Raw genomic sequence first — 55543 nt, forward strand, 5'->3', positions numbered from 1 at the left:
CGCCTTCGAGCAGCAGGACGTGGTGATCGACACGTTCTCCCTCACCACGGAGACCCTCAACAGCGTGCTCTCCCAGCCGCTGCAACGGGTCATGCTGGGCCAGTTGCGGCCGTCCTCCATCACGTTGCGGGTGCTGCTGCCCAGCACCGAAGCGGTGCTGGCCTTCCCGCGGATGGTGGCCGACCCGGACGACCCGCGTCCGATGCGGCGGCTGCGGCAGCTCATCAGGAGCCATGTGGTCACGCTGCGCTCGACGTTCGACGCCCTCGCGGCGGTCGCCGAGGAGATCGGCCTCGACCTGCGGCTCGACGTGCAGTTCCGGTCACTGCCGGCCACCCCGATGTTCAAGCTCTACCTGCTCAACCACGACACCGCGCTGCACGGCCTGTACCGGCTGGTGCCGCGGGTGGTCACCTTCGAGGACGGCAGCGGCGAGGGCGAGATCTACGACGTCCTCGGCATCAGCGCGACGCTCTTCCCGCACCGGCGCGACCCCGCCGACCCGGCGTCGCCCGAGTCCCGGTTCGTCCAGGAGACGCAGGACTGGTTCGACTCCGTGTGGACCACCATCGCCGAGCCGCTCACCGCGGAGGACTGAGCCGGTCTATCGTGGTCGCTTCCGGGCGGCCCGTTGATCCACACCCGCGGGCGTACCAGCGGCGAGGAGAAACGTGACGACGACGGCCACGGCCCCGCAGTGCGTCGCCCACCATGCCGGCGCGGTGGGGGCCGACCGGGTGGAGGGGCCCCTCAAGGGCTACCACCACCGGACCTTCGCCGTACGCCTCGACCGGAGCTCACCGCTCGCCGGGGACTTCCGCTGGCTGAAGCTGCGCGAACCGCGGCAGGACGCGCTCTGGTACGACATGCGCTGGTTCCCCTCCGAGGAGGAACTGCTGCGCCTGCTGCACGCCCGCCAGGGTCGGGGCGCCCGCTACGGCCGGACGCCGCCGCGCATCCCGCAGGTGGTCGAACAGACCGTTGACGGACAGCGGTTGGCCTTCCTGGCCTTCATCGAAGGGGTCACCCTTGACCGGGTGCGCGGCGCCCGGCCCGGCCGGGTACCCGGCCGCTACCTCGACCAGATCGAGGAGCTCTTCCACGCCCTCGCCGGAGTCGACGCCGAGGCGCTCGCCGCGCACGCCGGCCCGCAGCCCGCTGCCGCCTGCGACCGGCACGACCCGGCCGCCTACCCGGAGCACGGCGGCGCCACCGCGTTCCTGGGCGCGCTCACCCACTTCACGATGGCGCACGCCTACCGGGACCGCCAGAAGGAGATGGCGGAACTGCTCGACCTGCTCGGCGTGCCCGTCGCCGCGCTCGACGCCTTCGCGCGGCGCCGACCGCTGCTCACCGACCGTCCGCGCACCCTCCTCCACGGCGATCTGCACCGCCGGAACCTCGTCGTCGACCGGGCCGGCGACCTGTGGACCATCGACTGGGAACTCGCCCTGCTCGGCGACCCGTTGTACGACCTCGCCACCCATCTGCACCTCATGGACTACCCGGCCGACCAGGAGCAGGAGATGGTCCGGCGGTGGCAGCGCGCGGTCGGGCCGCGCAGGTCGGCGGGCACCGCGCAGGACCTGCCGCACTACCGCGCCTACAAGCGGGTCCAGTCGCTGTGCACCGACGTGCTGCGGGCCACCGCCCGGCTCGCGCGGACCCAGGAGCCGCCCGGCAGCGCGGCGGGCCGGGTGCGGCTGCGCGGCGCGGCGACCGTCGTACAGCGCGTGCTGGCGGCCGCACGCGAGCCGCTGCGACTGCCGGAAACGCCGCCAACGGAACAGGTGGAGGCGGTGTTCGCGGACTGGTGGCGCCGGAACCGGCCGCCGGACTGAACGCAACGGCTCTGGCATCGGGCCGCCCGGCCGCCGACACTCGTCAGGTGACTTCTCCGCACGACGCCCCGCGCCGCGACCGCTCCGTCCCCGAACTGCTCGCCCGTGCGCACTGCCTGCTGCTCGACTTCGACGGGCCGGTGTGCCGCCTGTTCCACACCCGCTCCGCGATGAGCATCGCCACCCTGCTGCGGGAACTGCTCGCGGCGCGCGGCGCACCCGTCGTCGACGAGGCCCTGCTGCGCAGTTCGGACCCGCACGCGATCCTGCGGGCCGCACCGAGCGCCGAGCTGGCCGCCGAACTGGAGCTCCTGCTCGCCGAGGAGGAGGAGCTGGCCGCGCTCGGCGCCGAAAGCACCCCGCATGCCGACGACTTCATCCAGGCGGTCGCCGACAGCGGCCGGTCGCTCGCGATGGCCACCAACAACGCGCCCGGTGCGGTGCGCGCCTACCTCAAGGAGCACCGCCTGGACGGCTGCTTCGGCGACGCGGTGTTCGGACGGGACCCGGTCCGCCCGGAGCTGATGAAGCCGGACCCGCACTGCCTGCGGGCGGCGTGCGCCGCACTCGCGGTGCGCCCGCAGGACTGCCTCATGATCGGGGACTCCGCGGCCGACGCCCGGGCCGCCGCTGCCGCCGGGGTGCCCTTCCTCGGATACGCCCGGGTCGGCGAGGACGGGCGGCGGCTCGGCGCGGGGTACCGGGGCCCGCTCGTGCACGGGATGGAGCGGCTGGAGGAGGCCGCCAGGGCGCTGCCGCGGCGCTGAGCGGGCCCGGGGCGGGTGGGTCAGTGGCCCAGGGACATCCAGCGGGTGGGGTCGGCGAGGGGTTCGAAGCCGACCTTGGCGTAGACGCCGTGGGCGTCGGCGGTGGCCAGGAGGATGCGGCGTATGCCGAGGGGCGCCAGGTGGTCGCGGACGGCGGCGACGAGGGAGGTGCCGAGGCCGTTGCCGCGGGCGGCGGGGTCGACGTAGACGTCGCAGAGCCAGGCGAAGGTCGTGAGGTCGGTCACGACCCGGGCGTAGGCGTGCTGTTCGCCGGTGTCCTCGCGGTACGCCCCGAAGTTGAGCGAGTGGGCTATCGCGGCCCGCTGCTTGTCGAGGGAACGCCCCTTCGCCCAGTACGAGTCGGCGGACAGCCACTGGTGGACGCGGGTGACGTCGAGGCGCGCGGGATCGGCGGAGATCTCATACATGCGACGCAGCGTAGAGCTGCTTAAGAGTTCCGTGCACGACATTTAACTGGACCTTCCGCTTCCCGGCGGCGCACACTCGCAGGCATGATCCACGTACCGCTGATCACGCCGTTCGGGCCGGACGGGCGGGTCGACCTCGCCGCGCTGGAGCGCCTCGGGCACGAGGTGCTGGACGAGGGCGCCGGCGGGCTGGTGGCGCTGGGCACCACCGCGGAGGCGGCCGCGCTGGAGCCGGACGAGCGGGCCGCGGTCACCGCCGTGGTCGGCCGGGTCTGCCGCGCGCACGGCGCCCGCTGGACCGTGGGGGTGGGCGGCGCCGGCTCCACCCGGCGCGCCGCGCGTGAGGCCGCGGCCCTCGCCGCCCTGCCGGAGCCGCCGGACGCGGTGCTGGCCACGGTCCCGTCGTTCACCCGGCCGGGCGAAGCGGGGGTGCTCGCCCACTTCCGCGAGGTGGCCGCCGCGAGCCCGTTGCCGGTGCTGGTCTACCACGTGCCCCACCGCACCGGGCAGCCCCTGTCCGCCGCCGCGCTGGCCGCGCTCGCGGGCGTCCCCGGGGTGGCGGGCGTGAAGTACGCGACGGGGGACGTCACCGCGGAGACCGTCGCGCTCCTGGCGGCGGCGCCCCCGGACTTCGAGGTGCTGGCCGGGGACGACGCTTTGGCCCCCGCGCTGCTGGCGCTCGGCGCGCACGGCGCGGTACTGGCCTCGGCCCACCTGGCGACGGGGGAGTGGGCGGCCCTCGCCGCGGCGGGCGGCGCCGGTACGTACGCGCGCGGGCGCCGGCTGTCCGCCCTGGCCGCCGCCGTCTTCAGCGAGCCGAACCCGGCCGTCGTGAAGGCGGTCCTGCACGCCCAGGGCCGCATCCCGACCCCGGACGTCCGGCTCCCGCTGCTCCCGGCGGGCCCGACCGCGACGGCCGCCGCGCTCGCGGCCCTCGCCGCCGCGGCGGACGCCGACCCGCGACCCGCGGCCGCGGGCCCACCCGCCCCCGGCCGTCTCGCCCGCTGAAATCCCCGGGCGCCCCGCTCCCGGCCCGGGGATACTCGAAACGGACGGGCACCCCCAGACAGGCATGATCGGAGAGATACCGCAATGAGGATCGGAATCGTCGGAGCCACCGGACAGGTCGGCGGGGTCGTCCGCAAGGTGCTGGCCGAGCGGAAGTTCCCGGTGACGCAGTTGCGCCTGTTCGCGTCGGCGCGCTCCGCGGGCCGCGCCCTGCCCTGGGAGGGCGGCGCGGACGGCGCGACCGTCACCGTCGAGGACGCCGCGACCGCCGACTACACCGGCCTGGACATCGTGATCTTCTCCGCCGGGGGCGGCACCTCCCGCGCGCTCGCCGAGAAGGTCGCCGCCCAGGGCGCCGTCGTGATCGACAACTCCTCCGCGTGGCGCCGCGACCCCGACGTCCCGCTGGTCGTCTCCGAGGTCAACCCGCACGCGCTCGCCGACCGACCCAAGGGCATCGTCGCCAACCCCAACTGCACCACCATGGCCGCCATGCCGGTCCTGCGCCCGCTGCACGACGAGGCCGGGCTCGTCTCGCTGGTCGTGGCCACCTACCAGGCCGTCTCCGGCTCCGGCCTGGCGGGCGTCGCCGAGCTCCACGGCCAGGCGCAGCAGGTCACCGCGCAGGCCGACCGACTGGCCTTCGACGGGTCGGCCGTCGCCTACCCCGACCCGGCGGTCTACCGGCGGCCCATCGCGTACAACGTGGTGCCGCTCGCGGGGAACCTCGTGGACGACGGCAGCTTCGAGACCGACGAGGAGCAGAAGCTCCGCAACGAGTCCCGCAAGATCCTGGAGATCCCCGAGCTGAAGGTGTCCGGCACCTGCGTAAGGGTCCCGGTCTTCTCCGGCCACTCCCTCCAGATCAACGCCCGCTTCGCCCGCCCGCTCAGCGTGGAGCGCGCCTACGAGATCCTCGCCGCGGCGCCGGGCGTGGAGGTCTCGGAGATCCCCACCCCGCTCCAGGCCGCGGGCAAGGACCCGTCGTACGTGGGCCGCATCCGCCGCGACGAGACGGTGGACAACGGCCTGGCGCTGTTCGTGTCCAACGACAACCTCCGCAAGGGCGCCGCGCTCAACGCCGTACAGCTCGCGGAGCTGGTGGCGGCGGAGCTGGGCGCGGTCACCGTCTGACCGAGGGCGGCTCCCCCGGGGCCCCGGCCTTCGCGGTCCCGTCACTCCCCGGCGACGGCCAGTCGGAAGGCCGCCAGCACCGCCGCGGCCTGGAGCCGTACCTGCTGCTCGACTGGCACCCACACCGGGTCGTGGCCGGCGGCCAGCGCGTCGGCCCACCGGGTGAACTGCTGCCCGGCCGCGGCCCTGACCTCGGCGGCGGCCGGGCCCGGGCAGCCGTCGAGCAGCCGCAGCAGCGTGCCCGCGGCCCGCAGCGGAATCCGGCGGGCCGCGATGTCCAGGGCCGCGACATGGGCGGCGGTCAGCGGCAGCGTGCCCGGGGGCAGGGCGTCCGGCGGCAGCCGCTCCCACTCCGCGGCCACCTGCGGGCAGGCGGCGGCCAGCTTCGCGACCACCCGCAGCAGGTGGGCGCGCTCGGGGGAGGCGGCGGGCAGCACCGCCCGCGCCTCGGCGAGCAGCACCTCCACCCGGCTCGCGTGGCCGCGCAACTGGCGCCCGATCCGGGCGAGTTGGGGGGCCGGGTCCGGGCAGGACGCCGGGTCGGCCACCGTACGGGCGGTCCACATCGGCACCTCGAACAGCGCGGTCATGCCGCCGTGGCGGTGCGGCCGCAGCCAGGTGGAGCGCGCGAGGCCGACCGCGGGGTCCGCTGCGGGGTCGGCTTCGGGGTCCGCTGCCGGGTTCTCCACGGGGTCCGCTGCCGGTTCCGCTGACGGCGCCGCCGCCGGGGCGGTCCCGCCCGGCTCGGGCAGCACATATACACCTGGACCCGACACCGTCCACCGCAGCGCATCATAGGTGCCGGTCTGCACCGGCACGTCGTGCTCGGCCGCCGACTTGCCCAGCGCCTCGGCCAGTCCGGGGATGTCCCGGGTCAACTGCACCCAGCAGCCGCCGAGGTCATTGGCGTGCAGCGAGCACTGGAGTACCGGGCGCAGCTCGTCGATGAGGTCGATCAGCGCCTGGGACTCGGGGAGTTGGGCCTCCGGCGCCCGGATCGACGGGGCCCACTCCGGCTGCTCCTCCGGGGGCGGCCGGTAGGCGTGGCGGAAGTGGGCGGCGGGGGTGCGGCGGATCACCGGCCCGGCCTCGTGGCGCACCGCGCCGTCGGGGTCCAGACACAGCAGCAGGTGCCAGGACACGTCCGCGCCGGAGTGCAGCAGCGGATTGTGCGCGACCTGTTCGGCGAGCCTGAGCGCGGTCGCCGCGCCCACCCGCTCGTCCGAGTGCGGCCCGGCCACCACCAGGACGTTCCGCCGGCCGCGCCCCACGGTCAGGAGGTGCAGCGGGCGGCCCGACCGCGACCTGCCGACGACCCGCAGGGTGCACAACCCCGGATGGAAGGCGGCGAAGGCCGCCGCGGTCGCCACGACTCCCGCGACACTCGGATAGGCGTCCGCCATCGCCGAAGTCACGCTCCGCCGGTCGACGTCGCCACGGGATCTCCTCGCTGTCCGAACCGCCCGCGCCGCCCCACCGGGCCGGCACCCCGACGCTGCATCCGACCTGCATCCGACCTGTATACGAGCTGTATACGAGCGGGCACCCGGCCGGGTACCCAAAAGGACCGGCCCGCCGCTGAGTTGACGGGGTAACCGCCGATTTGCCCGATGCCTCGCCAAGGTTGCGATCCCCCGGCCCACCTGTCAAGACCGCCGTAGCCGCCACCGGACCCCGCGCAGGCCCGCCGGCCCGGCAGCGCTCACCCGAGCGCCGAGGCCGCGGCCAGCACCGTCCGCGCCTGCAACTCCATCTGTTCGGCTATCGGCACCCACGTCGCGTCCATCGCCGCGATCAGGTCCGCCGCCCCGGCGTCCAGGCGCCGCTCCAGCCGCGCCCGCAGCCGCGCGGGCCCGCTGTCGGGGTCCTCGTCCAACCGCGCCTCGTCCAGCAGCCGCAGCAGCATCCCCGCCGCCCGCAGCGGCGCCCGGCGCGCGGCGATGTCGCACGCGGCGACATGCGCCATGGTCAGCGGCACCGGCGACTGCCGCCCGACCTCGTCGAAGTCCGCCGCGAGCGCCTCCCAGGCACTGACCGCCTGCCGCGCGGCCCGCAGCAAGGGCCCTCGCGCGGCGCCCCCCAGCAGCTCCAGCGCCTGCTCGAACGCCTCCTCCCCGGTGGCCCCCTCGTTGCGCAGCCGCGCCGCCAGCACGGCGAGCGCGTACTCCGGGTCCGGGTGCGGCTCGGCGTACGCCACCCGCCGGGTCGCCCACATCGGCACCTCCACCCGCACCTCCGGCCCGCCGGGCAGCTCCCGGGCGCCCGGCCGTACGAAGACCCCCGGCCCCGCACCTTGTGCCGGCAGGGCCTCGTACGTACCGGTCTGCACCGGTACCTCGAGTTCGGCCGCGCTCTTCCCGAACGGCTCGGCCAGACCGGGCAGTTCGGCGGACAGCCGGACCCAGGCGCCGCCCACGTCGTTGCTGTGCAGCGAGCAGCGCAGCACCGGCCGCAGATCGGCGACCAGCGCGGACAGCGCCAGCGCCTCGGGGAGTCGGCCGGACGGCGCGAGCAAGGAGTCGGCCGCATAGGGGTGTTCGTCGCTCGCGGGCCGGTAGGTGTGGCGGAAGTGCACCGCGGGCGGGCGCGGACCGGCCGGTCCCGTCTCGTTCAAAAGCGCGCCGTCGGGGTCCAGGCAGAGCAGGAAGTCCCAGGTCAGCCCGGCCTCCTTGAGCCGCCGCCGGTCATGGACGGCCTGTTCGGCCAGCCACAGCACGGCGCCGCCGCCCGCCGGTTCGTCGCAGTTCGCACCGGCCACCACCAGGATGTGGCGGTCGCAGCCGCGGGGGGCGCCGACGGACAGCAGCCACAGCGGCTGCCCGGACCGGGACTCGCCCGCCAGCCGCATCCGGCACAGGTCGGGGTGGCGCAGCGTCAGCAGCCGGGCCGCCGCGGCGACCCCCGCCACCGTCGGAAACGCGTCTGGCCCCCGCATGACCGCTCCTTCGCTGCCCTCGCCCGCCGTCCCGCCACGCGGCCGTGCCGGCGTGTGCGCGGCGGCGCGCTGCCTGCTCTCTGCCTGCCCTCTGCTGTGCGTGCGTGCTGTGTCTGCTGCCTCTGCTGCGCTTGCTGTGCACGGGAGTTGGCGGCGCGTTCGTCGGCGGTGGCGCGCCCCGCCCCAGCGTCGGCGGCGGCCCCGATGGTGTCAAGAGCGCCCTGTGGCCGCGGTCGTGCGCTGCCTGCGGACAACAGCCGGACCGGGCAACGGACTTACGGCCCAGGGTGCGGCTCGTCGAGGAGGAAGACGGCACCGGCCGCCTCCGCCAGCTCGGGACCGAAGAGCGCGCCGGGGGTGTGGGCGCCGGGCTTTCCCTGACCGCGGGCGAGGCGGAGGGCGACCTCGGCGGCCACCGCGGCCGTGAAGCCCATGCCGTCACCGGTGCACAGCCACCCCGTGCGGCTGCGGCCGTCGGCGTCGCGGACCAGGGCCCGCGCCCAGGAGAACTCCCGCCGCCGCTCGGCCGGTTCGGCCTGCACCCGGGCGAAGCGGCGCTTCACCGCGGCGCCGAGCGGCCGCCACGCCAGGAGCCGGGCCGCGGTCGGCAGCACCGCGCGCAGCACCCGCCCGGTCGGCATCATCCCCGACGCGGCGACGACGAACGGCGCACCGCTGGCGCGGTGGGCCGCCGCCAACTCGCCCGACGGTCCGCCCGCGCTGTGGGCCGCCGAACCGTCGGGCAGCGTGAAACGCGCGAAGTCGCCACCGAGCCGGGCGCGCACCAGCCGGCCCCGTTCGTAGCGGCGCCCGCCGACCGCGATCGCGTCCACGACGCTCGCCGCGAGGGCGGCGCCGACCGGGCCGGACCGGCCGCCGGCCGCCGGCAGCGCGTCGACCCGTACGCGGACGGGGGCGGGCCGGCCCGCGCACAGCTTCAGCACCACGCTCTCGGTGGCGAGCACCCCGAACCCGGCGCCCGTCACCAGGCAGCGGCCGTCCGCTGCCGCCTCCGCGTGCAGGTCCAACAGCCCACTCACCGCACGGAGTTCGTTGGCCAGGTCGAGGTAGTGGGTGCCGGGCGGGCAGGCCCGGGCGATCGGCACCGCGGTCTCGGTGAACGGGCCGATCGTATTCACGACGACCGCGGGCCGCCCGGCCGCCCCGAGCGCTTCGGCGATCGCGGCGACGGTGCCAGCGGTGCCGGTAGTTCCGATGGTGCCGCTGCTGCCACTTGTGCCGCTGGTTGCCGCGGTGTCGGTGGCACCCCCGTGCCTTCCCCCGGTCCGGCCGATCACCACGGTCCGCGGCGTGCCGCCTACCTCGGCGGCCACCGTGTCCAGCCGCCCGGCGTCGCGCCCGACCAGGACCAGCGGCGCGCCCTCCGCCGCCAGCCTCGCGGCGATCGCGCGGCCCGTCCGGCCGGTCGCGCCCAGAACCCAGATCTCGTCCATCCCTGCCGCCCGCTCCGCTCCAGCGTGCACTGCCGCCTGCCGCCTGCCGCCTGCCGCCTGCCGTGCCGTACGCCTGCCGCGCCCTGCCGTACCGCCCGCCCGCGCTCCCACCTTGCGGGCGGCCGCCGCACCGGGCCAGCCGACGGCCTGCGCGCCATGCCCCCTTTTGCCGTGTCGCCGCAGCTCACAGCGGTGGCACGGCCCGAACCCGCCGCAGCGCGCCACTACGCTGAACTCATGACGGACCCGGCCCCGTACCGTCGTCGCCTGTCACACCCGCGGCCCGAGCGGTGTCTTCATGCCGAACCACTCCGAACCGGCAGCGTCCAAGGAGGACACCATGGCGCCACGCGTACCGAAGGCCGAACTCCCCGCCGAGCTGCGGGAGCAGCTGACCGCGCAGCTCGGCAGCGTGCCCGAGCCCGTCGAGGTGACCTGGCACAGCCCGCGGGTCGCCCGGGACAACCTGGAGTTCGGCGACCGGCTGGCCCGGTGGGACGCGGCCGACCCGGGCCTGAAGACCTTCGCGCACATGGCCGTCGCCGCCCAGGTCGGCTGCGGCTGGTGCCTCGACATCGGCTACTTCCAGGCCGCGCACCAGGACCTGGACCTGGCCAAGGCGAGCCAGGTGCCGCGCTGGCGCGAGGCGGACGTCTTCACCCCGCTGGAGCGCGACGTGCTGGAGTACGCCGAGGCCATGACGGCCACCCCGCCGACCGTCGGCGACGAACTGTCCGCGCGGCTGCTGGACCGGCTCGGCCCGGCCGCGATGGTCGAACTCACCGCCGCCATCGCCTTCGCCAACTTCGCCACCCGCAGCAACAACGCGCTCGGCATCCAGTCGCAGGGCTACTCCGCGGCGTGCGAAGTCCCCCTGGCCGCCCGCCCGCAGGCGCCCGCCGCCGCCCGCCCGCGGTGACCGCCGACCCGTTCGCCGACCCCTCCGCGGCCGACCCGTTCGCCGCCCACCGCGGCCTGCTGTTCACCGTCGCCTACGAGATGCTCGGGTCGGCTGCCGACGCCGAGGACGTGCTCCAGGAGTCCTGGCTGCGGTGGTCCGCCGCCGACCGCGCGCAGGTCCGCGACCCGCGCGCGTACCTCGTCCGGATCGTCACGCGGCAGGCGCTCAACCGGCTGCGCACCCTGTCCCGCCGCCGCGAGGAGTACGTGGGCGAGTGGCTGCCGGAGCCGCTGCTGACCACCCCCGACGTCGCCGACGACATCGTCCTCGCTGAGAGCGTCTCGATGGCGATGCTGACCGTGCTGGAGACCCTCGGGCCGGCCGAGCGGGCGGTGTTCGTGCTCCGCGAGGTCTTCGAGCTGCCGTACGGGGAGATCGCCGCGGCCGTCGGGAAGCCGGCGGCCACCGTCCGGCAGATCGCGCGGCGGGCCCGGGAGCACGTGGCGGCCCGCCGGCCGCGGGTCGAGGTCAGCCCGGCGGAGCAACAGGCCGTGGTGGAACGGTTCATGGCCGCGCTGAGCACCGGGCGGCTGGAGGACCTGATGGCGGTCCTCGCGCCCGACGTGGTGATGATCGCGGACGGGGGCGGGATCGCGGCGGCCGCGCTCACACCGGTCCGCGGCGCCGAACTGGTCGCCGCGCTGCTCGCCCGCGCGCACGGGGCGGCCGAGGGGTTCACCGCGGCGACCGTCTGGCTCAACGGAGCGCCCGCGGGGCGGATCGACGTCGGCGGCGAGCCGGCCGCCCTGGGGCTGGCGGTGGCGGACGGACGGGTCACCAGGGTCTACGCGGTGCGCAACCCGCGGAAGTTGACCCGGTTGGACGCGCCGGCCGAGCTGAGCCGGGAGGTGGGGTAGCCGCGTGCCGTACGGACCGGGGCCGCCGCTTTCAGGGGTGCGCGGCCCCGGGGCGGGTGGCTCCGGGCCCGGGGCCCCGTCCGGCCAGGAAGTCGCCGACGGCGGCCCGGAACTCCTCGGGCCGCTCCACCCACGGCAGATGGCCCGCGCCGTCGAGCAGCACCCGGTCGGCCCGGGGCAGGGCCCGCGCCAGCGAGTCGGTCGCCCAACTCGCGTCGATCCCGGTGCCGGAGACGTACACCAGCCCGCTCACCCGTTCCGGATGGGCCAGCGCGTACCTCAACGCCAGATCGGCCCCGTACGAGTGGCCCAGTAGCGCCACCCGCTCCCGCCCGAAGTGCCGCCGTACCGCGTCGAGATCGGCCACCGACCGTGCGAACGAGTACGGCCCCCGCCGCTCCGACCGCCCGCACCCGCGCTGGTCCCACCGGTACACCGCCGCCCGGTCCGCCAGCAGCACTGCCACATCACCGAGAAAGTCCCACAACCCGGGCCCGCCGTGACAGCACACCACCCCGTCCCCCACCCCGTCCCGCCTCGCCCACAACCCCACCCCGTCCTCCGCCACCACCCTCTGCTCCACACCCATCCGCCCACGGTGCCACGCCCCCCGCTCCCCCCGAAATCCCCCCGCACACCCCCGCAGCCACCTGCGGGCATCCCGGTCGCCGGTGATGCCGGCCCCCTGTTCGACGGCGAGCGACACCCCTTCCGCCCCCGGAAGCCGCAGGCGGCCATGGCTGACCCACCCGACTTCAGGAGGTCAGGTCCACCACACGGTCACGGAACTCCTGGAAGGCGCGCCAGCCCGAAGTGCCCTCCTGGGTGATCAGGTCGCCCTCCGAGCAGTCCAGAACCCTGCAGTCCAGAGCAGCAGCGACGCGGAAGACGGAGACCAGCACGTCGTCGCCGGAGCCGCGGACGGGCAGGCGTAGGAGGAGAACATCGCACTCGGCACCAGACAGCCGCCTTGATTCGGCGCCGGAAGCCGCACCGGTGATCCACCAACGGAATGCGTCGCCCTGGTGTTTTGGCGCGGTCGGGGGCGTGGCCCGCGCACGTGCGCCGCCGCCTCCCGCGCGTACGGGCAGCGGAGCGGTGGGGGAAACAGTTGCAAGCGGGGTGCTTGCAAAAGTTAGCGGGGTGGGGCATGGTGGGGACATGGGTGCGTTGAAGGTGGGGGAGCTGGGGGAGTTCCTGCGGGAGCAGCGGCGCGGGGCGCGGCTGAGCCTGCGGCAGCTCGCTGACGCCGCGGGGGTGTCGAACCCGTATCTGAGCCAGATCGAGCGCGGGCTGCGCAAGCCGAGCGCGGAGATCCTCCAGCAGTTGGCGAAGGCGCTGCGGATATCGGCGGAGACGCTGTACGTGCAGGCGGGCATCCTCGACGCACGGGAGCGGGACGAGCTGGAGGTACCCGCGGCGATCCTGGCCGACCCGTCGATCAACGAGCGCCAGAAGCAGGTGCTGATCCAGATCTACGAGTCCTTCCGCAAGGAGAACGCCGCGGCGCCGGAGGGGGACGACGGCGCCGGACCCGTATCGGCGGCGGACCGCGACGAAGCGGCCGCCTCGGTGGTTGCGGAGCGGGCGGCCGAGCAAGCGACGAGCAAGCGACGAAGCAAGGAAGAAGAGGGCTGAGAGCAATGACGATCACCGACGACATCGTGAAGGGCCTGCGCAACCCGACCCCGCTGTACGCCGTCGCGGGCACCGCCGACCTCGCCGCGGAGAAGCTGCGCGAGGTGCCGGGGATGCTGGAGAAGCTCCGCGAGCAGGCGCCCGGGCACTTCGAGAAGCTGCGGGCGACGGACCCGAAGGACGTGCAGCAGCGCGTCGCCGAGGGAGCCAGGGACGCCCAGAGCAAGTTCAACGAGACCTTCTCCGACCTGGACCTGAAGGACCTCAAGGAACTCCGCCCGGACTTCCGCAAGATCGGCGAGTCCGTGCAGGGCCTGGCGCTCCAGGGCGTCGGCCGCGCCGCCGAGTACGCGGTACGCACCCGCGAGACGTACGACGAGCTGGCCGAGCGCGGCAAGGACGCCGTCGCGAAGTGGCGGGGCGAGACCTCCGAGGAGGAGCCCGCCAAGGGGCGGGCCGCCGAGAAGTCCCCGTCCGCCGCGGCACCCGAGGCCAAGGCGAAGCCGCGGTCCGCCAAGGCGGGGTCGGCGTCGGACTCGGAGGCGCCCAAGCCGGCTGCTCCGAAGAAGCCCGCCGCCCAGCGCCGCACCACTCCGAAGAAGCCGACGGAGTAGCCGGGCGGAGAAGCGACGGACCGGGCACCGAAGGCGCGCCCGGTCCGTTCAGCGGGTAGGACCGGTACGGTGGCAATGACCCCGACAGTGACTGAGGCGGTGGACGACATACTGATCACAGCGTTCTTCTCGGTGTTCGGCCTGATCTCGTTGGCGCTCTTCCTCTTCGCGCTCTTCGCGTTCGTCGACGCGGCGATCCGCCGTGAGGACGCCTACCGAGCGGCGGACAAGAACACCAAGGCGTTCTGGCTGATCATCCTCGGCATCGCGGCCGCGGTGATGAAGCTGTTCAGCATCATGTCGTTCTTGCCGGTCATCGGCCTGATCGCCGTGATCGTGTACATGGTGGACGTCCGCCCGGCGGTCCGTGCCGTCAGCGGCCGCGGGCGCGGTGCGGGCGGCATCGGCGGACGCTTCGGGCGCCGCGGCGGCGGCAGCAGGGGCAGCAGCAGCGACGGTCCGTACGGCCCGTACAACGGTCGCCGCTGAGGCGAGCGCCCACCGCTCGCACCGGAGAAGCCCTACCGGCTCCCTACGCCGACCGGCTCCTACGCCTGCCGCTCCAGCAGCACCACAGCCACGTCGTCCGTCAGCTCCCCGCCGTTGAGCTCCCGCACCTTCGCCATGGTCGCGTCCAGCAGCTCCTCGCCGCCGAGCCCCGCGGCCATCAGCTCCCCGGCGAGCCCGATCATGCCCTCCTGGCCCAGCCGCTGCGTGCCCTGGCCGATGCGGCCCTCGATCAGGCCGTCCGTGTAGAGCATCAGCGACCACTCACCGTCCAGCCGCACACTGATCCGCTCCCACTCGGCGTCCGGCAGCAGCCCGAGCGCGGGCCCGCCCGCCTCGTACGGCAGCAGCGCCGGCGCCCGCCCGGGCCCGGCGATCATCGGTGTCGGGTGCCCGGCCAGGTGCAGCTGGGCCGAACGGCCGTCCGGCGCGAGGTCGACCGCGCACAGCGTCGCGAAGATCTCGTCGTCGGCCCGCTCGTGCACCAGCACGTTCTGCAAGGTGCGCAGCAGTTCCTCGCCGCCGAGCCCTGCGAAGGTCAGCGCCCGCCAGGCGATCCGCAGCTCCACGCCGAGCGCGGCGGCGTCCGGGCCGTGCCCGCACACGTCGCCGATCATCGCGTGCACGGTCCCGTCCGTGGTGCGCACCGTGTCGTAGAAGTCGCCGCCGAGCAGGGCACGGCTGCGGCCGGGCCGGTAACGCGACGCGAACCGCAGCCCGTTGGCGCCCTCCAGCAGCGGTACGGGCAGCAGTCCGCGCTCCAGCCGCCGGTTCTCCTGGGCGAGCAGCCGGGTCTCGGTGAGCTGGCGCTGCGCGAGGTCGGCGCGCTTGCGTTCCACCGCGTAGCGCACGGCGCGGGTGACGGTGGCGCCGTCGACGCTGTCCCGGGCGAGGTGGTCCTGCGCGCCGATCCGGACCGCCTCCGCGGCCGCCTCCCCGTCGTCGGTGCCCTCGGTGAGGACGAGGACCGCGGTGCCCGGCGCCAACCGCGTCACCTGCTGGAGGCCGTCGAGCACGTCCGGCAGGTCGAGCAGGATGCAGTGCACGTCATCCGTGAGCAGCCGCCCCGCCGCGGTCAGGTTGCGCGCCCGCAGCAGGCGGATGCGGGGGCCGCCCGGCTCCTGGAAGTACGGCGCGGTGAACGCCCCGGCCGGGTCGTCGCCGATGACCAGCAGGGTCAGGACGAGCTGGTCGGGGACGGTGTCGTCGCGCTGCCGGGGCAGGGTGAGCGACGGCTCGGAGCCGTCGGGGCCCGGCGCCGCATGTCCGACCGCTGCTGTCGCTGGAGGAGCGGCCACCGGAGGAACGGTCGCCGGGGCGGCGGAGGGTGCGGCCTGCCGTGTCGAGGCGTCCGCGGGCACGCCTGCGCGGCCCTGGACGCCGCAGCGGGCGTCCGAGGGCCGTTCGGTGCCGCGCCGTGCAGCGGACATCACTCGGCTCCTTCCCTCCCCCTGAGGTCTCGGTCTGGCGACCCTAGTGGTTCAACCGGACGGTGAGGGAGTGCCCAAAGTGAATGTCGGGCGGCATATGCCGGTCCGGACGGGCGGTTTGGGAGCCAATGGGGGTATCCGCGCATGACCAAGGTCACGCGTGCCAGGTGCAACCGTGTGGCGAACGCGACCCTGTTCCGGGTCCACGCGGCTCCTCGGGACGGCCCGCCCCGCCATGCAGGCTCCCCGCACCCGCACCCGCACCGCCCGCGCAGGGCCCGTTCAGGCGCCCCCGCGCCCAGCCGATGACCCGCCTGTTCACCCGCCCGGCGCCACCGACTCCCATGCCACCGTGACCTCCCCCTGCCGCCACCGCCCGGGCCCGTCCAGCACCGGCCACCCCTGCTCCCGCAGGTCCCGCACCGCCCTGATCCACCGCTGCCGGGCGCCCAGCGCGGACAGCGGCGCCGCAGTGGCCCAGGCGCGGTCGAACGCCGTGAGGAAGGCGTGGACCGGCTCGCCCGGCACATTGCGGTGGATGAGCGCCTTCGGCAGCCGTTCCGCCAGGTCGGACGGCCGGTGCAGCGAGCCGAGCCGGGTCGCGAAGGTGAGGCTGCGGGGGCCTTCGGGGCCGAGCGCGACCCAGACGTGCCGCCGCCCGATCTCGTCGCAGGTGCCCTCGACGAGCAGGCCGCCGGGCGCCAGCCGGGCCCGTAGCGCCTCCCACACCCCCGCCACGTCGGCCTCGTCGTACTGGCGCAGGACGTTCGCCGCGCGGATCAGCAGCGGACGGCGGCCGGCCGGCAGCGGCAGTTCGAAGCCGCCGTGCCGGAAGGTCAGGCCGTCGCGGACATAGGGGAGTGCCGCGGTGACCCGGGCGGGGTCGATCTCGAAGCCGACCACCTCGGCAGCCGGCCGCACCTGCCGCAGCCGGGCCAGCAGCTCCACGGCGGTCCAGGGCGCCGCGCCGTATCCGAGGTCGACGGCGAGCGGGTCGGCGGCGCCGCGCAGCTCCCGGGCGAGGGTGGCGGCGATCCAGCGGTCCATGCGGCGCAGCCGGTTGGGGTTGGTGGTGCCCCTGGTCACCGTGCCCACCGTGCCGCTCACGCGCCCGCCGCTCATGAAAAGAGCGTAGAGCGGTGTGCACGTGCAGGGTCCGGGCGGGGCGGGAAGACGGGGAAGGCGCAGAAGTCGGGAAGGCGGGATGCCGGGACGGCCCCCAAGTAACGACCGGACATCGGTTCCCATGATCGGAAATGGAACCGGGCGTTCCGATGTTGTCGGGGGTTGACGACATACGTACGGCTGCCGGAAGGATCGCATGGTGACCACGCAGACGTCACGGCTCGCCGCCCGCAGGGGAGCCCTCCACAAGCGGTGGACCGGCGGGCGCCGGGTGCGGCGGGTGGCGATGCTGAGCGTGCACACCTCGCCCCTGCACCAACCGGGCACCGGCGACGCCGGCGGAATGAACGTGTACATCGTGGAGCTGGCCCGGCGGCTGGCCGAGCGGGACATCGAGGTCGAGATCTTCACCCGGGCCACCACCGGCGACGCGCCCGCGGCGGTCGAGCTGGCCCCCGGCGTCCTGGTGCGCCACGTGGACGCGGGCCCGTACGAGGGACTCGCCAAGGAGGACCTGCCCGCGCAGCTCTGTGCGTTCACCCACGGCGTGATGCAGGCGTGGGCCGGCCACCGCCCGGGCCACTACGACCTGGTGCACTCCCACTACTGGCTCTCCGGCCACGTCGGCTGGCTGGCCGCCGAGCGCTGGGGCGTGCCGCTGGTGCACGCCATGCACACCATGGCCAAGGTGAAGAACGCGGCGCTGGCCGACGAGGACGCGCCCGAGCCGACCGCCCGGGTGATCGGCGAGACGCAGGTGGTGGCGGCCGCGGACCGGCTGATCGCGAACACCGACGAGGAGGCCGCCGAGCTCGTGCGGCACTACGACGCGGAGCCCGCGAAGGTCGCCGTCGTCCACCCCGGGGTGAACCTCGACCGCTTCCGGCCCGAGCCCGGCGGGCGGGCCGCCGCCCGGCAGCGGCTCGGCCTGCCGCAGGACGCGGTGATCCCGCTCTTCGCCGGCCGGATACAGCCGCTGAAGGCGCCGGACGTCCTGGTCCGCGCGGCCGCGGTGCTGCTGGAGCGCGACCCGTCGCTGCGCGAACGGCTGGTGGTGCCCATCGTCGGCGGCCCCAGCGGCAGCGGGCTGGCCAAACCCGAGGCGCTGCACAAGCTGGCCGCTCGGCTCGGGGTGTGCGACGTCGTACGCTTCCGGCCGCCGGTCGGGCAGGAGCAGCTCGCGGACTGGTACCGCGCGGCGACCGTGCTGGTCATGCCGTCCTACAGCGAGTCGTTCGGGCTGGTCGCGATCGAGGCGCAGGCGTGCGGCACCCCGGTGGTCGCCGCGTCGGTCGGCGGGCTGCCGGTCGCGGTCGCCGACGGCAGTACCGGTTTCCTCGTCCCCGGGCACGACCCTCGGGACTACGCGGAGGCGCTGCGGCGGTTCGTGGACGACCCGCACCTGGCCGACCGCCTCGGCGCGGCCGCGGCCCGGCACGCCCGCGGGTTCGGGTGGGGCGCGGCGGCGGCGGACACGGCCGAGGTGTACGCGGCAGCGCAGCAGGAGTACCGCCGTCACCTACGATCGGCGCATGGCTGACGCTTCCCCCGAGCCGCCCCAGCGTTCCGACCGGCCCGACCAGTCCGGCCGCCCCGAACGGTCCGAGCCCCCCGAGCCGTCCTCGCCCGCCGCCCGCGCCCGTGCGGCGGTGGAGCAGGCGCTGCGCGAGGCCGAACTCCCGTGGGAGTCGCCCCGCCCGGGCACCTATGTCACCCAACTCCCGGGCACCCGCAAGCTGGCGACGACCACTCAGCTCATCGTGGGCGAGCACACCCTCTCCCTGAACGCGTTCGTGATCCGCCACCCCGACGAGAACCACGACGCCTTCCACCGCTGGCTGCTGGAGCGCAACCTCCGCACGTACGGCGTCGCGTACGCCGTCGACCGGCTCGGCGACGTCTACCTCACCGGCCGGCTCCCGCTGGCCGCGGTCACCCCCGACGAGGTGGACCGGCTGCTCGGCGCGGTCCTGGAGAACGCCGACGGCCCCTTCAACGTGCTGCTCGAACTCGGCTTCGCGTCGGCGATCCGCAAGGAGTACGCGTGGCGGGTCTCCCGCGGGGAGTCCACCCGCAACCTCGACGCGTTCGCCCACCTCACCGAGCCGGAGCCGTCACGGGAGCCGTAGCCGTAACCGTAGCTGTACGGCGGGCGGCGGACGGAGGTCGTCGCGGCTCGGGCGGCCGAGGCGGTCGAAGGGTGCCGCCCGGCCTCCATTACGCTCGGAGGCATGGCTGCTGCGTACAAGCTGATCCTCCTCCGCCACGGCGAGAGCGAGTGGAACGCGAAGAACCTCTTCACCGGCTGGGTGGACGTCAACCTCAACGACAAGGGCGAGAAGGAGGCGGTCCGGGGCGGTGAGCTGCTCAAGGACGCCGGTCTGCTGCCCGACGTGCTGCACACCTCCCTGCTCAAGCGCGCGATCCGCACCTCGCAGCTCGCCCTGGAAGCAGCCGACCGGCTCTGGGTGCCGGTGCGGCGCTCCTGGCGGCTGAACGAGCGGCACTACGGCGCGCTCCAGGGCAAGGACAAGGCACAGACCCTCGCGGAGTTCGGCGAGGAGCAGTTCATGCTGTGGCGCCGCTCCTACGACACCCCGCCGCCGGTGCTCGCCGACGGCGCCGAGTTCTCCCAGTCCGACGACCCGCGCTACGCCGGCATCCCCCCGGAGCTGCGGCCCCGCACCGAGTGCCTCAAGGACGTCGTCGAGCGGATGCTCCCGTACTGGTACGACGGCATCGTCCCGGACCTGCGCACCGGCCGGACCGTGCTCGTCGTCGCCCACGGCAACTCGCTGCGCGCCCTGGTCAAGCACCTCGACGGCATCTCCGACGCCGACATCGCGGGCCTGAACATCCCCACGGGCATCCCCCTCGCCTACGACCTCGACGCCGACTTCCGCCCGGTCACCCCCGGCGGCACCTACCTCGACCCGGACGCGGCCTCCGCCGCCATCGAAGCGGTCAAGAACCAGGGCAAGAAGTAACCCCTCGCCCCGAAAGCCCCCGCCCCGCGGATACGTCCGCGGGGCGGGGGCTTTCCTGTGTGAGGGGGACACAGTTCGGCGTCAGGCGTGGAGGGCGGTGCGGAGGGTGGTGGCGGCCAGAGTGATCGCGGCCTCGGCGGCGTGGGTCCCGCGCAGGGCGTCGACCATCACGAAGTCGTGGATGACGCCCTGGTAGCGGACGGCGGTGACCGGGACGCCGGCGGCGCGCAGCTTGTTCGCGTACGCCTCGCCCTCGTCGCGCAGCACGTCGGCCTCGCCGGTGATGACCAGGGCCGGGGGCAGGCCGGTGAGCTGCTCGGTGGTGGCCCGCAGCGGCGACGCGGTGATCTCGGCGCGCTCCGCCTCGCTGGTCGTGTACTGGTCCCAGAACCACTTCATCCCCTCGCGGGCGAGGAAGTAGCCCTCGGCGAACTGGTGGTAGGAGGCGGTGTCGAAAGAGGCGTCGGTGACCGGGTAGAAGAGGACCTGCTGGCGCAGCCGGACGTCCCCGCGCTCCTTGGCCTGGAGGGTGAGGGCCGCGGCCATGTTGCCGCCGACCGAGTCGCCGGCCACCGCGATCCGGGCCGGGTCCAGGCCGTGGCCGGTGCCGTCGGTGCCGATCCAGCGGGCGACGGTGTAGTTCTGCTCGATGGCGACGGGGTAGCGCGCCTCGGGTGAGCGGTCGTACTCGGGGAAGACCACGGCGGCGCCGGCCCCGACGGCCAGTTCGCGCACCAGCCGGTCGTGGGTGTGGGCGTTGCCGAACACCCAGCCGGCGCCGTGGATGTAGAGGATCACCGGGAGCTGGCCCTTGGCGCCCTGCGGGCGGACGATGCGGGCCCGCACGCTGCCGGTCGGGCCGCCCTGCACGGTCACCCACTCCTCGTCGACCGCGAGCTTAGGGGTGTCGCCGGACTGCACCTCGTCCACGGCGGCGCGGCCCTCGGCCGGCGGCAGCTGGTAGAGGAATGGCGGCTTGGAGGTGGCCTCGGCGAAGGCCGCGGCGGCCGGTTCGAGCACCGGCGCCTCGGGGGTGTAGTCGCTGGCGCCCGCGGCGGGTGTGGTGGTCATGGCGTACTCCTGCGGTTCGGGCCCCGTCCTCTGCGGAACCTTGCAAGCAAGAAGATACGACACGATTGCCTAGTGCACAAGTTAAGTGTGTGATGTTCGATCGTGGCAAGGTGAATGGTGTGCTCTGTCATCGGCTGCGTGCCGAGCAGTAGCCTGGGGCCGCGAGATCAACGGAGGAGACGCGATGGCCAACAGCGACATGCAGGCGGCGGCCGCGGTGAGCGACGCCGCCGAACGGGCGGCGGAATCGGCCGCGGAAGCCGCGCCCGCGACCCTGCTCCTCGACGACCAGCTGTGCTTCGCCCTCTACGCGGCCTCCCGCGCCGTCACCGCGCGCTACCGGCCGCTGCTCGACTCCCTCGGGCTGACCTACCCCCAGTATCTGGTGATGCTGGTGCTCTGGGAGCACGAAGCCGTGGCGGTCAAGGAACTCGGCGCCGCGCTCCAACTCGACTACGGCACCTTGACCCCGCTGCTGAAGCGGCTGGAGGCCAACGGCCTGGTGCGGCGCGAGCGGCGTCCCGACGACGAGCGCTCGGTGACGGTCTCCCTCACCGCCGAGGGCGTGCGGCTGCGCGAGCGGGCCGCCGGGGTGCCGGTCGCGATGAGCGGCGCGATGGGGCTCGACGCGGCGGAGACCGCGCAGATCAAGGAGCTGCTGAGGCGGCTGACCGCCAACGTGGCGCGCGGCTGACGCCGGACCCGCCGGGACCGAAGCACGCGGGCCCCGCCTGGTCGCCCAGGCGGGGCCCGTGCTGCCCGTTCGGCGGTGCGAACCGGGCGCGCGCTCTCGCGGGAGCCGGGGAAGCTGTCGGAACTAGTGGGAGCAGCCGCTGCACTGGCAGGGGCTGCCGGACTGGCAGCCGCAGCCGCAGCCCGAACCGCAGCCGCAGGCGGCGACCAGGGGCAGCGGGGTGCGCAGTGGCGGCGCCGCGCCCGGCGTGCGGTGGTCGAGGTCGCGGGCGGGCGGTGGAGTGGGGGACTGCGGCATCGGTGACACCCTCCTCAGGCTGGCCTGACCACCAGTGAACCCGGCGCGTACCGGTGTTTCAAGGGCGCACGAGGGCATCCCGGGCAACGCGCCCACGCCTCGCGCGCCCCCTGCCCGAGGCCCTCCCGAGGCATGTCCCGACCCCCTCCGCGAACCTCTCCCCGCGCACTCTCCGGCCCGCCCACCCGCTCGTCCCCCGCGCACCCGTCCCCCGTACGGGCGAACCCGAGCCGGGCGAACCCGGGCCGGCGTTACGCGCCGTCGGCGCTCGGCGTCGGGCTCAGCTCGTCCGCGTGCTCGCCCGTCACCAGGTAGACGACGCGCTTGGCTACCGACACCGCGTGGTCGGCGAACCGCTCGTAGTACCGGCCGACCAGGGTGACGTCGACCGCGGTCTCGATGCCGTGCTTCCAGCGGTCGTCCAGGAGGTGCTGGAAGAGCGTGCGGTGCAGCTCGTCCATGCGGTCGTCGTCCGCCTCCAGTTGGAGCGCGTCGTCGACGTCCTTGGTGATGATCACCTCGGCGGCCTTCGCCATCAGCCGCTGGGCGAGCTGGCCCATCTCCAGGATGGTGCTGTGCAGGTCCCGGGGCACGACCGTCTCCGGGAAGCGCAGCCGGGTGAGCTTGGCCACGTGCCGGGCCAGGTCGCCGGAGCGCTCCAGGTCGGCGCTCATCCGCAGGCTGGTCACGACGATCCGCAGGTCGGTGGCGACCGGCTGCTGCCGGGCGAGCAGCGTGATCGCGCGGTTCTCCAGCTCCCGCTGGAGGTCGTCGACCTTCTCGTCCGCGGCGATCACGCTCTCGGCGACCTTCAGGTCCGCGTCCAGCATCGCGGTGGTGGCCCGGCCTATCGCGGACCCGACGAGCCGGGCCATCTCGACCAGCCCGTCACCGATCGAGTCCAGCTCCTCGTGGTATGCGTCCCGCATCGCTTTCCTTCCGTACAGGCCGAGGGCACACATGCCGTGGCCGAAACGTGTGCTCAAAAGAGAGGCTTCTCCTCCACGCTCACACGCTGATGGCCGTACGCGTACCGGCCGCGCATCGCAGGTGAATCCAGACCCTCGTCAAGGTGAACTCTTGGCAACGTACATCCGAGAGCTCGCTCCGAGGGTTGTAAAGCAATTGAACAGGCCACCTAACCTGTAGACGTGGACGTGAACGCGGCAGTGGCCGCAGCCAGCGCGATAGCCGGTCTCCTGACCGGCGCCAGCGCCGTACTCGCGTTCCGGTGGAGCGAGCGGGAACAGGCCCGTCCCACCCGTAAAGCGCTACGGACCGACAACATGACCGCTGTACTCCCCCCGGGCGTGGACACCGTCCTGTCCGTGCTCCGCTCCTCCGCCGTCGTCCTCGACGAGGGCGACACCGTGGTCAAGGCCAGCTCGGCGGCGTACGCCCTCGGACTGGTCAGAGGCGGCCGGCTGGCCGTCGACCAGATGCTCCAGATGGCCCGCGAGACCCGCAGGGACGGCGAGATACGGCAGGTCGAGCTCGACCTGCCGCGTCGCGGCGCCGGGCGGGGCGAAGGGCTGGCGGTCTCCGCCCGGGTCGCCCCGCTGGGCTCCCGGCTGGTGCTGCTGCTGGTGGAGGACCTGACCGAGGCGCGCCGTATCGAGGCGGTGCGCCGCGACTTCGTGGCGAACGTCAGCCACGAGCTGAAGACCCCGGTCGGCGCCCTGTCGCTGCTCTCCGAAGCGGTGATGGACGCGTCCGACGACCCCGAGGCGGTCAACCGCTTCGCCGGCCGGATGCAGATCGAGGCCACCCGGCTGACCAGCCTGGTGCAGGAGATCATCGACCTGTCCCGGGTCCAGGACGACAACGCCCTCGTCGACGCCGAGCCGGTCGCCGTGGACGACCTCGTCGCCGAGGCGGTCGACCGCTGCCGGCAGCCCGCCAACTCCAAGCAGATCACCATGGCCACCGGCACCACCCCCGACCTGTACATCTGGGGGAACCGGGGCCAGCTCGCCGCCGCTCTCGGCAACCTCGTCGAGAACGCCGTCAACTACAGCCCGGCCCGCACCAGGGTCGGCATCGCCGGCCGCAGGATCACCGCCTCCGGCGGCGACCGGATCGAGATCTCCGTCACCGACCAGGGCATCGGCATCTCCGAGCGGGACCGCGAGCGGGTCTTCGAGCGCTTCTACCGGGTCGACCCGGCGCGCTCGCGGGCCACCGGCGGCACCGGTCTCGGCCTGTCCATCGTCAAGCACGTGGCCGCCTCGCACGGCGGGGAGGTCACGGTGTGGAGCGTCGAGGGACAGGGCTCCACCTTCACGCTGCGCCTGCCCGAGGCAGCCCGCGGCCGTTCCCCGGAGGCGGGCGCAGGGTCGGACCGCTCCGACCGCGCCGGCCGCCGCCCCGACCAGCCGGACCGCTCCGACCCATCCGAGCGCGCCGACCCGGACGAGCAGTACGACGACGTCGAAGAGCCGACGGACGACAAGCTCCTCCAGACCCTCCCCGAACACATCCCCGCCCCGGAGGTCCTCCCGTGACCCGCGTACTCGTCGTAGAGGACGAAGAGTCCTTCAGCGACGCGCTGTCGTACATGCTCCGCAAGGAGGGCTTCGAGGTCGCGATCTCCGCGACCGGGCCCGACGCGCTGGACGAGTTCGAGCGCAACGGCGCCGACCTGGTACTGCTCGACCTGATGCTGCCCGGCCTGCCCGGCACCGAGGTCTGCCGCCAGCTCCGGCTCAAGTCCAACGTCCCGGTGATCATGGTCACCGCCAAGGACAGCGAGATCGACAAGGTCGTCGGCCTGGAGATAGGTGCCGACGACTACGTGACCAAGCCGTTCTCCTCCCGCGAACTGGTCGCCCGCATCCGCGCGGTGCTGCGCCGCCGCGGCGAGCCGGAGGAGATCTCGCCGGCGGCCCTGGAGGCCGGGCCGGTCCGGATGGACGTGGACCGGCACGTGGTCACCGTCGGCGGCGGCAAGGTGGACCTCCCGCTGAAGGAGTTCGACCTGCTGGAGATGCTGCTGCGCAACGCCGGGCGGGTGCTGACCCGGATGCAGCTCATCGACCGGGTCTGGGGCGCGGACTACGTCGGCGACACCAAGACCCTCGATGTCCACGTCAAGCGGCTGCGGGCGAAGATCGAGCCGGACCCGGGCGCGCCGCGCTACCTGGTGACGGTCCGGGGCCTGGGCTACAAGTTCGAGCCGTAAGCCGGCCCGCCGCCTCTGTACGGGCGCGGCCCGCGCAACGGTAAGGGGCTCGACACCAGGTGCCGAGCCCCTTACTCATGCCTGCGTACGCCTTACGAGCTGCTGCCCGAGGTGCCGGACGTGCTTGACGTGCCCGACGTACCGGAGGACGTGCCGGTGGTGGGGGTCGACGGGGACTTCGGTGTCTTCGGCGTGGCCGGAGTCGTCGGGGTGGTCGGCACCGCGGTGGTGGGCAGCGAGCCGGGCCCGTACGGCGCGAAGTAGCTGCTCGCCGGCGTCACGTTGACCTGCATCTTCACCGCGCCGGCGGAGCTGAAGGAGAACACCGCGTTCTGGACGTCGCCGTCCCGCAGCGACTCGCCGGTGCCCGGCAGCACCGCGGCCGCGTTGCCCTTGCCGCCCAGCAGCACGCTGCCGTGCGCCGGCACGCTGATCGTCGACCCCCCGTGCTGGCCCTTCAGCTGGGCCATCGTGGTGCCCGCGATCTGCACGGACTGCAGGGTCTGGGCGTGGGAGCCGTTGTTGAACAGGCGGGCGGTGACGGTCGCCGGGCCGCTCGGGTCGGTGAGCACGAAGGCGTTCTGCACCTTCACATCGCCTGTCGACCCGGCGTCGCTGTCCGGGTGGACCCCCAGCGTCTGCGCGTCGGTTCCGGCCGCGCACGCGGCGGCGAGGGGCGCGATCGAGAGCGCGAGTACAGCGGCGACAGCGCCGCGACGGATGCTGCGGACCACGGCGGCGGCATCTCCTTGGGCAGGGTACGGAAGATCTTCCAGCGGCCTTACATTACCGAGGACATGCGCTGGGCCGCGCACCGGCCCCGCCATTAGGGCGGGTTGATTACCGGAGCGCCCGGACGGGTGCCGCGGGCCTTTTCCATGATCGGGCAAAATTCGATCTTCGGACGGCCGGTAACCGGCCGTCGGCCCGAACGGCGTAGCGGTGACGCACTCCTGTAGGAGTGACAAATCGGGACGTATCGACCCGCGTTCGGAGCTGTTCGGGGTCGTAACGGGCACGTTTCGCCCCCCGCGTATACCCGCTCCGACCTGCGGATACCCGGTCGGCGACGCCCCCTCCAGCACGTTCCGGGGGCGGTTGTCAAGCCCCGAGATATGCCCTGACCTGCGGAAACGCCATTCAGAAGACGCCGTTCCCGTGTTACCCTGGATAGCCACGGAAGGGGTACCTGTCACATGACGTTCAAGGTTGGCGACACCGTGGTCTATCCCCATCACGGGGCCGCGCTGATCGAAGCGATCGAAATTCGCCAGATCAAAGGCGTGGACAAGACCTACTTGGTGCTCAAGGTCGCCCAGGGCGACTTGACGGTACGTGTGCCCGCGGACAATGCGGAGTTCGTCGGCGTACGCGACGTGGTCGGTCAGGACGGTTTGGACCGGGTCTTCGAGGTGCTCCGCGCGCCGTACACCGAGGAGCCCACCAACTGGTCCCGCCGCTACAAGGCAAATCTCGAGAAGCTGGCGTCCGGCGACGTCATCAAGGTCGCCGAGGTCGTCCGCGACCTGTGGCGCCGTGAGCGCGAGCGCGGCCTGTCGGCGGGCGAGAAGCGGATGCTCGCCAAGGCGCGCCAGATCCTGGTCAGCGAACTCGCACTGGCCGAGAACACCAACGAGGACAAGGCCGAGACGCTGCTCGACGAGGTCCTCGCGTCGTAAGACCGTCCCTTTTCGGACGTTCTCGTGTCGCGTCCTTGCCGGTGTGAGACCCCACGCCGCCCCATGTGACGTACCGACTTACGCAGACGCACCCCCCGGCCACCGTCGGGGGACCTGCCGCGGCACCCGGTTGAGCAGGACGACCGGGTGCTGCGGCATGCTGATACCGCCGCATGCCCGTCGTGCCGTGGCCACGAAGGTCCCCCGGGGGTCACGGAAGGGGTCCGGAGGAACACCGTTCCCGGCACTCTGAGTGCGATACCCATCTGACACAAGGACACAAACCTGCGTACCGCCGCTGTCATTCCCGCCGCCGGACGTGGCGTCCGGCTCGGCCCCGGCGCGCCCAAGGCGCTGCGCACCCTGGGCGGGGTGCCGATGCTCGTCCATGCCGTCCGCGCACTGGCCGCGGCCCGTGCGGTGCAGGTCATCGTGGTGGTCGCCCCGCCCGACGGCGCGGCCGAGGTCCGGGCGCTGCTCGACGCCCACGAACTGGCCGGCGCGTCCGGCGCGTCCGGTGTGACCACTGTCACCGTCGTCCCCGGCGGCGAGACCCGCCAGGACTCGGTGCGGCTCGGTCTGGCCGGACTGCCCGACGACGTCGACGTGGTGCTGGTCCATGACGCGGCCCGCCCCCTGGTGCCGGTCGAGACCGTCGAGGGCGTGGTCGAGGCGGTGCGCGCCGGCGCCCCGGCCGTCGTCCCCGGCCTGCCGCTGGCCGACACCGTCAAGAGCGTCGAGCCGGAGACCGGCGCGGTCACCGGCACCCCGCAGCGCGCCCTGCTGCGGGCGGTGCAGACCCCGCAGGGGTTCGACCGCGCGGTGCTCGCCAAGGCGCACGCCACCGTCACCCAGGACGTGACCGACGACGCGAGCATGGTCGAGCAGCTGGGCCTGCCGGTCGTGGTGGTGCCCGGACACGAGGAGGCGTTCAAGGTGACCCGCCCGCTCGACCTCGTGCTCGCCGAGGCCGTACTCGCCCGCAGGAGTGGCCATGACTGCTGAACAGCACACCCCCGGCGCGCAGCCGGCTCCCGAGCCGGCTGCCGGCCCGGGAGCGTACGCGGGCGGGCTGCCGCCGCTGCCGCAGGTCGGCATCGGCACCGACATCCACGCCTTCGAGGAGGGCCGCGAGCTGTGGTGCGCGGGCCTGAAGTGGGAGGGCGAGGGCAGCGGGCTGGCCGGGCACTCCGACGCCGACGTGGTCGCGCACGCCGCCTGCAACGCGCTGTTCTCCGCGGCGGGCCTGGGCGACCTCGGCGCGCACTTCGGCACCGGGCGGCTGGAGTGGGCGGGCGCCTCCGGGACGGCGCTGCTGGCCGAGGCCGCGCGGATCGTACGCGCCGCGGGCTTCACGGTCGGCAACGTCGCCGTCCAGGTGGTCGGCAAGCGGCCCAAGATCGGCAAGCGGCGCGACGAGGCGCAGCAGGTGCTGGCCGCCGCCGTGGGCGCGCCGGTCTTCGTCAGCGCGGCCACCTCCGACGGGCTGGGCTTCACCGGCCGGGGCGAGGGGCTCGCCGCGATCGCGACCGCGCTGGTGGTCCGCTCCGGTCCGGCCGCGCCCTGACGACCGGGCGGCGCGGCGGGCGTCGCGCGCGACTGTGCCGTCCGGGCTGTTATGTGTCCGCAGTATGTGCAGTTGGCCCAGGGGCGCGGGGCACAGGGCTTCGCCCACTACCCTTGTGGCGTGACTATTCGCCTGTACGACACCAACGCGCGCCAGGTTCGTGATTTCGCCCCGCTCACGCCGGGCCGCGTCTCGATCTACCTGTGCGGCGCCACCGTGCAGGCGGCCCCGCACATCGGCCACATCCGGTCGGGGCTCAACTTCGACATCATGCGCCGGTGGTTCCGCTACCGCGGCTACGAAGTGAGCTTCGTCCGCAACGTGACGGACATCGACGACAAGATCATCAAGAAGGCCGCCGAACAGGGCCGCCCCTGGTGGGCGATCGGCTACGAGAACGAGCGCGCCTTCACCGCCGGCTACGACGCGCTCGGCTGCCTCCCGCCGACGTACGAGCCGCGGGCGACCGGCCACGTGCCGGAGATGATCGAGATGATGCGCGGCCTCATCGAGCGCGGCCACGCCTACGTGGCCGACGGGAACGTCTACTTCGACGTGCGCTCGTTCCCCGGCTACCTGGAGCTGTCCAACCAGGAGCTGGACAACCTGCGCCAGCCCGAGGGCGAGGGCGAGACCGGCAAGCGCGACCAGCGGGACTTCGCGATGTGGAAGGCCGCCAAGCCCGGCGAGCCGTCCTGGCCGACCCCTTGGGGCCGCGGCCGGCCCGGCTGGCACCTGGAGTGCTCGGCGATGGCCCACAAGTACCTGGGCAGCGCCTTCGACATCCACGGCGGCGGCATCGACCTGATCTTCCCGCACCACGAGAACGAGATCGCCCAGGCGAAGGCGTACGGCGACGAGTTCGCGCGGTACTGGGTGCACAACGCCTGGGTCACCATGAGCGGCGAGAAGATGAGCAAGTCGCTCGGCAACTCGGTGCTGGTCTCGGAGATGGTGCGGCGCTGGCGGCCGATCGTGCTGCGCTACTACCTGGGCACCCCGCACTACCGGTCGATGATCGAGTACAGCGAGGAGGCCCTGCGCGAGGCCGAGGCGGCGTTCGCCCGGATCGAGGGCTTCGCGCAGCGGGTGGTGGAGAAGGCGGGCACCGTCGAGCCGGCCGCCGAGGTGCCGCCGGCCTTCGCCGAGGCGATGGACGACGACATGGGAGTCCCGCAGGCGCTGGCCGTGGTGCACACCACCGTCCGGCAGGGCAACAGCGCCCTGACCGCCGACGACAAGGAGACCGCGGTCGCGCGACTGGCCGAGGTCCGTGCGATGCTCGGAGTACTGGGCCTGGACCCGCTCGACCCGCACTGGCGCAGCGCCGAGGGCGGCGACGACCTGCACGGCGTCGTCGACTCCCTGGTCCAGCTGGTGCTGGAGCAGCGCCAGTCGGCGCGGTCCCGCAAGGACTACGGCACCGCCGATGCCATCCGCGACCAGCTCGTCCAGGCGGGACTGGAGATCGAGGACACCCCGACCGGCTCGCGCTGGACCCTGCGGGGCTGATCCGTCCACCGGCTCGCGGGCCCCGTGCAGCTTTGCAGCGTTCGACCGAAGAAGAGAGTGTCCGATGGCCGGCAACAGCCAGCGCAGGAACCGCCGTACGTCCAACAAGAAGGGCGCCACGGTCGGCAGTGGCGGGCAGCGCCGCAAGGGCCTTGAGGGCAAGGGCCCGACCCCGCCGGCCGAGGCGCGCAAGGGCCACAAGAAGAACCGGGTCGCCAACGCGCAGGCCCGGCGGACGGTGTCGGCTCAGTCCCGCCGCCCCTCGGGCCGCGGCGCCAAGTCGACGTCGGAGATGGTGGTCGGCCGCAACCCGGTGGTCGAGGCGCTGCGCGCCGACATCCCCGCGACGGCCGTCTACGTCCAGCAGTTCATCGACAACGACGACCGGGTGCGCGAGGCGGTGACGCTCGCCACCGACCGCGGGGTGCCGCTGCTGGAGGCGCCGCGGCCGGAGCTGGACCGGATCACCGCGGGCCTGAACCACCAGGGCCTGGTGCTCCAGATCCCGCCCTACGAGTACGCCCACCCCGAGGACCTGGTGGCGGCCGCGGCCGACCGCGGCGAGGACCCGCTGATCGTGGCGCTCGACGGCGTCACCGACCCGCGCAACCTCGGCGCCGTGGTGCGCTCCGTCGCCGCCTTCGGCGGACACGGCGTGGTGGTGCCCGAGCGGCGCGCGGCGGGGATGACCGCGGGCGCGTGGAAGACGTCGGCGGGCACCGCGGCCCGGGTGCCGGTGGCCCGCGCCACCAACCTGACCCGCACCCTGGAGGCGTACCAGAAGGCCGGGCTGACCGTGGTCGGGCTGGCCGCCGACGGCGACATGGAGTTGCAGGACCTGGAGCTGCTGGACGGCCCGGTGGTCGTGGTGGCCGGGTCCGAGGGCAAGGGGCTGTCCCGGCTGGTCGGCGAGACCTGCGACCTGCTGGTGCGGATTCCCATGCCGGGCGGCGCGGAGTCGCTCAACGCCGGCGTGGCCGCGGGCGTCGTGCTCTACGAGGCGTCCCGCCGCCGCGCCTGACGTACGGCGGCGCCGGGAGCCGACGCCTGCCGTGCTGAGCAGGGGGACGGTCTGCTCAGCACGGGAACTCCCCGCTCAGCAGGGGTAGTCCCACTTTCGGGTGATCGCCCGCAGCGGCTCGGGCACGTCCTCGGGCTTCGGCATCGGGCGCGGCTCCTGGACCCGCCCCGACTTGATCTTGTCGCTCCAGTCGCCCATCGTGACCTGGAACGGGCCGTGGTCCTGCCGTCCGTAACGCACCATCTTGGGTGCCCACTCGACGCCCAGGTACGTACACAGGCGGCGGCACTGCGCCTCGGGGTCGGCGGTCAGGTCCTCGTAGCGCACGGTGATGCCGTCGAGGGTGTCGCGGGCGGCGTCGACCTGCTCGACGTAGCGCCTGATGTGGCGGACGGTCCAGTCGAGGCCCTTGTCGGGGCGGGAGTCCATCTGGGAGGCGACCACCGAGGCGGGGTTGCGCAGCAGGAAGATGAACCGGGCCCGGGGCCACGCCTCGTGCAGCCGCTGCCACAGCTCGGCGTTGCCCGGCGTCTTGTCGACGATGACCTTCTTCTCGCTGCGCACCAGTTCACGGTGGAGCACCCGGTCCCACAGCAGGTGCTCCAGCTCCCGGTGGTCCAGTTCGAGCAGGCCCATCGCCTTCTCCGTGTAGGACTCGCCGTAGGAGAGCTTGAGGGTCCGCAGGTGCATCTCGTGCGGGGCGCGGATGTCGGGGTGGCTGTTGAGCAGCACCCGCAGCAGGGTGGAGCCGGACCGGATCGAGGAGATGACGAACACCGGGTCGGGCACCAGACGGGTGTCCTCGGGCGCGAGGACCGGCGGCGGCGCGGTGATCACCTTCCTGGCCTTGACGCGGACCCGCCGGGCGAGCCGGCGCACTCGGGGGTCGTGCAGGATCATCACACCGCTCCTGGACCGGGACTTGGACTGACCACCGCATCCTGCTGGCCAAATCTTGGTGTCGCCTTGGCGACACCATGGGAAAAGGATGAGATTTCGGTGAAATCCGCGCCGCGCGGGAACGGATCGGGCTGTTCGCCCCTCCGCCTCTCCCGGGCCGCACTCGTCTGACGGGGGACCGTCAGGCAGTGTCCTAAACGACCGTCACTCGGTTAGATGAGTGTGGACACCAGAACACCCCGCACCTCGACGGGGGGAGGGGCGCCCGGGTTTGATGAGCGCGTGCTGACCATGGCACGGGTGCCGAGCGATCCCGCCCAGGTCATCGTCAACCACGCGAGCTTCCGGGTGCAGCTCGGCGCGGCCTCGACCCGCGCCCTCGCCTTCGGGGGCCCGGTACGGACCCCGTCCGTGCGGCGCGGCCGGCCCGTCGTGTGGTCCGGGCACACCTCGCCCGAGTTGACGCAGGCGGTGCGCCGGCAGGCCGATGCCGCCGACGGCCCGGGGAGCGCCGGGGCCGTGACCCAGGTCCTGCCGCGGATCGACGAGACGGCCGTGCTGCCGCCCGCGGTCGCCACGGTGGTCGGCCAGCGCGCCCCGCTGGACGACCCGCTGGTCGCCACCGGCGGCCGCGGCGGAGGCTACCCCGACGGCGCGGACGCCGAGTACGCCGAGTACGCCGAAGACGCTGACGGCCGGTACGGCGACCCGGCGGGCGGTGACGACCGCACCCGCACCCGCCGCCCGCGCGGACGCCGCGACTCCGTCCGGCACGCGTACTACCCGCACCGGCGGATGAACCTCGGCATCGTGCTGCTGCCGCTGCGCGTCTTCCTCGGCTTCGTGTCCATCTACGCGGGCATGGGCAAGCTGTGCGACCCGGTCTACTTCGACGGCGGCAGCCGCGGCTCCATGGTCAAGTGGCTGTCGTCGCTGCACCCGTGGGCCGCCGCCGAGCCGCTGCGCGACGCCGCCCTCAACCACCCGGTGGGCGCGGGCCTGTCCGTCGCCTTCCTCCAGGTCGTGGTCGGTGTGCTCACCGTCTTCGGCCTGTGGCAGCGGGTCGCCGCCGTGTTCGGCGCCGCCGTCTCGATCGCCCTGCTGGTCACCGTCAGCTGGCGGACCGTCCCGGTCTACGACGCACCCGACTTCATCTACCTGGCCGCCTGGAGCCCGCTGGTGATCGCCGGCGCCCCGGTCTACTCCGTCGACGGCCACCTGGCCGGCGACGCCTGGCGCCGGCTCGGCCCCCGCGTCACCCTGTGGGACCTGCGGCGGCGCGTGCTGCGCCGCGGCACCGTGCTCGCCACCGTCACGATCGGCCTGACGCTGCTGGTCGGCTCGGTGCTGGGCGCGGCCGTCCGCGCCAGCACCACCGAGCACGGCCGCACCGGCACCGGGCCGACCCCCGTGAACAACCTGCCCGGTTCGCCGCTGCCGGAGGTCTCCGGCGGTGACAGCGACGGCAGTTCCGGCGCCCCGGACGACGCGAAGCCGTCGCCTGGCCCGAGCACGAGCGGCGCGAGCACGGCGCCCGGCGCGACGCCGAGCCGTACGCACGCGCCGAGCGGCAGCAGCACGCCGCAGAGCACCCACACCACCATCGGCACCGGTGGCGGTTCCACGGGCACGGCGACCGGCAGCGGTTCGGGGTCCGGGTCCGGCGGCTCGTCCGGGGGCTCCTCCGGTGGGAGCGCCCCCGTCACCCAGGCGCCGCCGCCCGTCGCGACCCAGGCGCCCGCGCCGCCCGCGCCGTCGCCGAAGCCGTCGCAGGGCGCGATCGGCGGGCTGCTGGGCAGCGGGCCGCTGCTCGGGCTGTCGGCGGGGCCGGGGCACCAGGAGGGGACGCCGGTGAACACCGCCTGAGCCGGCCGGACCCACGGACAAGGGGCGCCTCCTTCGGAAGGGGGCGCCCCTTGTCCATGTGCGCGGGGTACGGGTGCGCGGGCACGCGGGTACGGGTGCGGTGCCCGGGCAGCGGGCGGCGGGCGGTGCGGCGGGCGGGGCAGCGGTGTCGGGCGGCCCGGGCGGCGGGCGGTGCGGGGGTCAGCCGCGGTGCGAACCCAGTTCCTTGGCCGCCTCGTTGAGGTCCTTCGCGGTGTCGATGGCCCGCCAGTAGGCGCCGTGCGGGATCGGGAAGCCGGCGAGCCGCCGTTCCCGGGCCAGCCGGGGGAAGGTGGTCCGCTCGTGGTCCCCGAGATCGGGCAGCATCGCGGTGAAGGCAGGGGCGAAGACGTACACGCCGGCGTTGATCAGGTACGGCGACGGGGGCGCCTCGATGAAGTCCAGCACCTGGCCGAACTCGTTGGTCTCCACGGCGCCCCAGGGGATGCGGGGACGGGCCAGGGCGAGCGTGGCGACAGCGGCGCGCTCGTGGTGGAACTCGGCCATCTCGTGCAGCGGGAAACGGGTCCAGATGTCGCCGTTGGTGGCGTACCAGGGCTCTTCCGGGCGGGGCAGCGAGGCGGCAGCGTACTTCAGCCCGCCGCCGCGGCCCAGCGGCTCGCGCTCGATGACGGTGGTGACGCTGAGCGGCAGCGGGGTCGCGTCCAGCCACTCCTGGAGGACCTCGGCGAGGTGGCCGCAGGAGATGACGGCGTCCGTGACGCCTTCGGCGGCGAGCCAGGCCAGCTGGTGGCCGATGATCGGCGTGCCCGTGCCGGGGATCTCCACCATCGGCTTGGGGCGGTCGTCGGTGTACGGCCGCAGCCGCGAGCCCTGCCCGCCGGCGAGCAGGACCGCCTGGGTGACCGGGGTGGGGGCGGGCGGGGCGGAGTTACCGGGGTGCTGGTCGGCGCGGGTCATGCAGCGCACCCTATGCGACGGGAGGCGTACGGCCCGGGTGCTGCGGGCCGTACGCCTGTCCGCGTCCGGGTGTTCCGTCGATGGGCGCCGACTGCCGCCGTACCGGCCGCTGTTGTGCCCGCGGCCGTCGTACGGGGCTGTCCGCGGAGGCGTGCGTGCCGTGCTTGGCCGCTGCCTCGCCGCTCGTTGCTGATGGTTGCCGCTGGTTGCTGATGGTCGCCGTTGGCCGTTGTCGGTCGCTGCCGGTCAGCCGACGGACGCGACGCCGGTCGCGAACGACGTGTCGCAGACCGGCCGGGACCACGCCTGTGCGCGGTGGGCGGCGCCGTCGTACTTCGCGACGGCGGCGCGGCCCAGCGAGCGGGCGATGTCGACGCAGTACCGCGCGAGGCTGGGCTGCTTGGCCATGGCCACCTGGAGGTCGGTCAGGGCGACGCCCGGGTCCTTCTCCTGGAGTTCGGCCAGCAGCTTCTGGCGCAGCGCCTCCTGGGGCGCGAGGGATGCCTGCTTCTTCGACGACGCCGCGGTCAGCACCTGTCCGTCCGACGGCGAGGAGGAGGCCCACGGCACGCGGGCGACGGCGAGCGTCCCCGACAACACGAGGACGACCGGAAGAACGAGCGCGAATGTCTTGCCGAGACGGCGAGCTACCTGGTTCACGCATCGGATCGTAGCGACTGGTAATGATTTGGCGACATTTAGTCACTCTGACGAGGGAGGTGAAACAGGGCAGCCGCAGTCACGGTGTTGACGAACGCACCCGAAAGGCCGGTTTTGCGGATGAACGCCCGGTAGCGGGGCAGGGGCTGCGCGGGCCGCGAAACGCGGCGGGCCGGTACGTCCGCGTGGGACGTACCGGCCCGCCGAAGTGCCGTCTGCGCGTCAGTCGCTGAGGCGCTCGCCGGTGGAGGTCGCGAAGACGTGGGTCTCGCCCGGGCGCGGCACGACGTGCAGCACGGCGCCCTTCTCCGGGATCTCGCGGCCGCCGACGCGGAGCACCAGGTCCTTGTGCTCGCCGCCGACCTCGGCGGAGCCGTACACGTAACCGTCGGCGCCGAGTTCCTCGACGACGTTGACGGTCACGGCCAGGCCCTCCGGGCCCTCCTTGGACAGGCCCGCGGCGCCGCCCGAGGTGACGTCGAAGTGCTCGGGACGCACACCGACGGTGACCGTCTTGTCACCCTTGTCGGCCGCGGCCTTGACCGCCTCGCGCGCCACGTTCACCACGGTGTTGCCGAACTTCACGCCGCCGTCGGTGATCGGGACCTCGACGAGGTTCATCGCCGGGGAGCCGATGAAGCCCGCGACGAAGAGGTTCGCCGGGCGGTCGTACATGTTGCGGGGGCTGTCGACCTGCTGGAGCAGACCGTCCTTGAGCACCGCCACGCGGTCGCCCATCGTCATGGCCTCGACCTGGTCGTGGGTGACGTAGACGGTGGTGACGCCCAGCCGGCGCTGGAGGCTGGCGATCTGGGTACGGGTCTGCACACGGAGCTTCGCGTCGAGGTTCGACAGCGGCTCGTCCATGAGGAAGACCTGCGGCTCACGCACGATCGCGCGGCCCATCGCGACACGCTGCCGCTGACCACCGGAGAGCGCCTTCGGCTTCCGCGAGAGGTACTCGGTCAGGTCGAGGATCTTCGCGGCCTCCTCGACCCGCTTGCGGATGTCGGCCTTGTTGACGCCGGCGATCTTCAGGGCGAAGCCCATGTTGTCCGCGACGGTCATGTGCGGGTACAGCGCGTAGTTCTGGAACACCATCGCGATGTCCCGGTCCTTGGGCGGCAGGTGCGTGACGTCGCGCTCACCGATGCGGATGGCGCCGGCGTTGACGTCCTCCAGCCCCGCGAGCATGCGGAGCGAGGTCGACTTGCCGCAGCCGGACGGGCCGACGAGTACCAGGAACTCGCCGTCCCCGACCTCGATGTCGAGGCCGTCGACCGCGGGCTTGTCGCCGCCCGGGTAGATCCGGGTCGCCTTGTCGAACGTGACAGTTGCCATGACTGTGACAGTCCCTTCACCGGCAGGAACGTGCCGGACGATCCGAGTAAAGGAACCTCCCGGAGCAGCTCCGGAGGTGTTCCGCGAAATCGAACAGCCCACCTGATCAGCGGGCTCACCGTGACGCTACCTGCCGATTTCCGTCTTGTCACCAGCCGCAGGGACAGGATTTTCCCCGACCCCGGCACCCCCGGCCCGGTACACTGACCCCCGCGCCTCCTTAGCTCAGCTGGCCAGAGCGACGCTCTTGTAAAGCGTAGGTCGTCGGTTCGAACCCGACAGGGGGCTCTTCCGCAGGCCCGGGTCGGACCGTCTCCGACCCGGGCTCGCGTGCTGTCACCGCGGCTCTTCCGCGCCGGCCGGCTCGGCCGGATCGACTTCGAACCGGACCTCCGCGAGCAGCTCGGCCACCTTGCCGGCCACCTCCGCGGCGCCGGGGGCGTGCACCGCGAAGTAGCCGATGCGTTGCCAACCGTCACGGCAGACCGGGATCACGTCGTCCGGGGCGACCTTGATCCTGTGCAGGAAGACCGCCGGGTCCTCGGCCAGCCGCGCCGCGCCGCGCACCTCGCGGAGCTTTCCGGCCGGCGGGTGGAACCACCGTACGGACGCGGTGGAGGTGGGCGGACCGGGCAGTTCCGGGTCCAGGCCGGCCAGCAGGCGGATCTGGTCGCCGTACATGGAGAAGCCGTCGTAGCTGCGTTCGGCGAGTTCGGGGGTGAAGGCCCCGGGCACGCGGGCGGCGCACTCGATGAGGTGGGGCACGCCGTCGAGCACCTTCCACTCGGAGTGGACGGTGCCGTCGGCGACGCCCAGCGCGGCGACCAGCAGGCGCGCGGAGCGGATGACGGCGGCGTACTCCTCGGACGGGATCGGCGCAGGCACCGTGACGGCGAGGATGGGGAAGTACGGACCGGTGGCCGTCGACATCAGGTCGACGGTGTCGAAGACGACCTCGCCGTCGCGCACCAGGGTCTCGGCCGATACCTGGTAGCCGCCCACGAACTCCTCCGCGATGTAGTTCAGCTCACGCGGCCGGCCGGTGACCGTACGCACCTCGTCCGCGGTGCTGCACTCATGCCAGGCCCACGCGACATCCTCGGCCCGGTCCACTCGCACGACACCGACGGAGGCGTGCCGGTTGGACGGTTTGACGACGACGGGGGTGCCGCGGAAGAAGGCGGCCAGATCCCGATTGGCCGAGCACCGCGAACGCCAGCGCCACCGGAGCCATGGCGCTGCCGATCAGCGACACCGAGGTCCCCAGGTAGTACCAGCGGAAGCCGGGGAGGCGGAACAAGTTCGGCGGTGCGGCTGCATCCGGTGCCGGCTCTGCTTTCGCCGTCTCTGGGGGTTCGGCCGGAATTCCTGTTGTCATCTGCGGGCTTTCTCCGGAGTGCTCCGTGGCGTTCGTTCGCCCCGAACTCGTCCTGGACTGGTGCGGCGTGTGTCGGCGGTCGGTAGTGGGTGTTCCGGTCGCGGGCGTCGGTGGCGGGTCAGGTGCGGTCGTCGGCGGGCAGAGCGGACAGGGCGGGCAGGCGTCCCGCGGCGAGGGCTTGCCGGAGGGTCGGCGCGGACCCGTCGCGCGGACCGACCTTGAGGGCCAGCGGCTTGCCGTACCGGTCCGTGGACGGCCAGTCGATCCCCAGCCCGGGATCGAGCGGGTTGACGCTGTGTTCGCGGTCGGGCATGAAGGGCTGCGAGCAGACGTAGACCAGGGTGGAGCGGTCCGCCAGGCTGACGTACGCGTGGCCCAGGCCCTCGCTGAGGTACACCGCGTGGCGGTCGACGTCGTCCAGCACGGTCCCCTCCCACTGTCCGAAGGTGGGTGAGCCCACGCGCAGGTCCACCACGACGTCCCACACCGCACCGGACACGCAGTGCAGGTACTTCGCCTGCCCGGGCGGCAGGTCGCCGTAGTGGACGCCGAAGACGCTACCCGCCCGTGCCACTGTCACGTTGAGATGGCCGAGTGTGGCCGGCCGGCCGGCCGACCGCGGCGGCGAACTCCGGTGCGCTGTAGGGCTCGACGTGCACACCGCGCTCACCGCTGAGCACCGGCGCCGCGAAGAGCCAGGCCCCTGTGATACCCAACTCACGGACGTCCACCGGTGGCCTCCGTCCCGCTGTCCTGGTCGACGACGACTGCCACCCGCGCCAGCAACGCGTCCGCCTGGGCGTTGACGGCGGCGTCGTCCCTGCCGTGGACGACTAAGTGCCCGACCCGTCCCTTGTTCGACTGCGGGCCGGTCACGGCACTGCCCAGCGACCGGGTGACCTGGACCAGGTGCACCTCGCCGCCGGGTTCGGGCAGGTTCCGCAACTCCTTCAGCACGCCCGGGGCCGGCGAGACCACCAACCGGGACACGGCGTGCCCGCTGTGACGCGGTTCGACGTCGACCGGCCGACCGAGCGCCAGGTCGACACTGGCCCGCGGCATGCTGACGCCGAGGGCGAGTTCGACCAGCACACCGATACGGCCGGTTCCGATCCGGGCCGCGGCCTCGATCACCTTGCAGTCGCCGTCGGGTGTGACGATCACCTCCGTGTGCGAGACGCTGTCCGTGATGCCGAGCGCCGCCAGCGTCCGCGTCGCCTCCGCGAGCACGCGGTCTTCGAGTTCCGGGGCGAGGTGCGTGGGCAGGGAGTGGCCGATCTCGACGCGGTGCGCGCCGGGCGTCGTGATCTTCCGGGTGATCGCCAGGTGTCGGCTGTGCCCGTCCTGGGTCACCGACTCGATGCTGTACTCCTGCCCGGCGACGTACTCCTGGACCAGGACCCGGTCGTCGAGCGCGATGCCGAGCGGCGCCGTCTCCCCGCCCTGCCGCCGTGCCGCGGCATACACCTCGGGCAGCCGGAGCGGATCGGACACGACGCTCACGCCGTTGGACCCGGCGTTCGCTGCGGGCTTCACGACCACGGGCAACGCGAGCCGGTCCGGGACGAGGCCGAGCAGTTCGGCCTCGGACCGCCACCCGGGTCGAGGGGGCGCGCACGCCGTGCGCCGCGAATCGGGCGGCCATCACCGCCTTGTTGCGTGGGCCGTCCGCGAGGTCCGGGTCATTGCCCGGCAGTTTCAGCCGTCCGCAGAGCCGCGCGGCCAGAGGCGTGAGGTACTCGTTGCCCGTGTGGATGCCGTCGATGTGTGCGCGGCCGCGTAGTCGGCGAGTTCGTCCGTGATGTCCCGGGCGGCGAAGTCGACGACGGGGTTCGCGTGGACGGCGCCCCAGACTGGCTCGCCGTCCGGCGGCCGCACCCGCGTGGTGGCGCAGTGCACCTCGTGGCCGAGTGCCGCGGCGGTGGTGACCACGGCCTCGGTGTCCGGTCGCAGCCGCCGTCCCTCGACGGTCTCCAGCACCGGGTGCCGAGTCCGGCTGATCCGGCCGAGCCGCTCCAGGCCCGCGCTGGCGTGCCATTCGTACGACGCCTCGCGCAGGTACCGTTCGCTCCCCGGGGGCAGCTCCGCGAGCAGGGGAGCGGCAGGCCCGGCGCGGACCCGGGGCGGGCGGCCGGAATGCGGAAACCCCGGCTCGGAGGGATTCCGAACCGGGGTTCCGGGTGGGTGGACGCGGCGGCGGTGCCTTGGGCGGGGCAGGGGTCAGTGGGCCTTTTCGTACGCTTCCCGTACCGTCGCCGGGACCCGGCCGCGGTCGTTGATGTCGTAGCCCTGCTCCTTGGCCCAGGCCCGCACGGCGGCGGAGTCGTCGTCCTTGGCCGGGCGGGTCGCCGCGCCCCGGGGACGGCGGCCGCGGCCGGTGCCGGCGTCGCGGACCCGGCGGGCGCCCTCTGCGTGGAGGAAGGGGCTCAGCGCCTCCATCAGCTTGTCGTGGCTGTCCGGCGTGAGATCGATCTCGACCCCCGCGCCGTTGACCAGAATCGTGTACGTGTCGATCTCTGCGGACTCTTCCCCGGTGAGGTCATCGGTGTAGAGAGTCACTACCTTCTGTGCCATGCGAGGGACGATATGGCCTCGCACCTGGCCTTGGGTAGTCGCCCCTCACCGGAAGGACGCCGGGCCCTCTCCGCTGCGGTGCGCGCGACGTCCCGGCGGGGCGGGCCCGGGCTCATCGCCAGCGCCAGCAGACGGTGTAGGCGAAGGTCGGGTAGTCGTTGGAGCGCCACCACACGGAGGCGTCGCCCTGGCAGAAGGCGGGGTCGTCGTAGGTGTTGGTGCGCCCCGAGACGTAGACGTTGGACTTCGCGCAACTGCCGACGTTGGTGAAGGTGTTGCCCGACTTGACCAGGCACTCGTTGCGCGTCGCGTAGCCGGCGTCGTCGGGGTACTGCATGGACAGGCACAGCAGCACGTCGAGGCCGGAGTTGCCGGGGACGGTCATGGTGCGCCACTGGTTGTAGTGCGGCCAGTTCTCGCACTTCGAGTGGGCTGTCGTGCCGTGGTAGACGGCCAGGACCTTGAAGGTGCCGGTCGAGCAGGGCAGCGTCGACCACTCGTCGGCGCCGGGTGCGCCGAACACGCAGTCGCCCTGGGAGGCGTGGAACGAGCTGCCACCGGAACTGAGGTAGCTCAGGCACAGCACGCGGTCGTAGGCGGTGGACGAGACGCTCTCGTCGCTGTCGGTGACGCCGTCGCAGCTCTTCAGGTCGGTGGTGTCGCTGTTGACCTGGACGACTTTGAAGGTCCCTGTTGTGCAGGAGGTCGTGCTCAGGTCGGCGTGGGCGCTGCCACCGGCGTCGTCGAAGCAGTCGCCGACTGCCGCAGTGGCTATGGGGTCGGTGGGCGTGGGGGACGGGGTGTCGGGGTCGGTCGACGGGTCGTCGCTCGGGTTGTCCGACGGGTCGCCGCCCGGATCGCCGATGCTGCCCAGGTCGTCGCCGGTGTCGTACGGGTCGGCCGAGGTGGTGCCGGGGTCGGGGAAGGGTGTGTCGCTCCGGCCGGGGTCGGTGGCGGGGGTGTCGGCCTGCGACTGGGCATGGTGGTGGTGGCCGGTCGCGATGAGGAGGACCAGGATCAGGATTCCCGCGAGGATGCCGGCGGCCTGCTTGATGCCGGCGGCGGCGGTGCGGGTGCGGGGGTGGGGGCGGCCGGGTCCGGAGCCGGGGGAGCCGGGGCCGTGGGTGGCGACGCCCGGTCCGTTGGGCTGCCCGGGGGGCCGCTGGTTCGCGCCCGCCGTCGGGGTGCCCTTCTTCCGGCCGCCGGTGGGCGGCTGGTTGGTCGTGGTGGCGGCGGTCGACGTGAGCTGCTCGGCCCAGGCCGCCGGGGTGGGCCGGGTCGCCGGGGTAGGGGCGAGGGAGGCGCGCGCCAGGTCGCCGAGGGCGGTACCGGCCCGGGCGAGCCGGGCGGGGTCCGTCGTCGCCTGGTCGCGGGCGAACAGGCGGACGGCCAGCAGGGCGAGCTTGTAGGTGTCGCTCGCGGGGGTGGCGCGCTCCTCGCCGTTCGGGATCTGCCAGTCCGGTGTCTCCGCCTGCGGCAGCACACTGGTGCCGTTCAGCCGCATGGCGTCGCTGTCGATGAGGAAGCACTCGGGCCGGGGCGTCAGCGTGAACAGCAGGTTCTTCGGGGAGACGTCCCCGACGGCCACCCCCAGCTTGTGGAGGCGGTCCAGGGTCGCGGCGAGGTCGGCGAGGAGCAGCAGCCGGTCGCGGTCGCCCACGGACAGGCCGATCCCGGCGACGTAGGTGTCGTCGTTGAGGAGGTACTCCACCGTGGCCAGCCGCCGCGGCCCCGTGCTCGCACCGGCCAGCGTCCGCAGCGTGAAGTGGAAGCGGTCGGGGACGGCCCGCATCAGGAACCCGCCGGCCAGGCCCTGGCGTTTGACCACGACCGCCGGCCACGCGGTCTTCTCGCACAGCCAGCGGGCTTCCCCCTCGGGGAGCCGGCCGAGCAGCGCCACGGCCGCGTCGAGCGCCCGGGCGTCCAGGTCGGGCAGCGCCGCGGGGCCGTACTCCTTGTAGACGACCTCCCAACCGCCGTCCGGCGCCGACTTGTTGATGCGCTTGTTGCGCACCTGGTGGACGGTGCCCTGGCCGCCCTGGCCGAGGCGGTCGCCCAGCACCAGGGCGGCGGCGTCGACGGACGCGGGGCCGGCGGCGGTCATCTCGGCCCGGCCCCGGGCGGCGGTCCCGGGTTCGTCCGGGGCCATACGGCCAGCAGCGTGCGGTCGTCGTCGAACGTCTCGCGGGAGAAGTCCAGCACGTGGGCGAGCCACAACGGCGGCGGGGGTACGGCCAGGTGGCGGGCGAAGAGCGCGCCGACCGCGCCGTCCCCGTCGCCGAGCGGATCGCCGAAACCGTCGGTGCCCGCGAGCAGCAGCCAGGGGTCGCCCAGCTGGAAGGCTGCCTGTTCGGGCTGGGCGGGGACGTGCGGCAGCGGCGCCACCTCGTTCGTGACCAGCGCGTCTGTCGCGCCGCCGGTCTTGGTGCCGAACAGCGCCCGGTAGTGGCCGCCGGCCCGGTCCAGCAGCCAGGCACCGGAGTCGCCGATGCGGAAAACCTCGACGCGCGGGCCGTTGGCGGCGGGGCGGACCGTGCCGGCCACCACGGTGGTCGCGTACAGCCGGGCCACGTCGTCGGGCGTCACGTCGGCGGTGCCCAGCCGCCACCGGGCCAGCTCTTCGAGGCGGGCGGCGGCGTAGGAGGCGACATCGGCCAGGTCGAGGGGGCCGGGGGACTGGCTGAGCAGGTGCAGCATCCGCTCGACGCAGGCCCGGCTCGCCTCGACGGCGCCCTGGTGCGACTCGGTGGCGCTGGAGACGCCGTCGGCGACGACGAACACCACGCTGCCCGTCGCCTCGTGCACCGCGGCCCGCGCGGCGTCCTGGCGCGGCTGCCGGTAGTAGCGGTGCTTCGCGCCGCGGATCGAGGCGAACCGGACCGTGAGGTGGTCGGTGGACCAGCCGTCGCACTCGCTGTCGGGGAAGTCGAACGCGTACTGGTCAGGGGGCCGCGCCTCGAACTCCATCCCGGGGATGTCGACGGTGATCCGCTGCCAGGGCTGCGGGCCGCCGTCCGCGGCAGCGGCTGCGGTCGGCACGGTGGTTGCGGGGGCGTGCGGTGGTGCGGGTGGCGGCACGGGGCTCCCGGACGGGTTGCGCCGCGGGTCGGTGGGAGTCACAGGCCGACCTCGTCGATCGCCAGCGTGAACTGGTCGGGTTGGTTGACGACGAGCTGCGGTGCGGCCGAGTTCAGCGCGTGGCCGGTCGCCACCAGGCTCGTCGTCAGGGAGTGGAAGAACTCCGCGACCGCCTTGCCGATGTCGGTGCCGGGTTTGGCCACGAACGCGAACTCCGGCCGGGTCGCGACGTCGACCATGGTTTGCGCCAGCGCGTCGCCGATGCCGCAGGCGATGATGTTCGGCGCAGTCGGGGTCCGTTCCCGGTCCACCAGGGCGGCGTGCGCGGAGTGCCAGTCGGTGCCGTCGGTGGGCTGGCCGTCGCTGAGGAAGAAGATCACCGGGCGGTGCACCTTGTAGCCGTCGCCCCGCAGCCACTGCACGTCGGACGGGATGCGCTGGAGCATGTCGTCGAACACGGCCCGGTAGCTGGTCATCCCGCGGATCGCCACCTGCGGCAGGGAGGTCTCGGTGCGCATGTCGGCCACGGCGAGCCGCACCTGCACGTCGTCGGAGAAGCCGAGCACCGCCAGCCGCAGCTTCGCCGCGACCATCGGCTCCGCGCGCAGCCCCTCGCACAGCGACGTCACCCCGCCTTGCAGGTCGCCCAGATACGGCCCCATCGACGCCGACTCATCGGCCACGACATAGGTCGGCAGCAGCACGCCCTTCGTCTCCGCCATCGCAATCCGCCTCCTCGCACTTGCTCGCTCATGTGGTGTGCGGGCCCCGCCCGTCGCTGCCGCGGCCGGCGCCCCGCACCTCCGATGCTGCTGGCCGGTCCGCCGAGTTCCCAGGTCACGGGACCCGTCATATGTGGCCGATCGGCTTGGCGCGTCGCAGGCGGCACCTCCTGCTGCCGACGGGGCTACCGGGGCGGTCACTTGGCCGTGTCCGCGGCTCGGCCCGGTGAACGGCGGGGCTGTGGCAGACTCGGCCCACCGGCCGGCGACCGACTGTTGGGGGACAGCATGCGAACCGGGACTGCACGGTGGCGGGTAGGGGCGGTCGTTGCCGTCTTGGTCGGAGCGCTTGCGGCCTGCGGGAGCAGCGGCGGAACCAAGTCCGACCCGACGCCGACCCCCGATCCGCCGGTGTCCGTCCACTTGGACGCGATCGACACCTACGCCCGCGGCACGGACGGCCTGCTGGCGATGTCCGTGCACACCAACAGCGCCCACCCGCCGCAGGCGAAGGTCACCCTGCGCTTCGACGTCCCGGCCGGAAAGTCGCTGAAGACGCAGTACGAGCCGCAGGGCTCCACCGGTTGGGACGGCTGGCCCGCTCTCGAACTGACCCGCTCCGCCGGTCCGACGGCCGGACTCGACACGCTGACCGGCAGCTACACGGTGCCCCTCGACGACAACGGCCTCTGGCGCGTCTACCTCAACCCGCAGTACGGGCCGTCCCGCGCGGACGACGCGGTGGCGGTGCACGTGACCCTCAGCGCCGCCGGCCGCACCCTGGCGACCGACAGTGTGCAGGCCCCACTCGCCGCGGTGACCGTCACCGAGGTCGGCGCACCCGGACACGGCACCACCCTGCACCGCAGTGGAACCTGGTCCGAGGCGACGTACGAGGTCCGCAACAACTCCACCCGGGACATCGCACCCCTGAACGCCGGGCTCGATATCTCCCCGTGCGACCCGGACACCGTCATCAGCTGCGACCCCACCGGCGACCAGGTGGCCGACGGCTTCACCGTCCAGCGGTACGACGGCCACCGCTGGGTCTCGGCCGGGCCGGGCAACGGCTCCGCAGTCCGGGTGCTGAGCACCTCCCTCAAGGCAGGCGCCACCGTCCGTGTTCGGGTCCGGCTTCGGGTCGCCCCCGACTCCGACCTCGGCAAGGACGTCGACAGGGTCAACGTCGGCCTCGCCGCCGCCGGGAAGATGCCCGGCGCGAAAACCTCCTCGTTCGACTCCGCCACCCGGACGTTCGACATCGCCCGGTGACGCCCGCGGCCCGCGCCGGGATCAGCAACCGGCGGAGGACGCCGACCGGTTCGCGCTGACTCCGACCGCCCGTCGGCCGCCACCCGCCCTGCGGGCTTGCCCGGGGGTCCTTCCGCAGCAACCCCTTCGGTGACGCGTGCCCGGGCGGGGTGGTGGGGGCCGAAGCGGGGTTCGTAAAACGTATTGACAAACTCCATTGCCTGTTCGTAGGTTCGTACGGCGCCACGCCGACGCCTACCGTGCGGGGGACTCGGCCGCCGTTCACCCGGCGCCGCGACGTCTGGTCGCCGGCACCGCAGGAACCCGATCGCCTTGCCTGTCCCGCCTAGCGCTGATGGGAGCGTGCAACGACGTTGGCCACCGACATCCGCCGGGCGCCCACCGCTCGTGTCGCCCTGGGGAAGCGTTTCCCGCTGCCGGTTGCGGCGGATTCGTCCCGCCCCCCGCAGGGCACGGATCGACCATTCGAAAGGCCGGAAATGTCGCGGCGCCCTCAGCGCAGAGGTACATCGCCGCAGCAGTCTTCGGACACCCCCGTCCTCCGTGAGCGTCCGGAACCGGCCGCCACAGCCGGTCGTTGACCGGCAGCACCCCGCCCTGTCGAGTCCAACCATCAGGAGACCGTTCTCATGCATGACGACCGCCAACTGGTCGAGGCCCGCCTGGAGCGCGTCCTGCGGGAGCGCATCCGCCCGGCAATCCACCCGGAGACGGTGCCGCTGACCGTGGAGATCTGGTCCACGTCCGGTGAACCCGTACCTGTGGCGGAGGGGTTGTCGGCACAGACCCGGCCCATCAGCGCGGGCACGCCTTGGGGTGCGCCCTGGGGTACGAGCTGGTTCAAGGTCAGCGGAACGGTGCCCGAGGACTGGGCCGGCCGGACCGTCGAGGCCGTGCTCGACCTCGGCTTCACCCCGCGCAGCCCCGGCTTCCAGTGCGAGGGCCTCGTCTACCGGCCCGACGGCACACCGATCAAGGGGCTCCACCCGCGCAACTCCGCTGTACGCGTGGCCTCGCCGGCCAAGGGCGGCGAGCAGGTCCACTGGCACATCGAGGCCGCGTCCAACCCGGTCATCGACAGCGACGTGCCGTTCATGCCCACGCCGCTGGGCGACCGGGCGACCGCCGGCGACGCCCCCCAGTACGTCCTCGGACCGATGGTTCTGGCGGTCTTCGACGAGACCGTATGGAACCTGGTGCTCGACCTGGAAGTACTCGGCGAGCTGATGGCGGAGCTGCCCGTCGAGGGTGCGCGCCGCTGGGAGATCCTGCGCGCGGTCAGTCGCGCACTCGACGTCCTGGACCTGCAGAACGTCAACGCCACCGCTCAGGCCGCGCGGGAGGCGCTGGCGGGTGTGCTCGCCGCGCCCGCGGTCCCGGCCGCGCACCGGATCAGCGCGGTCGGCCATGCCCACATCGACTCGGCGTGGCTGTGGCCGCTCCGGGAGACGGTACGGAAGGTCGCGCGCACCGCCTCCAACATGACGGCCCTGCTGGACGACGACCCCGACTTCGTGTTCACGATGTCGCAGGCCCAGCAGTTCGCATGGATCAAGGAGCACCGGCCCGAGGTGTACTCGCGGGTCAAGCAGGCGGTCGCCGACGGCCGCTTCGTGCCCGCCGGCGGCATGTGGGTGGAGTCCGACACGAACATGCCCGGGTCCGAGGCGATGGCCCGCCAGTTCGTCCACGGCAAGCGCTTCTTCATCGAGGAGTTCGGGGTGGACAACGAGGAGGTCTGGCTCCCCGACACCTTCGGCTTCGCCGCCGGCCTGCCGCAGATCATCAAGGCCGCAGGCTCCAAGTGGCTGCTCACCCAGAAGATCTCCTGGAGCCGTACCAACACCTTCCCCCACCACACCTTCACCTGGGAGGGGATCGACGGCTCTCGCGTCTTCACGCACTTCCCGCCGGTCGACAGCTACAACTGCGAGATGGCGGGCAGCCAGATCGCACACGCGGCGCGCAACTTCAAGGAGAAGGGCGCCGCCAGCCACTCCCTCGCGCCGACCGGGTACGGCGACGGAGGCGGCGGCACCACCCGCGAGATGGTCGCCAAGGCCGCCCGGCTGCGCAGCCTCGAAGGGTCGGCGACCGTGGAATGGGAGGCGCCCGCAGCCTTCTTCGCCAAAGCGGAGGCCGAGTACCCCGACCCGCCGGTCTGGGTCGGCGAACTGTACCTGGAACTGCACCGCGCCACCCTGACCAGCCAGGCCCAGACCAAGCGGGGCAACCGGCGCAGCGAGCACCTGCTCTACGAGGCCGAACTGTGGGCCACGACCGCTGCCGTCCGCACCGGCGCCCCTTACCCCTACGAGGCGCTGGACCGGCTCTGGAAGACGGTGCTGCTGCACCAGTTCCACGACATCCTGCCCGGCTCCTCGATCGCGTGGGTGCACAGCGAGGCCCGCCAGACGTACGCGCGAGTCGCGGCCGAACTCGAAGCGATCATCGCCCAGGCGCAGGGCGCACTCGCGGGCGCGCCGAGCGGTACGGGCAACCAGGCCGCGGAGACCGATGCCGCGGATCTGGTGTTCAACTCGGCCCCACACGGGCGCGGCGGCGTCCCCTCCGGCGGGGCGGCGCCGGGCACCTCCGCGGGCGCATCGGTGGCCCCCACCCCTCGCGAGAGCGGCGGCTTCGTCCTGGACAACGGCCTGCTGCGGGTCGAGATCGACGGACGCGGCCTGGTGGTCTCGGCCTACGACATCGCGGCCGACCGCGAGTCCATCGCCCCGGGGCAGGCGGGCAACCTGCTCCAGCTCCACCCCGACCTGCCCAACCAGTGGGACGCATGGGACGTCGACGCCTTCTACCGCAACGTCGGCACCGACCTCACCGACACCACGGACCTCCGTCCCGACGGCACCGGAGTGCGGATCGAGCGCACTTTCGGCAACTCCCGCGTCGTCCAACTGCTCTCGCTGCCCGCGGACGCCAAGCGGATCGACATCGACACCGAGGTCGACTGGCACGAGACGGAACGCTTCCTGAAACTCGCCTTCCCGCTGGACGTACGGGCCGACCGGTACGCTTCCGAGACCCAGTTCGGCCACGTCTACCGGCCCACCCACCAGAACACCAGCTGGGAGTGGGCGAAGTTCGAGGCGTGCAACCACCGCTTCGTCCACCTCGACGAGCCCGGCTGGGGCATCGCCCTGGTCAACGACGCCACCTACGGCCACGACGTCACCCGCGCGGTGCGCACCGGCGCCGACGCGGGCACCACGACCACGGTGCGGGCCTCTCTGCTGCGGGCGCCCCGCTTCCCCGACCCCGAGACCGACCAGGGAGTCCACCGCTTCCGGCACGCCCTGGTGCCAGGCGCCACGATCGGCGACGCCGTCCGCGAAGGCTACCGGGCCAACCTCCCCGAGCGCCGGGTGGCCGGCGCGAACACCGTCACACCCCTGGTGACCGTGGACAACGACGCCGTCGTGGTGAGCGCCGTCAAGCTCGCCGACGACCGCAGCGGCGACCTCGTCGTCCGCCTCTACGAGGCGAACGGCGCCCGTACTCGCACCACGCTCCGGGCAGACGGATTTGCCTCCGACCGGTCCGTCCTCACCGACCTGTTGGAGCGCCCGCTCGCGGACACCGCTCGACCGGATCTCGCCGACGACGGCCTGGCCATCACGCTGCGTCCCTTCCAGATGATGACGCTGCGCATCCCGCGCGCCTGACCACCACATCCCGCATACACCACGACTTAGCGCCCGAAAGACGACACCGGCCGCCGACGAAGGAGGTGAGGACGGGACGGCGGCTGGGCCACTCCGGTCGGCTCCGGAACCCGGTGGCGTAGCATGCCAGCCATCATCGCCGTCGAAGGGACGGCGGCCTGGCGCCGCGTCCGCCGTCCCAGGCTGGGAGAGACACGGTTGACGACCATCGACAGCGCCGGCAACGACAAACCGCCGATTCGGCGCGGCACCAACCTGCCCCGCATGGGCGACTACAACGAGTCCGTCGTCCTCGATGCCATCCGCCGCCACCCCTCCGGCCTGAGCCGGGTCGAACTCGCCCAGGCCACCGGCCTGTCCGCCCAGACCGTCTCGAACATCACCCGTCGCCTGCTCGACCAGGGCGTGGCCCGGGAATCCGGGAAGCAGAGCACGGGTCCCGGCAAACCACGTACCCTCCTCGAGGTCGTCCCCACCGCCCGATACGCAGTGGGTGTCCACCTCGATCCCGCGGTCATCACCTACGTCCTGGTGGATCTGCTCGGTGCGGTGGTCGCCCACCACAGCGAGCGCACACCGCGAGGCGGGGGCTCCGATCAGATCGTGGCCGACATGGCCGACTCCGTGGGCGCCCTGATCGACCGTGCTGGTATCGACGCCGAACGCCTGCTCGGCCTCGGCATTGCCGCTCCCGGTCCGATCGACACCGCGGCTGGCCAGGTCCTCGATCCCCCCGAACTCCAGGGCTGGGGCAGCTTCCCGCTGCGGGACCGGCTCAGCGAAGCGACTGGCTACCCGGTCCTGCTCGACAAGGACGTCACCGCCGCGGTCGTGGCCGAACGCTGGGCGGGCGCCGCCACCGCGAGTCACAATCTCCTGTTCTTCTACTTCGGCACCGGTTCCGGCATGGGCCTGGTGGTCCAGGACACGGTGCTGCGCGGCGTCTCCGGAAACGCAGGCGAGGTCGGCGGCCTCGGCGCGGGCTGTTCGATTCGTATGCTCGTCGACGAAGCCATCGGCCTCGGGGTGCTCGGCGGGGAGTTCACCGTGCTGGACCCGGCCGACGCCCCCCGCGGGGTCGAGCGGCTGGCCACGCTCGTCGCCGAAGGGGACGAAGCAGCACAGACCCTGATCGACCGACTGGCCGTCCGGATCGGCCGCGGGGTCTGCGCCGCCGCAACCCTCCTCGACATCGACACCATCGTTTTCGGCGGTACGACCTGGCAGGTGCTCGCCGATCATCTCCTGCCAGTCATCGAGCCGATGGTCGCTCGGTCCCCTTTTGTGAAGGCCACGCATCCGACGGCGGTCGTCACCACCATCCTCGGCGAGAACGTCGCCGCCGTAGGAGCCGCATCCTTGGTGCTGGACCAGGCGCTCTCCGCCCGGCCCACCTCGCTGCTGCTGGGCTGAACCCACCCACCGGCGTACCGCCTCCACCCACCGGCCACTGATCGCCCGCACAAACCGCCATCGCGCGGGGCGTGATCTGAGGCCGACGCCCCGAGGCACCGAAACCGCAGTCACCGACCTCACCTCACTTTCGTCCGTGCCAGGCGCAGAGGAGCCCCCAAACGGGCCCAACGCACTGCCAGCGACCTGGAAACCCCTTGACCTCACCTGGACATAACCCAGGAACCGGCTAACTCTGAAGCGCCGCCAACTTCCTCACCACGTCGATGGCCTTTGCATACCGCTCCGGCTCACCGGGCTGAGCCCGCCCAGCCGGCCCCGCACTCTCGCTGTGCGCGACGAGCCTGAAGATCAGCGCGCGAACCAGCATCTGCGACCAGTCAGGATGATCACCGTCACCGGTCAGCAGGTTGGACGGAAGGTCGAACCAGAGCAGACCGTCCGCGACCACGATGGCCTCGGCGAACGCCGGCGGCCGCCAATACGGCGAGAAGTCGATCACGGCAGGCGCTTCGTCCTCGGCGAAGAGCACATTGCCGGTGAGGTCACCGTGAATGAGCTGAGCGTCCGTCTGCCTTATCGGGCGCCTCAACGTCAGAAGAGCCGAGAACGGAGCGGTGAGATCGTCGATCACGTCGATGTTCTGCTCGCCCCACGCGACCCGATCGCCCACAGCCCACGGATGGGTTCGTCGGTCGAGGAAATCCGGTCGGCTCACTCCTCGCAGGGCAGCGTGGAAGGCACGCCCGGCCCTGAGCACACCGACCCAATGTTCGCGAGGGCCAGGCTCGCCGGCGAGGAACTGACTGGCCGTCCAACCGTCCACGACGCTCCGACCATCAGTGGCCCGGAGTTGCCGTGGGAGCCGGAAGCCGTCGTCCGGCGCCAGGCTCTCGAACAAGGAAGTCGCCCACTCAACCTCGTCGGCGGACCCGTCGGCAGGCTTGAACACGAACTCACCGACGAGAACGCTCCGCCCCTGCCCACCAATCAGTGGGACCGGGGAGCCCTTCACACCGAAGGCGTCAAGAACGGCGCTGGGCGGGACAGTAGTGCTTGGCAACTCAGTCATGCCCGGCATCCTTCCGACAACTCCTTGGCCAACGCACACGCTTTTCACCCACCTCGGGCCTCCACGGTGCTGCGTCATCGTCCCGGCCCTCCACAATCGGCCCCGCCGAAGCAGTCAGCACGGAGTAGGTCAACTGATGCCACACGCATGCCCAATTGGCGGTCAGCGGCTGTGAGTACTTCCTGACGCACCCGATCCTCGAGCTCGTCGATACCGGGAACGAAAGGCAAAGCCACCTCCAGTCGCACGCGGACCGGCGCACCGCCGGCCCGCACTCCGGCGTCGGGACTCCCGAACGGTTCGTACAACTCGTCCACCACGATGGGCGTGATGCAGCACGAACCCGCTCGCACCCCCGGAAGCGACTCGGCGGCTGCGCACAGCACCCGTGCCATCTCCGTCTCGTCGAACCACGTGTCACCGTCGGAGTCGCCGAATGGCCGGCGGCGACCAGACCGAGGCTCCAGGCGGACCATATCCATCACGCGTTCGGCGAGATACTCCGTGTCCTGCGGAGCGCCACCGGAACGAAGCTCCAGGACCGCGGCTCCGAGCAGATCGAGGTCGGCCAACGCGGCCATGCAGTAAGGGCAAGTGCGAGCATGCTGATCACTCTCGCTGCCGCCCTCGCTCTCCCAGACATCGGAAAGCATCCGGCCACACACCAACCGCTCATCTCCCGGCATCTGTTCCGGCACCGGACCACGCATGCGGCCCCTCCCACTCGGCTTGTCGGTCATCGCCATGCGCCCATCGCCTCCGTCAGGCCACGTCGTGCACGGAAGATACGGCCGCGAACTGCCTGAGTGCTGATCCCGACCAGCTCGGCGATCTCCTCGTACGTCTGTCCGTTCAACTCTCTGAGCACCCAGCAGGCCCGCTGTTCCGGCGAGAGCCGGGACAGTGCCTGGAACAAGGCGCTGGTTGCGGCCCGCGACTCGGCTACGCGCTCGGGCGAAGCCTGGTGGTCCGGTGCCACCGGCTCAGGGGAGCCGTCGAGCGGGACGACCGGGCGACGCGAGCGCAGGAGGTTCAGACAGCGGTTGGTGACGATGCGGTATATCCACGTCTTGAACCGCGCCTCGCCGCGGAACTCGGGAAGCCTGCGCCAGGCGCTGACGAAGCCGTCCTGAACGGCGTCCTCGGCCTCGGCGCGGTTGCCGAGCAACCGCTCAGCAAGCTGCAGCAGCGGCCCCACATGCCTTTGCACGAGCGCGGCGAAGGCGTCCTCGTCACCCTCTCCCGCGCGTACGGCGAGTAGCTCGTCGACCGGTGGTTCGGACGTGAGCAGACCAGCTCCCGTCTTTGTCGGCGGTGGCCCGATCGTGGATGTGACGTAGCTTTCCGAGGCGCTTGGCAGCGCCGTGTTGCCGGTGCCCGCGCTACCCGGCCTGGTGATTTTGCGGTGTCCCGACACGCGGCGGCTCCTCTCGTTTGTTCATTTCTTTCGACACGCGAGAACGGCGAATGTCACGCAGCCACGTCGGATCAGTCCGGAAAAAAAAATCCCCACTGCGGACGCGTGACGAATCGGGGTCTGCGGGGTCCAACTCATTAACCGCACGTCATGACAACGCACGATCGAGGAGGCAGTGATGAAGACTCAGCAGATCGAGGCATTCGCGTACGGGACGGTCGAGAGCGGCGTAGGGCCCGGCTGGAGTGCCGCGATGTCCACCCCCGACCGCCCCACCGCGAACGAACCGCTCGCGTATAGGGGAGAGCCAAGGTCGGCCGCTGGAGGTGACGAAGCCGCGCACCCGGTCTTCAAGGTCATCGGGACGACCGTCCGCCGCGGGTTCCCCCATACCCGGGACGCCGCCAGGGCACTGCCCGCAGCCACCAGCGGCTCGCCGCGAGTGCGTGCGCCCGGGCCCCACCCTGACGAAGGACGAGGTCTGAGCGGCAAGGTGGGCTGCCCACCGCCAATAGTGGGCCGGAAACCGGCCAACGACTACGGCTCGACATCTACGGGAGTTGTCTGTGCCCGGGCGCCCTCGTCATCGTCGAACCCCACCAACTCATGCCCCAGGGCGCCCTGCTTCGTCCGGCTCAGGGTCGACTCACGCTTATCGGCACCTCGTTGACGCGCTCACCCGCTCACCCGCTCACCCGCTCACCCGCTCACGCGTCCAGCATCCAACTGCCGGGTGCCCGCGCGTCCACGCGTCCAGCCGTCCAGTTCCAGGCGCCCACGCGAGTGGGTGGACAGGCGCCCCGTACGTGGAAACAGCTCGCCATATCCCGGTCGAACCCTGACAACGCCCCTCCGTCTAGCCCTCCCCGCCCGCCTCCCCGTTCCCGCCCCGAATACATCCGATGACACCCCCGCCCCGCCCGGCTTGCCCCCCACGCGCCCCAAAGTGCCAACGGCACTACCGATAACGGAGGTTGCCGCGCGCGGCAACCAACCCCGTGTCTGCCCCCGCATCAACCTGCTCCGCCAACGCTCTCCACCGGCGCCCTCTGCCAACCTCGACCGGCGCCCTTCCACCGCTCCTCCACCGCCGCCTCCCCCCCGGCACGCCGCGCGGAGTACCGCCTCCCGTGCCCCCGGCCCGGTTCGTCCGTTCTCACCCGCCCCGCCCGTCCCCGCCCGTCCCTGCCCGTCCCTGCCCGCCCCGCCCGTCCCTGCCCGGGTCGCCCGTCCCCACCCGCACCCCCCCTTCCCCCGCCGCCCGCCCCCTCCCGGTTCGTCCGTTCTCACCCGCACCGTCCCCGTGGCCCCCGCCCCGGTAGCCCGCACCCCCGCCCCACCCCCGCCGCACCCACCCGCCCGCGCCCCCAAGCCCCTCCCACGGCCCCCATTCCCTCATTGGTCCGACCGCTTGCCGACGTCATTGACGTGTCCCTGCCCGGTGGCTAACTTCGCCGAGAGCGCTCTCCTCTCGTCGGCGTCCGTAGGGCGCCCCTGAGCCCCGGAGTCCCCCCATGTACGCACTCTCATCGGTACGCGTTCCACCTCCGCACGGCTCGACAACGTTGTCCTATCCCGCTCACGACTCCGGAGTTGCGCTCCCGTGAAGCGGACGACGTTGCCGTACTTACGAACAGAGGAGAAAAACCGCGATGACACGACTGTCGAGACCACCCGGAGCTGCCGTGATCGGCGTGCTCGCGGCTGCGGCGTTGGCTGTGGCCGGGATGTGCACCCCCGCGTCGGCGGCAGGGAAGAAGGCCGCGCTGGTCACGTCGCCGGCCACGTTGGTCAACCCGTTGATCGGGACGTCTAACCAGGCTGACGACTTCCCGGGCGCGGATGTGCCCTTCGGCATGGTGCAGTGGAGCCCGGACACGCCGTCGCGTCCGTCCGGCGGCGGCTATGAGTACAACGACTCGTCGATCACCGGATTCAGCCTGACCCATATCTCCGGGCCGGGGTGCGGGGCGGCCGGTGACATCCCGGTGCTGCCGACGGTGGGTTCGGTGAACACCGGGGCGACGGACGCGTTCTCGCACGCGAACGAGTCGGCGTCCGCGGGGTCGTACAAGGTCACGTTGAACAACCAGGTGACCACGGAGCTGACGGCCACCACACGGAGTGGGATGGCGCGGTTCACGTTCCCGTCGAGCACGCAGTCGAACCTGGTCTTCAAGTTGACCGGGAGCCAGAACGGCGATTCGGCGACGCAGTTCACCAAGGTCTCGAGCACCGAGGTGAGCGGGCAGGTCACCAGCGGCCACTTCTGCGGGGCGGGGAACACCTACACGGTGTACTTCGACATGGTCTTCGACCAGCCGTTCGCCTCGGAGGGCAGTTCGGCGGTGAAGTCCACGTCCACCACTCCGAAGACGTCGGGCAAGGCGTCCAAGAACGCCGCGGAGCAGCCCAACAAGCCGGTTCTGCACGGCACGGTGCCCAAGGCCGACAGCGTGTCGCCGGACGCGTCCGCGTCGAACGGCTATGTCACGTTCAACACCACCTCCAACCCGGTCG

The 55543-nt window shown here is 72.7% G+C and carries 53 protein-coding genes and 1 tRNA gene (2 of these 54 cut by a window edge); 27 read left to right on the top strand and 27 right to left on the bottom strand.

Features of this window, described 5'->3' with window-relative positions:
• From AC3ERT_RS25380 to AC3ERT_RS25390, 3 genes are all read left to right on the top strand, one after another.
• Positions 1-598, top strand: partial view of a GntR family transcriptional regulator gene (locus AC3ERT_RS25380; RefSeq protein ID WP_435176978.1) — the 3' portion only. Its footprint begins 314 nt before the window's first position; only the last 598 of its 912 coding nucleotides appear in the window; its start codon lies off the left edge, out of view; the stop codon is at positions 596-598.
• A 73-nt stretch (positions 599-671) separates the two neighbouring features.
• Positions 672-1841 (top strand): phosphotransferase, encoded by a 1170-nt coding sequence (locus AC3ERT_RS25385; protein WP_435176980.1) that lies wholly within the window; start codon positions 672-674, stop codon positions 1839-1841.
• 47 nt (positions 1842-1888) lie between these two features.
• Positions 1889-2608, top strand: a complete 720-nt coding sequence (locus AC3ERT_RS25390) for an HAD family hydrolase (protein WP_435176982.1) — start codon at positions 1889-1891, stop codon at positions 2606-2608.
• A 20-nt stretch (positions 2609-2628) separates the two neighbouring features.
• Here the strand turns inward: AC3ERT_RS25390 and AC3ERT_RS25395 are convergent, their stop codons facing one another.
• The gene (locus AC3ERT_RS25395; RefSeq protein WP_435176984.1) at positions 2629-3036 is read right to left on the bottom strand and encodes a GNAT family N-acetyltransferase; all 408 of its coding nucleotides are present in this window, start codon (positions 3034-3036) and stop codon (positions 2629-2631) included.
• 84 nt (positions 3037-3120) lie between these two features.
• On the opposite strand from AC3ERT_RS25395, the gene AC3ERT_RS25400 reads away from it, so the two are divergent.
• Positions 3121-4044 (top strand): dihydrodipicolinate synthase family protein, encoded by a 924-nt coding sequence (locus tag AC3ERT_RS25400; RefSeq protein WP_335981267.1) that lies wholly within the window; start codon positions 3121-3123, stop codon positions 4042-4044.
• An 84-nt stretch (positions 4045-4128) separates the two neighbouring features.
• Entirely contained in the window at positions 4129-5178 is a 1050-nt protein-coding gene (locus AC3ERT_RS25405) for an aspartate-semialdehyde dehydrogenase (RefSeq protein WP_435176987.1), read from the top strand.
• A gap of 41 nt (positions 5179-5219) precedes the next feature.
• Here the strand turns inward: AC3ERT_RS25405 and AC3ERT_RS25410 are convergent, their stop codons facing one another.
• The 3 genes from AC3ERT_RS25410 to AC3ERT_RS25420 form a co-directional block, all read right to left on the bottom strand.
• The gene (locus AC3ERT_RS25410; protein WP_488180746.1) at positions 5220-6581 is read right to left on the bottom strand and encodes a M14 family zinc carboxypeptidase; all 1362 of its coding nucleotides are present in this window, start codon (positions 6579-6581) and stop codon (positions 5220-5222) included.
• 299 nt (positions 6582-6880) lie between these two features.
• On the bottom strand, positions 6881-8113 hold the full coding sequence (locus AC3ERT_RS25415; protein WP_435176991.1) for a M14 family zinc carboxypeptidase: 1233 nt from the start codon (positions 8111-8113) through the stop codon (positions 6881-6883).
• Between the two features lie 275 nt (positions 8114-8388).
• On the bottom strand, positions 8389-9567 hold the full coding sequence (locus tag AC3ERT_RS25420) for a saccharopine dehydrogenase family protein (protein WP_435176993.1): 1179 nt from the start codon (positions 9565-9567) through the stop codon (positions 8389-8391).
• A gap of 340 nt (positions 9568-9907) precedes the next feature.
• Here AC3ERT_RS25420 and AC3ERT_RS25425 point away from each other — a divergent pair, with 340 nt between their 5' ends.
• Complete coding sequence (locus AC3ERT_RS25425) at positions 9908-10486, top strand: carboxymuconolactone decarboxylase family protein (RefSeq protein WP_435132683.1); 579 nt, start codon at positions 9908-9910, stop codon at positions 10484-10486.
• On the top strand, positions 10483-11385 hold the full coding sequence (locus AC3ERT_RS25430; protein WP_435177044.1) for an RNA polymerase sigma-70 factor: 903 nt from the start codon (positions 10483-10485) through the stop codon (positions 11383-11385). The genes AC3ERT_RS25425 and AC3ERT_RS25430 overlap by 4 nt, the downstream gene beginning before the upstream one ends.
• A 31-nt stretch (positions 11386-11416) precedes the next feature.
• On the opposite strand, the gene AC3ERT_RS25435 is transcribed toward AC3ERT_RS25430, so the two are convergent.
• Both AC3ERT_RS25435 and AC3ERT_RS25440 read right to left on the bottom strand, forming a co-directional pair.
• Positions 11417-11974 carry an alpha/beta fold hydrolase gene (locus AC3ERT_RS25435; protein ID WP_435176995.1) on the bottom strand — a complete coding sequence of 186 codons (558 nt, stop codon included), beginning with the start codon at positions 11972-11974 and terminating at the stop codon, positions 11417-11419.
• A gap of 166 nt (positions 11975-12140) precedes the next feature.
• Positions 12141-12287, bottom strand: coding sequence for a hypothetical protein (locus AC3ERT_RS25440; protein ID WP_435176997.1), 147 nt, complete (start codon positions 12285-12287; stop codon positions 12141-12143).
• A 259-nt stretch (positions 12288-12546) separates the two neighbouring features.
• Here AC3ERT_RS25440 and AC3ERT_RS25445 point away from each other — a divergent pair, with 259 nt between their 5' ends.
• From AC3ERT_RS25445 to AC3ERT_RS25455, 3 genes are all read left to right on the top strand, one after another.
• Complete coding sequence (locus AC3ERT_RS25445; protein WP_335981284.1) at positions 12547-13023, top strand: helix-turn-helix domain-containing protein; 477 nt, start codon at positions 12547-12549, stop codon at positions 13021-13023.
• 5 nt (positions 13024-13028) lie between these two features.
• Positions 13029-13637 carry a hypothetical protein gene (locus tag AC3ERT_RS25450; protein ID WP_435176999.1) on the top strand — a complete coding sequence of 203 codons (609 nt, stop codon included), beginning with the start codon at positions 13029-13031 and terminating at the stop codon, positions 13635-13637.
• 108 nt (positions 13638-13745) lie between these two features.
• Positions 13746-14126: a DUF2516 family protein gene (locus AC3ERT_RS25455; protein WP_335981406.1), complete on the top strand. Its 381-nt coding sequence runs from the start codon at positions 13746-13748 to the stop codon at positions 14124-14126.
• A 59-nt stretch (positions 14127-14185) separates the two neighbouring features.
• Here the strand turns inward: AC3ERT_RS25455 and AC3ERT_RS25460 are convergent, their stop codons facing one another.
• Positions 14186-15574 (bottom strand): PP2C family protein-serine/threonine phosphatase, encoded by a 1389-nt coding sequence (locus AC3ERT_RS25460; protein ID WP_335981287.1) that lies wholly within the window; start codon positions 15572-15574, stop codon positions 14186-14188.
• Positions 15575-15892: 318 nt separating this feature from the next.
• Complete coding sequence (locus AC3ERT_RS25465) at positions 15893-16696, bottom strand: class I SAM-dependent methyltransferase (protein ID WP_335981289.1); 804 nt, start codon at positions 16694-16696, stop codon at positions 15893-15895.
• Positions 16697-16898: 202 nt separating this feature from the next.
• Here AC3ERT_RS25465 and mshA point away from each other — a divergent pair, with 202 nt between their 5' ends.
• The 3 genes from mshA to AC3ERT_RS25480 all read left to right on the top strand — a co-directional run bounded on the left by mshA (position 16899) and on the right by AC3ERT_RS25480 (position 19686).
• Positions 16899-18239, top strand: a complete 1341-nt coding sequence (mshA, locus tag AC3ERT_RS25470) for a D-inositol-3-phosphate glycosyltransferase (protein WP_435132814.1) — start codon at positions 16899-16901, stop codon at positions 18237-18239.
• Complete coding sequence (locus AC3ERT_RS25475) at positions 18232-18828, top strand: type III secretion system chaperone family protein (protein WP_435177001.1); 597 nt, start codon at positions 18232-18234, stop codon at positions 18826-18828. The genes mshA and AC3ERT_RS25475 overlap by 8 nt, the downstream gene beginning before the upstream one ends.
• A 102-nt stretch (positions 18829-18930) precedes the next feature.
• A complete protein-coding gene (locus tag AC3ERT_RS25480; RefSeq protein ID WP_335981295.1) occupies positions 18931-19686 on the top strand; it encodes a phosphoglyceromutase in 756 nt (251 codons plus the stop codon).
• A gap of 81 nt (positions 19687-19767) precedes the next feature.
• Here the strand turns inward: AC3ERT_RS25480 and AC3ERT_RS25485 are convergent, their stop codons facing one another.
• Positions 19768-20757, bottom strand: a complete 990-nt coding sequence (locus AC3ERT_RS25485) for an alpha/beta hydrolase (RefSeq protein WP_335981296.1) — start codon at positions 20755-20757, stop codon at positions 19768-19770.
• Between the two features lie 184 nt (positions 20758-20941).
• Here AC3ERT_RS25485 and AC3ERT_RS25490 point away from each other — a divergent pair, with 184 nt between their 5' ends.
• The gene (locus AC3ERT_RS25490) at positions 20942-21451 is read left to right on the top strand and encodes a MarR family winged helix-turn-helix transcriptional regulator (RefSeq protein ID WP_335981298.1); all 510 of its coding nucleotides are present in this window, start codon (positions 20942-20944) and stop codon (positions 21449-21451) included.
• Positions 21452-21574: 123 nt separating this feature from the next.
• Here AC3ERT_RS25490 and AC3ERT_RS25495 read toward each other — a convergent pair whose 3' ends face one another.
• Together AC3ERT_RS25495 and phoU are read right to left on the bottom strand one after the other, a co-directional pair.
• Positions 21575-21748: a hypothetical protein gene (locus AC3ERT_RS25495; RefSeq protein WP_335981300.1), complete on the bottom strand. Its 174-nt coding sequence runs from the start codon at positions 21746-21748 to the stop codon at positions 21575-21577.
• 251 nt (positions 21749-21999) lie between these two features.
• Positions 22000-22677, bottom strand: coding sequence for a phosphate signaling complex protein PhoU (phoU, locus tag AC3ERT_RS25500; protein ID WP_335981302.1), 678 nt, complete (start codon positions 22675-22677; stop codon positions 22000-22002).
• A 222-nt stretch (positions 22678-22899) separates the two neighbouring features.
• On the opposite strand from phoU, the gene phoR reads away from it, so the two are divergent.
• Both phoR and phoP read left to right on the top strand, forming a co-directional pair.
• Entirely contained in the window at positions 22900-24252 is a 1353-nt protein-coding gene (gene phoR, locus AC3ERT_RS25505; protein ID WP_435132706.1) for a two-component system sensor histidine kinase PhoR, read from the top strand.
• Positions 24249-24929, top strand: a complete 681-nt coding sequence (phoP, locus tag AC3ERT_RS25510) for a two-component system response regulator PhoP (protein WP_031525271.1) — start codon at positions 24249-24251, stop codon at positions 24927-24929. Before phoR ends, phoP begins: the two co-directional genes overlap by 4 nt.
• Before the next feature lie 92 nt (positions 24930-25021).
• Here phoP and AC3ERT_RS25515 read toward each other — a convergent pair whose 3' ends face one another.
• A complete protein-coding gene (locus AC3ERT_RS25515) occupies positions 25022-25663 on the bottom strand; it encodes a DUF461 domain-containing protein (RefSeq protein ID WP_435177004.1) in 642 nt (213 codons plus the stop codon).
• 462 nt (positions 25664-26125) lie between these two features.
• Here AC3ERT_RS25515 and AC3ERT_RS25520 point away from each other — a divergent pair, with 462 nt between their 5' ends.
• From AC3ERT_RS25520 to rlmB, 5 genes are all read left to right on the top strand, one after another.
• Entirely contained in the window at positions 26126-26608 is a 483-nt protein-coding gene (locus AC3ERT_RS25520) for a CarD family transcriptional regulator (protein WP_103889522.1), read from the top strand.
• A 285-nt stretch (positions 26609-26893) separates the two neighbouring features.
• The gene (gene ispD / locus AC3ERT_RS25525) at positions 26894-27613 is read left to right on the top strand and encodes a 2-C-methyl-D-erythritol 4-phosphate cytidylyltransferase (RefSeq protein ID WP_435177046.1); all 720 of its coding nucleotides are present in this window, start codon (positions 26894-26896) and stop codon (positions 27611-27613) included.
• The gene (gene ispF, locus AC3ERT_RS25530; RefSeq protein WP_435177006.1) at positions 27603-28175 is read left to right on the top strand and encodes a 2-C-methyl-D-erythritol 2,4-cyclodiphosphate synthase; all 573 of its coding nucleotides are present in this window, start codon (positions 27603-27605) and stop codon (positions 28173-28175) included. Before ispD ends, ispF begins: the two co-directional genes overlap by 11 nt.
• A 120-nt stretch (positions 28176-28295) precedes the next feature.
• Positions 28296-29687, top strand: a complete 1392-nt coding sequence (gene cysS, locus AC3ERT_RS25535; protein WP_435132715.1) for a cysteine--tRNA ligase — start codon at positions 28296-28298, stop codon at positions 29685-29687.
• Between the two features lie 64 nt (positions 29688-29751).
• The gene (rlmB, locus tag AC3ERT_RS25540; RefSeq protein ID WP_335981319.1) at positions 29752-30708 is read left to right on the top strand and encodes a 23S rRNA (guanosine(2251)-2'-O)-methyltransferase RlmB; all 957 of its coding nucleotides are present in this window, start codon (positions 29752-29754) and stop codon (positions 30706-30708) included.
• 75 nt (positions 30709-30783) lie between these two features.
• Here the strand turns inward: rlmB and AC3ERT_RS25545 are convergent, their stop codons facing one another.
• Positions 30784-31608, bottom strand: coding sequence for a sulfotransferase family protein (locus AC3ERT_RS25545; protein WP_435177008.1), 825 nt, complete (start codon positions 31606-31608; stop codon positions 30784-30786).
• A 216-nt stretch (positions 31609-31824) separates the two neighbouring features.
• Between AC3ERT_RS25545 and AC3ERT_RS25550 the strand changes: the two genes are divergently transcribed.
• A complete protein-coding gene (locus AC3ERT_RS25550) occupies positions 31825-33474 on the top strand; it encodes a DoxX family protein (RefSeq protein ID WP_435177010.1) in 1650 nt (549 codons plus the stop codon).
• 180 nt (positions 33475-33654) lie between these two features.
• Here AC3ERT_RS25550 and AC3ERT_RS25555 read toward each other — a convergent pair whose 3' ends face one another.
• From AC3ERT_RS25555 to AC3ERT_RS25565, 3 genes are all read right to left on the bottom strand, one after another.
• Positions 33655-34413, bottom strand: a complete 759-nt coding sequence (locus AC3ERT_RS25555) for a nucleotidyltransferase family protein (protein ID WP_335981326.1) — start codon at positions 34411-34413, stop codon at positions 33655-33657.
• 246 nt (positions 34414-34659) lie between these two features.
• Positions 34660-35073: a hypothetical protein gene (locus AC3ERT_RS25560; RefSeq protein WP_335981329.1), complete on the bottom strand. Its 414-nt coding sequence runs from the start codon at positions 35071-35073 to the stop codon at positions 34660-34662.
• Between the two features lie 222 nt (positions 35074-35295).
• Positions 35296-36414 (bottom strand): ABC transporter ATP-binding protein, encoded by a 1119-nt coding sequence (locus tag AC3ERT_RS25565; protein ID WP_335981331.1) that lies wholly within the window; start codon positions 36412-36414, stop codon positions 35296-35298.
• Positions 36415-36628: 214 nt separating this feature from the next.
• Here AC3ERT_RS25565 and AC3ERT_RS25570 point away from each other — a divergent pair.
• A tRNA-Thr gene (locus AC3ERT_RS25570) sits at positions 36629-36702 on the top strand.
• A gap of 48 nt (positions 36703-36750) precedes the next feature.
• On the opposite strand, the gene AC3ERT_RS25575 is transcribed toward AC3ERT_RS25570, so the two are convergent.
• The 8 genes from AC3ERT_RS25575 to AC3ERT_RS25610 all read right to left on the bottom strand — a co-directional run bounded on the left by AC3ERT_RS25575 (position 36751) and on the right by AC3ERT_RS25610 (position 44166).
• On the bottom strand, positions 36751-37602 hold the full coding sequence (locus AC3ERT_RS25575; protein ID WP_435177048.1) for an ATP-grasp domain-containing protein: 852 nt from the start codon (positions 37600-37602) through the stop codon (positions 36751-36753).
• 308 nt (positions 37603-37910) lie between these two features.
• Entirely contained in the window at positions 37911-38372 is a 462-nt protein-coding gene (locus AC3ERT_RS25580; RefSeq protein WP_435177012.1) for a dTDP-4-dehydrorhamnose 3,5-epimerase family protein, read from the bottom strand.
• 137 nt (positions 38373-38509) lie between these two features.
• Entirely contained in the window at positions 38510-39370 is an 861-nt protein-coding gene (locus tag AC3ERT_RS25585; protein ID WP_435177050.1) for an ATP-grasp domain-containing protein, read from the bottom strand.
• Positions 39371-39490: 120 nt separating this feature from the next.
• Positions 39491-39772 (bottom strand): hypothetical protein, encoded by a 282-nt coding sequence (locus AC3ERT_RS25590; RefSeq protein WP_435177014.1) that lies wholly within the window; start codon positions 39770-39772, stop codon positions 39491-39493.
• 240 nt (positions 39773-40012) lie between these two features.
• Positions 40013-40366: a histone-like nucleoid-structuring protein Lsr2 gene (locus AC3ERT_RS25595; RefSeq protein WP_335981376.1), complete on the bottom strand. Its 354-nt coding sequence runs from the start codon at positions 40364-40366 to the stop codon at positions 40013-40015.
• Between the two features lie 112 nt (positions 40367-40478).
• Positions 40479-42515, bottom strand: a complete 2037-nt coding sequence (locus AC3ERT_RS25600) for an LppU/SCO3897 family protein (protein WP_435177016.1) — start codon at positions 42513-42515, stop codon at positions 40479-40481.
• A complete protein-coding gene (locus tag AC3ERT_RS25605) occupies positions 42467-43405 on the bottom strand; it encodes a protein phosphatase 2C domain-containing protein (RefSeq protein ID WP_435177018.1) in 939 nt (312 codons plus the stop codon). The genes AC3ERT_RS25600 and AC3ERT_RS25605 overlap by 49 nt, the downstream gene beginning before the upstream one ends.
• Before the next feature lie 77 nt (positions 43406-43482).
• Positions 43483-44166: a vWA domain-containing protein gene (locus AC3ERT_RS25610; protein WP_335981382.1), complete on the bottom strand. Its 684-nt coding sequence runs from the start codon at positions 44164-44166 to the stop codon at positions 43483-43485.
• A gap of 411 nt (positions 44167-44577) precedes the next feature.
• Here AC3ERT_RS25610 and AC3ERT_RS25615 point away from each other — a divergent pair, with 411 nt between their 5' ends.
• The 3 genes from AC3ERT_RS25615 to AC3ERT_RS25625 all read left to right on the top strand — a co-directional run bounded on the left by AC3ERT_RS25615 (position 44578) and on the right by AC3ERT_RS25625 (position 50534).
• On the top strand, positions 44578-45438 hold the full coding sequence (locus tag AC3ERT_RS25615) for a hypothetical protein (RefSeq protein ID WP_435177020.1): 861 nt from the start codon (positions 44578-44580) through the stop codon (positions 45436-45438).
• 629 nt (positions 45439-46067) lie between these two features.
• Positions 46068-49121, top strand: coding sequence for an alpha-mannosidase (locus AC3ERT_RS25620; protein ID WP_435177022.1), 3054 nt, complete (start codon positions 46068-46070; stop codon positions 49119-49121).
• Between the two features lie 264 nt (positions 49122-49385).
• Positions 49386-50534 carry an ROK family transcriptional regulator gene (locus AC3ERT_RS25625; RefSeq protein ID WP_435177052.1) on the top strand — a complete coding sequence of 383 codons (1149 nt, stop codon included), beginning with the start codon at positions 49386-49388 and terminating at the stop codon, positions 50532-50534.
• A 229-nt stretch (positions 50535-50763) separates the two neighbouring features.
• Here the strand turns inward: AC3ERT_RS25625 and AC3ERT_RS25630 are convergent, their stop codons facing one another.
• From AC3ERT_RS25630 to AC3ERT_RS25640, 3 genes are all read right to left on the bottom strand, one after another.
• Entirely contained in the window at positions 50764-51606 is an 843-nt protein-coding gene (locus AC3ERT_RS25630) for an aminoglycoside phosphotransferase (RefSeq protein WP_435177024.1), read from the bottom strand.
• A gap of 74 nt (positions 51607-51680) precedes the next feature.
• A complete protein-coding gene (locus tag AC3ERT_RS25635) occupies positions 51681-52352 on the bottom strand; it encodes an Asp23/Gls24 family envelope stress response protein (RefSeq protein WP_435177026.1) in 672 nt (223 codons plus the stop codon).
• Entirely contained in the window at positions 52343-52897 is a 555-nt protein-coding gene (locus tag AC3ERT_RS25640; protein WP_435177054.1) for an RNA polymerase sigma factor, read from the bottom strand. The genes AC3ERT_RS25635 and AC3ERT_RS25640 overlap by 10 nt, the downstream gene beginning before the upstream one ends.
• Before the next feature lie 1778 nt (positions 52898-54675).
• Here AC3ERT_RS25640 and AC3ERT_RS25645 point away from each other — a divergent pair.
• On the top strand, positions 54676-55543 hold the beginning of the coding sequence (locus AC3ERT_RS25645; RefSeq protein WP_435177028.1) for a lectin. Its footprint extends 1889 nt past the window's final position; 868 of the gene's 2757 nt are visible here — the first part of the coding sequence; it begins with the start codon at positions 54676-54678; the stop codon falls past the right edge of the window.

The organism is Actinacidiphila sp. bgisy145 (assembly GCF_057708125.1).

What these genes read in the sequence shown, in the direction of transcription:
- AC3ERT_RS25545 (WP_435177008.1), bottom strand. Translation starts at nt 31,608, where the DNA reads ATGATCCTGCACGACCCCCGAGTGCGCCGGCTCGCCCGGCGGGTCCGC.
- AC3ERT_RS25435 (WP_435176995.1), bottom strand. Translation starts at nt 11,974, where the DNA reads ATGGGTGTGGAGCAGAGGGTGGTGGCGGAGGACGGGGTGGGGTTGTGG.
- AC3ERT_RS25415 (WP_435176991.1), bottom strand. Translation starts at nt 8,113, where the DNA reads ATGCGGGGGCCAGACGCGTTTCCGACGGTGGCGGGGGTCGCCGCGGCG.
- AC3ERT_RS25395 (WP_435176984.1), bottom strand. Translation starts at nt 3,036, where the DNA reads ATGTATGAGATCTCCGCCGATCCCGCGCGCCTCGACGTCACCCGCGTC.
- AC3ERT_RS25635 (WP_435177026.1), bottom strand. Translation starts at nt 52,352, where the DNA reads ATGGCGATGACCGACAAGCCGAGTGGGAGGGGCCGCATGCGTGGTCCG.
- AC3ERT_RS25520 (WP_103889522.1), top strand. Translation starts at nt 26,126, where the DNA reads ATGACGTTCAAGGTTGGCGACACCGTGGTCTATCCCCATCACGGGGCC.
- AC3ERT_RS25485 (WP_335981296.1), bottom strand. Translation starts at nt 20,757, where the DNA reads ATGACCACCACACCCGCCGCGGGCGCCAGCGACTACACCCCCGAGGCG.
- AC3ERT_RS25420 (WP_435176993.1), bottom strand. Translation starts at nt 9,567, where the DNA reads ATGGACGAGATCTGGGTTCTGGGCGCGACCGGCCGGACGGGCCGCGCG.
- AC3ERT_RS25620 (WP_435177022.1), top strand. Translation starts at nt 46,068, where the DNA reads ATGCATGACGACCGCCAACTGGTCGAGGCCCGCCTGGAGCGCGTCCTG.
- AC3ERT_RS25565 (WP_335981331.1), bottom strand. Translation starts at nt 36,414, where the DNA reads ATGGCAACTGTCACGTTCGACAAGGCGACCCGGATCTACCCGGGCGGC.
- AC3ERT_RS25610 (WP_335981382.1), bottom strand. Translation starts at nt 44,166, where the DNA reads ATGGCGGAGACGAAGGGCGTGCTGCTGCCGACCTATGTCGTGGCCGAT.
- AC3ERT_RS25425 (WP_435132683.1), top strand. Translation starts at nt 9,908, where the DNA reads ATGGCGCCACGCGTACCGAAGGCCGAACTCCCCGCCGAGCTGCGGGAG.
- AC3ERT_RS25550 (WP_435177010.1), top strand. Translation starts at nt 31,825, where the DNA reads ATGAGTGTGGACACCAGAACACCCCGCACCTCGACGGGGGGAGGGGCG.
- AC3ERT_RS25595 (WP_335981376.1), bottom strand. Translation starts at nt 40,366, where the DNA reads ATGGCACAGAAGGTAGTGACTCTCTACACCGATGACCTCACCGGGGAA.
- AC3ERT_RS25450 (WP_435176999.1), top strand. Translation starts at nt 13,029, where the DNA reads ATGACGATCACCGACGACATCGTGAAGGGCCTGCGCAACCCGACCCCG.
- AC3ERT_RS25400 (WP_335981267.1), top strand. Translation starts at nt 3,121, where the DNA reads ATGATCCACGTACCGCTGATCACGCCGTTCGGGCCGGACGGGCGGGTC.
- AC3ERT_RS25480 (WP_335981295.1), top strand. Translation starts at nt 18,931, where the DNA reads ATGGCTGCTGCGTACAAGCTGATCCTCCTCCGCCACGGCGAGAGCGAG.
- AC3ERT_RS25475 (WP_435177001.1), top strand. Translation starts at nt 18,232, where the DNA reads ATGGCTGACGCTTCCCCCGAGCCGCCCCAGCGTTCCGACCGGCCCGAC.
- AC3ERT_RS25405 (WP_435176987.1), top strand. Translation starts at nt 4,129, where the DNA reads ATGAGGATCGGAATCGTCGGAGCCACCGGACAGGTCGGCGGGGTCGTC.
- AC3ERT_RS25600 (WP_435177016.1), bottom strand. Translation starts at nt 42,515, where the DNA reads ATGGCCCCGGACGAACCCGGGACCGCCGCCCGGGGCCGGGCCGAGATG.
- AC3ERT_RS25410 (WP_488180746.1), bottom strand. Translation starts at nt 6,581, where the DNA reads ATGGCGGACGCCTATCCGAGTGTCGCGGGAGTCGTGGCGACCGCGGCG.
- AC3ERT_RS25490 (WP_335981298.1), top strand. Translation starts at nt 20,942, where the DNA reads ATGGCCAACAGCGACATGCAGGCGGCGGCCGCGGTGAGCGACGCCGCC.
- AC3ERT_RS25495 (WP_335981300.1), bottom strand. Translation starts at nt 21,748, where the DNA reads ATGCCGCAGTCCCCCACTCCACCGCCCGCCCGCGACCTCGACCACCGC.
- AC3ERT_RS25445 (WP_335981284.1), top strand. Translation starts at nt 12,547, where the DNA reads ATGGGTGCGTTGAAGGTGGGGGAGCTGGGGGAGTTCCTGCGGGAGCAG.
- ispF (WP_435177006.1), top strand. Translation starts at nt 27,603, where the DNA reads ATGACTGCTGAACAGCACACCCCCGGCGCGCAGCCGGCTCCCGAGCCG.
- rlmB (WP_335981319.1), top strand. Translation starts at nt 29,752, where the DNA reads ATGGCCGGCAACAGCCAGCGCAGGAACCGCCGTACGTCCAACAAGAAG.
- AC3ERT_RS25555 (WP_335981326.1), bottom strand. Translation starts at nt 34,413, where the DNA reads ATGACCCGCGCCGACCAGCACCCCGGTAACTCCGCCCCGCCCGCCCCC.
- AC3ERT_RS25460 (WP_335981287.1), bottom strand. Translation starts at nt 15,574, where the DNA reads ATGTCCGCTGCACGGCGCGGCACCGAACGGCCCTCGGACGCCCGCTGC.
- phoU (WP_335981302.1), bottom strand. Translation starts at nt 22,677, where the DNA reads ATGCGGGACGCATACCACGAGGAGCTGGACTCGATCGGTGACGGGCTG.
- AC3ERT_RS25465 (WP_335981289.1), bottom strand. Translation starts at nt 16,696, where the DNA reads ATGAGCGGCGGGCGCGTGAGCGGCACGGTGGGCACGGTGACCAGGGGC.
- AC3ERT_RS25630 (WP_435177024.1), bottom strand. Translation starts at nt 51,606, where the DNA reads ATGACTGAGTTGCCAAGCACTACTGTCCCGCCCAGCGCCGTTCTTGAC.
- AC3ERT_RS25625 (WP_435177052.1), top strand. Translation starts at nt 49,386, where the DNA reads ATGGGCGACTACAACGAGTCCGTCGTCCTCGATGCCATCCGCCGCCAC.